Genomic DNA, 57,671 nt, shown 5'->3' with positions numbered 1-57,671 from the left:
TCTTCGCATTTACCCAGCACTTCCGAGTTGGTATAAGACGACACCCCAAACAATGTTCGGGCGTCGGGGAAAACAATTATTGCCTCCTTCATTCCCTTATTGTCAACCAGATCGTTTAACCAATCTTCCAATTCAACACCCGGGTAATCAACCGATACCTGCAGGTTGGCCACCTGTTTGAAAATTTCGAAAGGAACGGGTTCCATCATCATTTTTCCCCATGCGGGCATTCCATGCAAGGAGTAAATTACCGGAAACCGTTTGTCAGGATCAGCATAATAGCTCTTCGGCAGATACACATAAACCGGTCGGTCAGCCGGATCTCCCACAAGATTACCTTCGAGTGCTTTGCTGTGTATTGTAGTAGTAACAATTGTTCCGGATTGAACAACGACTGCCTTTTCCGGAACTAAAACATCTGTATCAGGTGTTTCAAAATCATCCTGGCAGGCAGGAAGAATAAAAAAACCCAGTAAGATCAGGATTAATAATTTAGTTTTCATTGTAGTACATTTTTTATGGATTAAACTCACCTGCAATGTACAGTACAATGTTTCAAGCAGCTTTCCGCTTTTTCCCAAATAGTTCCTGAATTTTCCCGGTGTTAATTGTAGCTTCTTTCGTTTTCGTGAAGTAGAAACTCGCGCGGACTTTCGCCAAACTCTTCTTTAAATACCTGGCTGAACGTACTTAAACTTTTCATTCCCACCTCGTAGCCAACTTCGGTAATATTCATCGATGAAGTACTTAAAAGCTGTTTTGCTTTTTGCATGCGCAACGACCGGATATAACGCGCCACCGACTGGTTGGTAAGTGCTTTAAATTTGCGGTACAGTTGCGATTTGCTCATGGCCATTTCTTCACAAAGTTCGGGCACATTAAAATACTCGTTGTTAAGATTTTCGCTGATAGCAGAATTTAGTTTCTTCATGAAACGATCCTCGCGTTGCATTATCGGATCGGTGCTGTAATCAAAATCGTTGCCTTTACTAAATCGCTGGTAGAGTTTTTTGCGCAATTCAAGCAGTTTTTGCAGACGCACCAGCAATTCCTGCTGATTAAATGGTTTTACCACGTATGCATCGGCACCTTGTTCCAGTCCTTCAATACGCGATGGAATATCGGCTTTTGCCGTTAGCAAAACAATGGGAATATGACTCGTTCGGAAATCCTCTTTTAGTTTTTTGCACAGTTCAAAACCATCCATTTCAGGCATCATAACGTCGCTGATGATAACATCAGGAATTTCATTTACTGCCTTTTCGAATCCTTCTTTTCCATCAGTTGCCAATTGTATTCTGAAATAATCGCTGTAACAAGCCTGCAGGTAAACCAATACATCGGGATTGTCTTCAACAATTAACAAACGGTCCTTCTCTGTAGTTAAATCAGTTGCCGAATAATTGTCTTCCAGGGATTTCTCTTGTGGTTCCGCAAACACCTGCTCGCGCTGCTGAAACTCTTTGGCATGGATAGCCCTTGTTACAGGCAGTTTTACCGTAAACACTGTTAGCTTGTTTGGGACAGAATTTACCTGAATAGTGCCGTTTAGCAAAGTCACCAGTTCGCGCGTGAGAGCCAAACCTATCCCGGCTCCACCAACCTTTCGCGTATTTTTATTGTCGGCTTGGAAAAAGCGGTCGAAGATTTTGTTCTGCTTTTCTGGCGGAATTCCAATGCCGGTGTCACTCACAATTACACTCAACATTTCATTTTCAACCAGCACGTGCATTTTTACCGATCCTCCTGCCGGCGTGAATTTTATAGCATTACTCAGCAAATTCGAAACAATAACCGTTGTTTTTTCCGGATCAAAATCAAGTACATACGATTCTTTATCTGCTTCAAATATCATTTTCAGATTTTTCTCCCCGGCGTAATATTCCTGCAACTGAAACACATACCGCAAAAACGGAACAATGTTGGCGTGTATCTTTTTCACCGACAGGTTGCCCGATTCCATTTTACTCAGTTCCAACAACTGATCGACCAATTGCAACAGGTTTTTGCCATTTTTAATTATCGTATCGGCCTTTGCCGAACAATTTTTTTCTTTTACCGAACGCAGTGAATCGGCCAGCCCCAAAATTACTGTTAACGGTGTACGAAATTCATGGGTAATGTTGGTGTATAAGCGGGTTTTTGCCTCGTTCATTTCCTTTTGTCGTTGAGCTTCGCGCTCTTCCATTTTTGCAAACAGGTTTACAGCGTACAGGCTAAAAAAGAAAATATACCCGGTGATAATGATCAGGCTAACAAAAAAGAAGAGCAGGTTTTGTTGCGGGTTAAGCCCCTGTTCTTTTGGGAAATAGGGATCCATTACAAACAAACTCAGCATGGCAACTACAAATACAATACTTACCGGCAAAATAAGCTTTGGTTTACGCAAAATTACCGAGCTGGTAACGGCCTGTATCGAAAGCAAAAACAGACCTCCGCACGTTAACAGTCCTCCCATGCGGGCGACATACACCGACGAAATCACAATCATCAGTATTTTAAACAGTTTGATTGCCACATCCATTTTGCGGGCGTAATAGAAAATGGTGGTCGACACACAAACAATTGGAATATACATCAGGCAGAACTCGAAGATTAGTCTGGCCGAAATAATCCGCGAAACAATCAGCATTATCGATAATCCGGTAATGGCAAAGATGCCTTGTACCATCATATATTTCTTCCCCAACTTATCCCAATCGCTCAACGTTTCATCTTCGGTTAAACGATGCAGGAAAAGCTCGAAACGCTCAGAAAGTTGATTTAACGGTAACATCGGTTTTGTTTTTAGTGCATTTGTAATCAGATGATTTACAGTGCCAATAACTACTCTTTTCCTTTATACCCCGTTTTTTTTAAAAGGTTGGATGCAGCATATTAAGCCGCTGTTACTCTGAAGCATAACAACAAGATGTACTACTTAAAAATTTAAAAGGTCTGCGCCGCTTAACGCTCCGTATTTCTGAGCTCTGCTTCTATCAATTCAATCAACGGAACCAGCCTGGTATTTACACGCTCCATTCGCCGGTTAAGCGAGTAGGCAAAAGTCAGTTCCTGGTTGGCTAAGCTCAAAAACTCATCCGACTTCATTTTTTGGAGCGCACGCTCGTAATCTTTCCGATCGGGTTGATATTGTTCCTGAGGATTGTATGGAATCATGGAATTCACAAAAGTGGCGTACTCGCTACGCAAGTTATCCATGTAGGTAATTGTTGTACTAATCGCTGTGTAATACTGGATGATCTGTAACTGCAAATCCTTGTTACTAATCAGCTTCAGGTTTCCGGTACTGATAATATCCTTGTAAGTACTCGACTCTTCAAAAACAGCTGCACGACTCAGTTTTCCACCTTTACCAATGGAGGAAAAGAAAGTTGCAGTGTCATCAATTTCAACGCCGTACTTCGCATACTTCCGGGCTAATTCCAATCCTTTTTCCTTTTCAGGATAATCTTTCGTCCAATATACATTTAGAAACACCGAGTCGCTTTGCATTTCTCCCAAAAAATGTTCGAGGTATTCCCGCTCCTTAAGTTGATCGATACGGTTCGAATTCCAATTGTTGATTTGCAGTGCGATTAAAATCCCGATTACTACCAGCAGGATTTCGCCCACTGCATAACGCATGTATTTTGCCACCCGGTTTTCGGCGGCCAGTTTGTAACGCATTTTTGAGAAGAAACGGAGCATGATTTATTTGTTTCGGTAATGTTCGAACCAACTTAAAATAGAAGCCACTTTATACGCCATTCCACTTGGTTTGCTGGTAATCCCGTGCGAGGCACCCGGAATGCGAACCATGGCCGTTTCCACTTCCTGTAGTTTCAGTGCCATGTAATACTGTTCCGATTCGGGCATTGGCGTACGGTGATCTTCTTCACCGGTGAGCACCATAGTTGGCGTTTTTACATTTCCCACCAGCGAGAGAGGTGAACGTCGGAAATATTCTTCCGGAATTACCCATGGTTTGTCGCCAAAAACATACTTGGTAGCCCAGATTGCCAGGTCGGCGTACAAGGCTTCGCTTGCCCAATTGATAACCGGTTTGGCCGAAACAGCTGCCTTAAAACGATCGGTTTTACCCACGATCCAGGCGGTTAGCACTCCGCCACCGCTACCTCCGGTTACAAACAAGTTATCCGTATCGATGTAACCACGGTCGATAACGGCATCAACGCCTGACATCAAATCGTCGTAATCGTTTCCCGGGTAATTGTGGTGAATGGCATTTCCAAAAGTTTCGCCATAACCGGTACTTCCGCGTGGATTGGAATAGAGCACCACATAACCGGCAGCTGCGAACAATTGTATTTCGGCTGTAAATGAACTACCGTACATCGTCCACGGCCCACCATGAATTTCGAGAATCAGCGGGTATTTTTTATTCGGATCAAAATCGGGTGGTGTAACAATCCAGCCTTGTATTTTTTGCCCATCGTACGACGATTCCCACCAGATCTCTTCTACATTACCCACTTCGCGGAAGGCAAAAAGGTCGTCATTCAGGTTGGTTAATTGTTGTGATTTCCCGTTGGCAAAAACACCCAAATCAGAAGGATGATCAACAGCGCCAATCGTATAGGCAAAACTTCCGTTGTTCGAAACACTAAAACCTCCGGCATTGTACGGACGCCCCAGCGAAAGTCCGCCAACGCCTTCAACCAGGGTTTCAACTTTTCCTGAAAGGTTTACAGAGGCAATCTTGTTATCGCCCTCATCGCCATACAAAAAGTACAATCCTTTGCTATCATTTTTCCAAATTACATTTTCTACATCGCGATCAAGATCAGCAGTCAATATTTTTGGATCCGAACCATCAGCGTTCGTTACATAAAGTGCTGCTACCTGGTAGCCCTGAAAACGGTCATCAAAACCAGTGTAGGCAATTTTTTTCCCATCGGGAGAAACAGCCGATAAATCATCGGGACCAAAGCGGGTGGTAAGAGCTGTAATTTCGCCACTTTCGAGACTAAGGCTGTACACTTCTGAATTATATGGAACCAGTTCATGGTCCTCGTGAAGATTGGCGGAAAAGTAAAGTTTTGTTCCATCGGCGGCCCAACTCGGAGAGCTATGATCGTGTGCGGAAGTCGTCCACTGGCGCGGGGTGCCTCCATCCATTCCAATGGTAAAGATCTGTCGATTACCGGGTTTCAGAAAACCGCGGCCATCAGCTTTGTAATACATTTCGTCGATATACACCGGAGGCTCGGCCCATTTTGCACCTTCGGGTTTAGCTGGAAGATCGAGCAGCGATTTCTTTTTTGATGGTACGAACATAGTAAAAGCCAGCTGACTATCGTCGGGTGACCACTGAAACTGCCCCGGCGTTTGGCTGGTGTTGGTAAGCGCCACCATCTGTCGCGAATCGAGGTACATCACATACAATTTCATTTTATTATCCTGCCGGTTCGAAAGGAAAGCAACTTTGGTGCCGTCGTGCGACCACTGCGGACTCACATCGTTTTGATTTCCCTGGGTTAACGGACGCGGATTACTACCGTCAGCATTTACGATCCACAGGTTATTGTATTTCCTGTCGGTCATAATGTCCATAAAAGCACGTTGGTAAATAATTTTACTACCGTCGGGCGAGATCTGTGCATCGGCAACCATTTCCATGTCGAAAATGTCGTTGATCTGTAGCGGAGTTTTTAAACTGTTTTGCGAGAACGCTGTAGAGCACACTGCCACAAAAAGCAAGGCGAAAACAAAAAATAATGTAGGTTTTTTCATGAGGTGATGTTTTATAAATTTTGTTTTGAAGAACTGTTCTTTTGTTGTTAAGTAAAGATCGATGGCGTGAATTGACTCTGATGATTCTTCAATTATCGCTTCTGCCCAGTTTGTTATCGGCAGCCAGTTTATAGCGCATTTTTGAGAAAAATAGGAGCATAAAATTTCCTTTATCTTTTCATCTGTTTCTTGATATATTTTTCCAGCGATTCTTTCACTTTTTCTGATTCGTTTATTATAAACTCAATACGATTCCGAGCATTTTTGTAGGTATTTGAGTACAACTTTATGCCATTAAGAAAGTCTTGATTATGAAAGGGATCTTTAATTTCTACCCTTCTAACAATGGATGCTTCTCCATTTGGCTTAACCTCAACACCGCTAATCCAGAATTTATCAAGAAGCTCTTTAGCTTTATTTGCCGGTTGCTTATATTCAAAATCAATCATAGAATTTATTCTCGGATACAGGAAATCATATAAGCGTGCCAGCTCCGCTCGAATCGCATCATCTGTTATCTTATCCAATCCCACAGATTTTAACGACTCGTAAGTTCCCGGATCATAACCAAATCTTATTCCCATGGAAAGATAGGGCAAGTATTTTTGAAGCGAATCCGCAGAACTCTCATTTTTACCCATTAAACGATAAAGGTTTGATACCCCAAATTCCATGGAATCGATACGACCTAATAACATGTAGTAAATCCCTAGATCGTTATCAAGCGATACCAATAAATCACTTATTATTTTATGTTCGTAGATATGAATTTTTCTCTGCTCGTTCCAGTTGTTAATCTGCAGTGCAATCACAATCCCAATTACAACCAGCAGAATTTCGCCAACGGCATAACGCATGTATTTTACTACACGGTTTTCGGTAGCCAATTTGTAGCGCATTTTTGAGAAGAATCGGAGCATGATCTTGAGTTAAGTTTCAACTAATAACTTTAACAACTGCTTAAATGTTCAGTAACAACCTAAATACCAGCGAATAAAAACAGCCAGACAAAGACTTCAAACCTGCAGGATTTATGTTACGTTTTAATCCTCCTGTTTATCAAGTAACAAAAATCCGTTTCTTACCGGATAATACACCTTCTCACAATCGTCTCCCACTTGAATATAGTCCTCGTCATCCATTGAGATTATTCTACGGAATCCAGGTTTTATCCTCGTTAAAAGATTCTCGTTGTTTTCTCTGTTAATTTTGTGTAAGACTACTTCTTTGGAAGATGGGTTATAAACAATAAATATATTCCTGAAACCAATAAAGTCCGGTTCAACCAGATTTGCTGAATCGCAATCGAAACGCTTAAACGGAACTAATCCCCTGCCAGTAAGAAAAGTGCCAAAGTCGGCGTTACTTTTGCCTTTGTGCTGCAGGTTCCACAGTAACACAAGCGATAAATTCCGGATGGTTGAAGCACCATAGAAATTTTCATTTAGCTGAAAATTTAAATAGTGAATGACCTTATTTCTGAAAATTTGATTGTTTTGTATGTAGTCCTCTCTTTTTGCATTTGCGATACTATCTGTATCATAAAACCACGGCAACTCATCCGAAAATTCTTTAAATCGTTGAAGACTCAGCTCAGTGGCTTTCGTTTCCCAGACCTGTCGTTGTACAATGTCCTCTTTTAGCATTTTAGCAAAAAAAAGAGCCGATTTATCATCAGGCAATAACCTTTTTTCAAGCGCAATAAAATCATTTAAGTTCTCTGTTTCCAGTTCTTGTACATAGGTGTCAAAAATTCCAAACTTACCATAGAAAGAACCAAAACCATACTTAAGGTCTCGAAGCGTTTTGTGCGTTTCAATTTCATTTAGCACATCGCTAAGTTCATAGCCCACATTCAATAAATAATTGGTTGAAAAAATATTGTTTTCCAACTCTTGTTCCAACGACTTCTTTGTTTCTTCAATATCGTTTTGAATTTTTCGCTGCTCATTCCAGTTATTCACCTGAAGCGCCATCAAAATCCCGATCATCACCAGCAGAATTTCGCCAATGGCATAGCGCATGTATCTGCCAAGTTTGTTTTCGGCGGCCAGTTTGTAGCGCATTTTTGAGAAGAAACGGAGCATAAATCAATTGTTTTTAGTTTCAGGAATTCCCAACTCAGCATTTATCAACCGTAGGCAATTTTCCATGTTATCCTTTGCTTCCTGAATTCGGTATCTTGCACCGCCTACATATGTTGCAGTCTGAATTAAAAGCGGTTCATATTCTGCTCTGAGCCAGAATTCTTCATATTTGCTGGTTTTGCGTATTTCGATGTTACTCCCCTCTTTAAGCGCTTTCGATATAAAAAGCATGTTAAAATATTCGCGCTGTTTGTCCCAGATTTTATTATTAATTGCCAATGCTGAAGTAGTCCATGGAAGCGAAAAATCATAAAGTTGTGCCAGTGAGTTGCGTATTGAATCATTCGAGATCTTATCCATTCCTGATGATTTTATGGCTTCGTAGGGACCTGAATTATAATAGAATAAATACCCTCTATCAAGGATATACATCTTACTGATCAAAGAATCGGGAACCGGTAAATTTTTCAGGTGTAGTTCAAGTAAGATCGTATTAAATGAATCGGTTTTTGCCAAACGCTCATTCACCAGGTAATTAAAAAAATCTAAATCGTGAACTAATGCATTTCTGCTTTCGGTCAGCATTTTTATTTCATAACGATGTGCTTTTTCCTTTTCGTTCCAGTTGTTAATCTGCAGTGCAATCACAATCCCTATTACCACCAGCAGAATTTCGCCCACAGCGTAGCGCATGTATTTTGCTACACGGTTTTCGGCAGCCAGTTTGTAGCGCATTTTTGAGAAGAATCGGATCATATTTAGTTTATCTGGAGTTGATAATTTCGGAATTAACAGGAGTTGCAGCTGTAATCGTTTGCAGAACCACGCAATACCTTTCAGTTAGTTTTAACAGCGTTTTTTGTTGTTCCTCATCGGCATCGCAATCCAGTTCGAACGATAAGCAGATATTTCGAAATCCCACCGGCACTTCTTTCGATACGGCCAGTGTTCCTTTAAAATCAAGGTCGCCTTCGGCTTTTACCGTTCCGTTTTTGAGTTCTATTCCTATTGCTGTAGCTACCGAACTGAGTGTAACTCCGGCACAGGAAACCAGGGCTTCCAGCAATAAATCGCCCGAACAAGCCAACGACCCGTCGCCGCCCGTAGCAGGATGAAGTCCGGCTTCCGAAATTGCCCTGCCCGTTTCCACTTTACACGAAATTCCTTCTCCAATTTTACCTTCCGCCTGAAGCGTAACAACTGCAGAATCAGGTTCGTTTCGGTATTTTTCTTTCAGGGGTGCCTGTATTGATCTTAGTTCTTCCGAATTCATAACTACCGAGTTGTTGGTTACTTTGATTGGAGAAAAATCTTATATGCAAGACAAATTAGTCTTAATAATAACCATCGGCAGGTTCTTTTGTTTAACCAACTGTATAAAAGGAAGTTTCACAAATAGCAGAGACACTAAAGACTTGTAAATCTTCAACAAGTGTTGCAGGTTAGCTTATATTTGGTGGTTGTTATTTCACCCGTACATATTTTTCCATTCGGTAGTTCTGTTTGTCGTAACTCCAGTCGACGTTTACCGGGTTAATCTGTATTAAGGTGTCACCTTTAAACTCAATGAGCAACCGTTCGTCAACTCCCATGTAATCCTTCGACACGTGAAAATCGATGTGTTCGGTATAATGATTGCCGTCGAGGGTGTACGTTCCGTTGCCATAATTCGGATTGGTTGTGCCGTCGGCGATAAACTCACCAACAAACAAAAAGTACTCTCCCGACCAGCTTTTGAGTTGCTCTCCATCGGCATTTCCGGGAACGGTCCACGCTACTTTCCCGTCAACTATACTTTTATATTCAACCATTTTCCAGGTTCCTTCGAGCTTGTTTACAGGAGCAGAACAAGAGAAAAGAAGGACGGTAACAAAAAGCAGAATGAGTTTTTTCATGATTTCTGATTTTTAGTGAATTGTTGGTTTTGCGTAAAAAAAGGTAATCAGCTGTTGTCATTCGGTTTTCCACAAATTACCGATCAACCGGAATGGGGTATACTTTTTTACAATCGTTTCATGCTTCGATTTTGTGGTAAAATACGGATGTGGAAAAATACAGTATGAGGAGTACGGGCACCGAGAACTGTTTTGTCACTAAAATCCGCCCCGGATAGTAGCCTTTTGCAAAACAGCAGGGGAGTGACTTAAATGTCGTTTTAGTACCTGCGTATTATGGTGGCAACATTTTCGTCCAATTTTTAACGGAACAAAAAGTTACGAAAAAACAGGAAGATACGCAAGAGCACTCCCGCTTTGCTGAACATTATTTTCCGAGAAATGAAGCTTAATCTGGCAAAGAATTTTTTTGATCAGAACAATATGCATTCGATTTCGTTTAAGTAAGTCCGGTGGTGCAAATAGCCACTGTTATTATAACTAAATTTATGCAAGCAGCTACAGCCGAACCTATATCGGTTTCCAATAACAATTCCACCCCATCCATCCCGTTTTCTCAATTTATAGAAAACCTGAAAGAAAAAATGAAACAGGTTTTTCACGTACGGGCAGACATCGATCAATTAAGTTTAAAACGCGGTCTTCCTCCGTTTGTAATGCGCGAAATTATGTCGGTCAACCCGCTGTCGGTGGGTATACCAACAAAATATGGCGGACGCGGTGGAGTGATGAAAGAAAACATTGGTTTGCTGGCTGCCGCATCGTACGAATCGCTGGCACTGTCGCTAACCTTTGGAATTAACTCGGCCTTGTTCCTGCAGCCTTTTGGCAAGTTCGGTCAGGAGGAAGTAAAGGCACCGGTCTTTAATCGTTTTTTAAACGACAAAGCCATGGGCGGATTGATGATTACCGAACCGGACTATGGCAGCGATGCGTTGAACATGCAAACCTCGTACACCGAGTCGGAATCAAAATTCCACATGAAAGGTAAAAAACACTGGGCGGGACTAACCGGCTGGGCCGATTTCTGGTTACTCTCGGCACGTCAAAAATCAAAATCGGATAAACTACAGCGCGACATCGATTTCTTTTTGTGCGATGTAACCGCTCCCGGACAAAATATTGTGGTAGAAGAGTTTTTCGAAAACCTTGGTTTGTACGCCATTCCGTACGGACGAAACCGTATTGATGTACAGCTGCCACAAACGCATAAACTGATACCCGAAACAACAGGTGTTAAAATGATGCTCGATTTGTTACACCGCAGCCGAATGCAGTTTCCGGGAATGGCAATGGGCTTTATTCAGCGCATGCTTGATGAAGCTTTAAATCACTGTAAAGAGCGATTGGTTGGTGGAAAAAGTCTCTTTAACTACGACCGTGTGCAGCATCGTTTATCGAAACTGCAGGCATCGTACACTATTTGTTCGGCCATGTGTGCCAACAGCAGCGAAAAAGCAGGTCTGGACGTCGACTTGTCGGGACAGGGAATGGAAGCCAACGCGGTAAAAAGTGTGATTACCGACCTGATGCAAGAAGCAGCACAATCAGTGGTGCAACTGGTGGGTGCAAAAGCGTATAAACTCAACCACATTGCCGGACGCGGGACTGCCGACAGTCGCCCGTTTCAGATTTTCGAAGGATCGAATGATATTCTTTATGCGCAAATTTCGGAAGGGCTGGTAAAAATGATGAAACGCGCCAAAGATCGTAACTTGTTTCAGTTTCTGAAAGGATATGACCTGACCGATAAAGCCGTGCATTTTGTAAAAAGCCAGGTCGATTTTAATCTCGATCTTCAGCTACCACAACGCAAGTTAGTTGAAATGGGTAAGATCATTGGCCGTGTAATTTCGCTGAACCACGTATTAGCCCTCTCGGAAAAAGGTTTTAACAAAGACCTGATTGATGGCAGCGTGGCCTTCCTGCAACAGGAAATTACCAAACTGATGTCGACCTTCAATTTTAAAAACGAAGAAAAAGTGGTTGACGGCTACGACGAAAACACCTCGTGGCTGAACTTTGTGGCGGGATAAAAAAGGTAATCTGCTGTTAACCATTTCGTACCTACGGCACTAGACATATTCCGCATCTACGATGCTACCGCTGTTTCGTCCCTCCGGGACTGCACCTCGTATGCGGGTGTTGGAGGCTTTTATCGTCCTTACGTCCCTTAGGGACTTTGATTAAAATATACATTGGAAACTTATACCTCTTAAAAGTCCCGTCGGGACGCTATATTGGTAGAGAAATAAGAATCGCATCCATGAAGTCCCGGAGGGACGAGATCTCGGTAGAAACAAATTTTATAGCCAAATAAAAGTGCAGTAGGTACGGAACAATTAACCGACATTTCGTAATTTTATAAACATCAAACACAAATGTTATGGCAAACACATACACCCAAATTCATGTTCAGGCCGTCTTTTCTGTTCAAAACCGATTATGCGCAATTCGCCCCGAATGGGAAAACGATTTGTACCGTTACATTACAGGAATTATCCAAAACAATGGACATAAATTGCTGGCGATAAACGGAATGCCAGATCACGTTCATATCCTGTTTGGCTTGGAGACCTAACCAGTCTCTTTCGTCGTTGATTCAGGATGTAAAAGCCAATTCATCCAAATGGATCAATCAGAACGATTTTATTTCGGGGAGATTCTCTTGGCAAGAGGGATTTGGTGCCTTTTCATATAGCAAATCACATATTAGCAGAATAGCAGATTATATTGAGAACCAGAAAGAGCATCATAAAAACAGATCGTTTACCGAAGAGTATATACAGTTTTTAGAGGATTTTGATGTTCCGTTTGATGAACGGTATATTTTTAAACCAGTATAACCTTGTTTTTGTGTCGTACCTACGGCACTACCGGGATTGCGCATCTACGATGCTACCGCTATTTCGTCCCGATGGGACTACACTTCTCCCATAGATGCCTGTTCTTTTACCCACCTTTCGTCCCTACAGGACTGTTAACTTTATCACAGAAATCCTACTACAATATCAAATTGTTAACTCAAAACAGTTTTTAAATTACATTTTGACATCATACAGAGAAATATAACGATTATTGTCAATTAATACAGAGATAATAATTTCGTTTTATCAATCAACTAATTAAATAAACATGTCAAAAGAAAGAGTATTTGAGTTTTTGGATAAAGGTGCTGATGACCGTCAGTTTCGTATCAAATACGACAACTGCTTCTCGATGGAAGAATTTTGTAAACTGGCCGCGGAAGACGGATTCGAGTTTTCTGTGGATGATTTAAAAGCTGCGTTACGCGAAAACGGCGACGATTTTGATTCCTACGGTAATCCTCCTAAAAAGGGTATTTGGGTGTAAGAATTGCTTTGGTCGCTTAACACGCTCGCAGTGACATGAAAATTTAAGCGGAAGGCAGCGGACAACAAGCAAAATACCTCACCACAATTCACCGCTGCCCGCTGTCTGATAGTACAAAATGCGAATGTCATTGTGATTCGTCGGCTGACGGAGAAGCAATCACATAACCAAAATCGAACTTCTACCAATGGCTGCCAGTGTCTTTGGATAGAAGAGCAAGCTTTTCGTAAACATTTCTACTTTTGCAGCCTTTATATAGGTTATGCGAATTTTTAAAAATTTAAACCCACAGGAAAAGCTCACTTTAAGGCTGCATCTTTTTTACTCCGGTATTGAAGGAATAGCTGCAGGTGCCTTACTGCTTACGGAGTTTATTTTTATTAAGTCACTAAAAGGCAGCAATGTACAGCTGGCCTTTTTGTTTCAGTTTAACATGGTGGTGTTTTTGTTTGCTATGGTGGCCAACGAAATTCTGCGTCGTTACACCAACCGTAAAATCCTGTTGCGCAGTATTGCCATCATTTCGAAATTGCCACTGGTAGGCCTGGCCTTTTTCCCCGATGTAAGTCACCAGAAAGGACTTCCACCCATTTATCACACCTTTTTCCTGGCCATATTTCTGTTGTATTTTATGTCGCGGATTGTAGCTATCCCCTCCGTAAATCAGTATTTAAAAGGGAATTACCGGCACGAGAATTTCGGGCGACTGTTTAGCTATTCCGTTACCTTACAAAAAGTAGCCATGCTGCTTTCTACTTTCGTTGCCGGACTATTGCTCGACTGGAATCCCAATTCCTATAAAGTATTTTACCCCATTGTTGGCATCCTGGCTATTGTCTCTATTTTCCAGCTCACTAAAATAAAGTTTGTTCAGAAAGAAGAGGTCATCGACACGCCCATGTGGAAATCGTTACACCAGTCGTTTATACGGATCTTTCAGATTCTGAAACACAACCGGGCATTCCGGCACCTTGAAATGGGTTTTATGTTGTACGGTTTTGCCTGGATGAGTACGCATGCTGTAATTACCATTTTTTACGAACGCGCCCTGCATTTAAACTATTCGAGCGTTGCCTTTTATAACAATGCTTACAACATTATTGCCATTGCCTTTTTGCCCTCTTTTGGTAAGATTATTGGCAAACGCGATCCCCGGCGTTTTGGTCTCATCACTTATGGATCGCTGGTGCTGTTTATCCTGTTTACCGCGCTAACCGAGTACTACAACGGATACACCGAAGTGTTTGGCATAAAAATATATTACATGCTGATGGTGGCCGTTTTCTTTAACGGATTGTTTATGGGAAGTATGCCTATTTTGTGGGGCATTGGCAGCAGTTATTTCTGTCAGCCCGACGAAGCTGCCGACTACCAGAGTGTTCACCTGTTTTTAACCGGACTGCGTGCTTTGCTGGCCCCGGTTATTGGTATAAAACTATACGAATGGGCCGGTTACAGCTATACCTACTCTACCGGTATTGTATTGCTGTTTTTCGCTATTATTCTGATGATCTGGTCGGAGAAGCGGGTGCCGAGATAGGAGAGATTGCTTCGTCGTTCCTCCTCGCAAAGACGTCCGGCTAAACGTTAAAATGCCGCGGACGATTGTTTTATTCATCTAATCATGATTCATTCCCGTCCGCGGCACTATATATTCTGTAATACTTGTCATTGCGAGCCTGATGAGTAAAACGAATCGGGAGACGCAATCTGTATACCCCTCGTTACAAACGAGGGGCAGAAGTGCAGAAGTAATTTTATCTATTAACGCCGTGCCCGTGGATCCGGCGCAATTTTAATCTCGTATTCCTTTGGAGGAACAGCATTCTTCAGGTTGGTGATAAAATAATCCCAGCGACGACGCATAATGTAGTAACTGTCGGCGCCGTAACCGTGACGGGCATTGGGCAGAATGATCATATCAAAATCCTTGTTGGCTTTTATCAGCTCATCCACCACCAGATAAGTATTGTACGGAGGTACATTATCATCCATTCCACCGTGAATGATCAGGAACTTGCCTTTTAGGTTTTTGGCATATACCTGGTTGGCCTGATCCTCGTAATTCGATACGCCGTTTTCGTCGAAGGTTTCCAGTCCGTTGTATCGTTCGCCCCAATCGTCCTCGTAATTGCGGTTATCGTGGTTACCCGATTCTGAAATTCCCACTTTAAAGAAATCAGGATATTTAAACATGGCAGAAGCTGTTGCAAAACCACCTCCTGAGTGTCCCCAGATACCAACTTTGTCGAGGTCAAGAAATCCATAGCGTTCTGACAACTGTTCCAAACCTGAGATCTGATCGGGAAGTGTGTTCTCGGCCATATTTCCGTATGATGCATCGTGGAATGATTTTGAGCGGTTTGGATTGCCACTTCCTTCCAGTAACACCACCACAAAACCTAACTCAGCAAGTGCCTGGTTATCTCTTCGTGATGCACTGAAACTCCACGATCCCACGCTTCCTCCCTGTGGTCCGGGATAAATGTATACGATAACAGGATATTTCTTTGTTTTATCCATGTTCGATGGCGTGAATAGCAAGCCATACAAATCCCATTTTTTGTTAGCCGATTTCACCGAAAATACTTCCGGTGCTTTCCATCCCGTTGCTTCCAAACGCGAAACATCGGTTTTTTCTAGCGTTGAGATCAGTTTTCCTTTAGCACTTCTTACTACGGTAACTCCCGGAACATCGGGTTGCGAATAAGTATCGGTAAAATATTTTCCATCGGGAGAAAAGCTTACCGAGTGGTCGCCTTCTTCAGGAGTCAGTAAAGTCAGGTTCTTGCCGCTGAAATCAACCCGGTAGAGGTAGCGAAAATATGGATTTACACCGGCTTCCTTTCCACCGGCAATAAAATAGATTTGCCGCTTTTCCTCATCATAACGAAGCACTTGACGTACCACAAAATCACCTGTTGTGATCGGATTTTTTAATTCGCCGCTGGTAGCATCGTAAAGGTAGAGGTGGCCCCAGTCGGTGCGTTCGGAATACCAGATAATCTCGTTGGTGGCAGAAAAATACCTCCAGTTTATGGTTCCTTGTCCCGATTCATATTGCGTGTCTACTATCTCATCAAAAATGTCCTGCACCTCTCCGGTTTCGCAATCAGCAATTCGCACATACTCCTCTTTATGGTCGCGTGATGTAGAGGCAAACACCAGCTTTTTACTGTCGTCGCTCCAGCTTACATCGTCGAAACCACCTTCGCACGAAATGTCGTCGCACTGCGAACCACGGCGTGCATCGCTTGCCATTTTCAGGCGTACCAGTCCGTCGTCTTTTGTGATATCGATAATCACCCGATAGATACGAATGATATCCTCATCGCCGGGAATCGGGTATTTCCATGCCGATAATTCGGGTGCGCCCACTTTTGTCTTCACCAGGTACATGTCGCTTACATGACGCTGATCCTGCTGAAATGTGGCTATTTTCTTCGAATCGGGTGACCAGCTGAGAATGGGACGCTCGCTCTTTTTCCATCCGGCATTATCGGTTGCATAACCAAAATTTTCCACCCCGTCGGTTGTGAGGGCTTTTTCCTCGCCTGTCTCCACTTCGCGAATCCACAGGTTCCAGTCGCGGATAAACGCCTTGTATTTTCCGTCGGGAGAAGTAACCTCTTTGCTGTAAAACCGCATTCTTCCTGACGGTGCATTTCCTTCCTCGCCAAGCAACTCTTTTCGCGAAGACGCAGTTTTCATTTCCTTACTTTCCGGATCGAAAAGCTTGTATTCCGCTTTGTCTTCCGACATACACGAGTACCATAAACGGCCATCGGGTAACCACTGCGGACGGATGTTATTATCTACAAAACGCGTAAGGTTTGTTCCCATCGTAGCAGCGGCACGATCGTAATCGGCGGCCGTATAAACTTCCTGGGCGGCCGACCAGCCAGACACAAACAGCAAGAGGGTAAGGATTGGAAAAATTCTTTTAATCATAAATTTTTAATTTTTAACGAGATACCCGGCATGATCAATAAGTCAGCAAAATCTATTTTTTGACCAACGGAAAATAGATCGCTCTGAGTTATTTCAAACAAATTGACCGGCCACCTTGCATTTTAATTACATATTGAAACCAAATCTATAATAAAAACAACATTTAGTAGCCTGTTGCGGGGAAAAAGCTTTGCGGATTTCTAAAATTAAAGGAAAAGGTGGACAAAAATCATATTGTTGAAGAGATTACTTCGGTCGCTCCACTCCCTCGTAATGACATAGCCTTTTAGATATAAACTGCCGCGGACGACTGACTTCTTCATCCCGGCATGATTCACTCCCGTCCGCGGCGGAATATATTTATAAGAGTTTGTCATTGCGATCCCGATGAGTAAAACAAATCGGGAGAAGCAATCTGTTACATCACCGAAAAGAAATTCGTGCCACAGAAGGAAAAGATTACTTCGGGAGCTCCACTCCCTCGTAATGACATAGCCTTTTAGATATAAACTGCCGCGGACGATATACTTACTCATACCGGCATGACTCACTCCCCGTCCGCGGCGGAATATATTTATAAGAGTTTGTCATTGCGATCCCGATGAGTAAGACGAATCGGGAGAAGCAATCTATCCTTCAGTTGAGGTTTTCAACAAAATAAACACTTCCTGATTCTTTATTATTTCGTGAACATTTTGTGATACTTAAGGTCGTTCTTTGCAGAAGAAATGATTAAAACAACAACCATGAAAAAGATGAAAACTTATGCAATTCTACTGTTTGCCCTTGGTTTGTTCACCATGGCATGCAACGACGACAATACCATGTCGGGAGATGTTTATACGAATGTAATGGCCAGCCAGGTAAAAACGGAGCTGGTCGACGACGTATCTCTTAGCCCTTACGAAGCCATATTCGATGTATCACCGGTGTACAGCGCAGGGCATTTGCCATTTGCTACCAACTCGAATGGTGTTGATGGTTTGGAAACAATGCTGGGCACACTGGATAAAACCAAAAGTTATTTAGTGTATTGCCACAGCGACGCTCCCTCCATTGCAGGTGCCGAACTGCTGATTGAAAACGGTTTTACAAAAGTGTATCGTTTGCAGGGCAATTACGCGGCATGGGACGCTATTTCGTTTGTGGATATTATGGCAAGCGAGGCAAAATCAAAAATCGATGCCGCTGGTTTTGAAGCCATTTTCGATGTGTCGCCACACTACGACGAACAGCATATTCCGGGGGCAACCAATGCCAACGCCGGTGCCGGAGGAACCGATTTAGCCACACTTATAGCCAGCATGGACAAAACAAAAACCTACCTCGTGTATTGTCATGCCGACGCACCTTCTATGGCCGGAGCACAACTGATGGAAGATGCCGGTTTTGAAAACGTATTCCGGCTGGAAGGTAATTTTGGTGCCTGGACCGATGCCGATTACGATGTGGAAACATCTGCTACCTATATGGACATAATGGCCAGCCAGGTGAAAATGGAGCTGGTCGACGACGTAGCTATTAGCCCTTACGAAGCCATATTCGATGTTTCGCCGGTGTACAGCGCTGGGCATTTGCCATTTGCCACCAACTCGAATGGTGTTGATGGTTTGGAAACAATGCTGGGCACACTGGATAAAACCAAAAGTTATTTAGTGTATTGCCACAGCGATGCTCCCTCCATTGCAGGTGCCGAATTGCTAATCGAAAACGGTTTTACAAAAGTATATCGTTTACAGGGCAATTACGCAGCATGGGACGATGTCTCGTTTGTGGATATTACAGCAAGCGAGGCAAAATCAAAAATTGATGCTGCTGATTTTGAGGCCATTTTCGATGTGTCGCCACACTACGACGAACAGCATATACCGGGAGCAACCAATGCCAACGCCGGTGCCGGAGGAACCGATCTAGCCACACTGATAGCGAGCATGGACAAAACAAAAACCTACCTGGTGTATTGCCATGCCGACGGCCCTTCTATGGCAGGAGCACAACTGATGGAAGATGCCGGGTTTAAAAACGTATTCCGACTGGAAGGCAATTTTGGCGCCTGGACAGACGCCGGTTATACAACCGAATAACTACAACATATTTTTTCGCCAGATCCCTCTGCCCTTCGTTTGTAGCGAGGGGGAGAGGGATTTTTATACATTAGACGCGAGGGATTCGCGCGGTAGCAGGACAGTTTTTCCGCAGTTGCGCGGAGATTAGACACCACCTCATCCGTCAGTCGACAGATACACCTCTCTCCTTATGGACTCACATCACCACCCCACCGCTGTGAACGCGGTACCCCCCTCCTGCCAGGAGGGGAAACTTCGTGCTACCAATTAACTACCATATTCCAATTTAACTACCGGCCCAGTTTCTCCTCCTTCTAGGAGGAGTCCCCGAGGAACGAGGGGGAGGTGGTGAAGCAACCTGACAGACCAGACCACGCGAAAGGATTCGCGCGGCAGCAGATAGCTCTGCCAACTTTAATTCCCTACATTTGAACCATCAACAGCGCAATATCAGCTATGGAAGAAGAGAAAAAACAACCGGCGGAAACAGAAAATATACCTGAAAAGAAAACGGACGGCGACTGGATTGACCGGGCAGAAGCCAAAATTGACGAAGCTGCCGAAAAGATCCACCAGAGTGAAACCTACCGCAAGGCCGACGAAAAACTGGAAGACGTCACCAAAAAGCTGTTTCGGAAGGCAGGGCGTTTGTGGGGGAAGTTAAAATAACTGTATGACCCTCCTCCCCCTCGTTTGCAACGAGGGGTAGAGAAAGCACCACCCCGTCAGCGAATTCATGTCTTCTATTCCATGGCTAACGTTTTATCGCTGCCACCCCTCCTTGGAGGAGGGGAAACGTTCGTGCTGTTGCTTGATTACTAATTCTAAAAATGAATTGGAATATTATCATTTCTCCTCCTTCGAGGAGGAGTGGGCTTTTGCGACGCAGGAGTAAAAGGTCGAGGTGGTGATCATTTTATAATACTTTCACCTACCACCCCATCCGTCAATCGACGGATACCTCCCCTCCTCCAAGGAGGGGAAACGTTCGTGGAACTGATTAAATTCTTTATTTCAAAACTTAAATTGGAATACATCATTTCTCCACCTAACCCCTCGTTGCAAACGAGGGGCTGGGAAGTAAGGCCGGGGCTGTATGTTCTACGTAAAGACAGCCCCGGCCTTTATTTCTACTGAATCCCTCGAGGTAGGTGTCCGGCCTATATTATTTGCCTTATTAATGCAAAGTAAGTATTAATCTACTGCTTCTTTCATGTGTAGCTCCATACCTAATTGCTGCATCATACCCAGCTCATCAAACAGCTCGTTTTCTTCAACAATCTTATGGTGCTCCAGTCGGCAAACCGTATAAGCCTGCATTTTAACTTCTTTTCCGGTCGCCGGAATTCCATCCAGATCGCCGGTGTGCACACAGGTAAATAAAACACGGGTAAAAATCTTATCATCACTAACAAGTGTATCCAGAATTTCCACATGCGACTGCCCAAAAGCCGCGGCATACATCTTATACAGATTTTTATACTCCTCAATACCGGTACAGGTCATAGTTGGTGAGCTATACACAACATTGGGTGAAAGACAGTCATCAAGCACGGCGATATTACGCTTGTTCCACAATTCATCATACACGTGCTCAATAAACTTTTTGTTTCTACGCTCTTGTTCTTGTAAATGTTTAAATTTTGCAGCTTCTAACATGGCAATATAATTTTTGGTTACGCGGGATTATACGTCTTCTTTAGCTAAAAGTTGTTGTGGGAAAAGAGATAAAAAAACTGAAGATTGCTTCTCCGTCAGCTGACAGAAGGTGAAGCAATTTGTAATTTAACCACCCCACCGCTGTAAACGCGGTTCCCCCCTCCTGGCAGGAGGGGAAACGTTCATGCTGTTGGCTTGATTACTAATTCTAAAAATGAATTGGAATACAATCATTTCTCCTCCTTCGAGGAGGAGTGGGCTTTTGCGACGCAGGAGTAAAAGGTCGAGGTGGTGTAATTAACCAGACCACCCCGTCAGCGAATGCATTTCTATTACTTCATCCTAAATATTACATCGCTGACACCCCTCCTGAACCCCCTTTGTCAGCCATCGCCAATGCCCTACCCTGACATTTCCCCCAAGTGGGGGAAACAAAGCGGAATATCTGATTTTATGGAGGGGAAACTTCGTGCTATATCAACCATTCCCTACTCAACCACTGGCTCCATTTCTCCTCCTGGGCAGGAGGAGTACTCCCGATTTCATCGGGAGGGAGGTGGTGGCGTCCTGCTACATAACATATTGATAACCAAATGTATTTTCCATAATTTTATAAGCGTTAAACCACAAACGGTTAATCCAGAACCCTCTGAATCTACCGTATTTTTTTTAACACCGATCTGCTCACATGCTACTGAGGTAGCATGTACTCGCCTACTTAAACCCTTGGCGTGCATACAAAAAAGGCCACCTGCGCCGGCAAGCAAACAGGTGACCCTGAATTAATAACCATTCCATAATTATTAAATCACTCAAATATGTCAAATTTAACTGAGAGTAAGAAACGCGATTTTGTTTCGCAGTTAATCGTGATCCTGCAACAGAATTCAAGCCTTCTTACCGACAAGGGTTTCGACCCTACCGCAAAGATCACACAGTTACAAACTGAATTGGCAACTGCCGACGATGCCGAAGGCAAACAGATTGAAGCGGCGGCTGCAGCCAAAGATGCTACTAAACTGGCCAACGACACCCTCGATGTTGCGTACACCGATGGTTCGGCTACAGTTGATCTGATAACGGGTTTACTGGGTAAAAAAGATAACCTGGTACTGGAGATCAAAAAACTCCGTAATACCGGACATTCTTCTAAAAAAACTCCGGTAACGGAATAACTACCGACGTGATAAAACCGGAGGAGCTTGCCGGCTCCGGTTTTTCATTTTATGCTGGTTCCGATTTGCAATCGGGACCTTTTTTATACAAAACTTCTCTTCTCCCGAATTGAAGACAGATTTCCGACTTACAAAATCACTTAAAATTTATTTCTGAACTCCGGTAATCATGCTTTTACCCTTGGTAATAAGGCCGCTCCCCTTGGGTATCATAGTTATTACCTAAGGTATTACGCCTATCCCATAGGGAATACCTATTATCCTTTAGGTAATTATCGTTCTACCCAAGGTAATAATGGTTTTACCCTCGAGGATCATAGATATTACCTAAGGTATTGCTCCTATCCTTTAGAGGATATCTATGATCCTTTAGGTAATTGTCCTTCTACCCTTGGGTAAAAGGCCTGTACCCAAAATGTGAAAATCGCTGAAAGGCTTGTGGAGAAAGGGATTTTGGAGAATTATATTAAATCTTTTAAAGTTTCTGCTTTACGAAGTTTGGATAGAGAACCATAACGAATTACTGGATTCCCATGAGAAAATTTCACCTCATTTTTAAGATATCGTTTTTGGGAAAGCTTTAACACATAGTACAAATCCAATGATTCTTTTCTTGGGATATACTCTCCAAACTCGATGAATTTGCGTGGGACTATAGATATTTCATCAACCTCAAAGTAAGATGAAACATTATGAATGTAAGGAGCAAAATATTTTATTTTATTCAATCTATCCAGATTTGCCGATCCTACGGGCATGTGATAAATAGCTGTGTTCTCTTTTACGAACATATCTTTTTGTTTCTCACTTGCCGTAAATCCAACTAATACTGTTCCATCCGGCTCTTCGTATCTTAATCCTTTCTGAGGTATGGTTTCACCAAGAATATTAGCAGAGTCGGCATTTAATATTGACTTCAAATGCTCTTTCAATAAATCCTTATTATCGTAATCTTTACTTGAAGGCAGCAATGGAAATGCTCCAATATTTACTTCATTTATCGATTTAACAAAATACTCACTTTCAAAATCCTCTTTTTTCCCTCTTCCCGGAAACAGAACATACCCACCAATTACTTCCTTCGATTTTACCGACTTCTTTAAATCGCGATAATAAATTGCATCGCGATAGCGATGCATTTGATTGATACTATCATCCGTTGGAAAGTCCACCTTATTTTCTTCTATATCGTTCACCCTGTACTTTGCATCATATAAATAAGTACACTCAAAAGCATCCTGAATATCATCTTTTCGCACTTTTAATACAATATCTGGCTGTTGAGGGATGGTATAAGATCCTGCCTGCTTAGTCGAACTAGAATAGCTTACTTCATGAAATAACTCGATTTCCTCGTTTGTGTGGGTATTTATAAAAGTTATTCTCGATTTTTTCCCTTCTCTTAATTGAAAAACGAAATTTTGAAAATGGACTTCTGACAGTTCAGCAGTTAATAATTCAACTCCTTCAATGGAACTAATAAGCTTTTTCATTTGAAGGAAACACCAAATTTCATATAACTCCGAGATATCCTTTAAACCAATCTTATTAACTCCTTCAAGAATATCTATGCCTTTTTTGAAAAGAATCCAGCTTTTATACACCTGTGCGTAACCAGTGCGTTTTTGAAGAACATGAGACTCCTGCTTCATTCCTTCAAACTTTCCTATATTTCTAAAAAAAGAGTTGTGTTTTAGTTTTTTTAATTCTGATTCATAGGTTTCAAGATTTTTTAAATATTCTTTATCCATCTGTTTTTCGAATTGGTCCTGAATCTTTGTCAAAATGCTTCTGTATGTCCGGTAAATTTGAGTTATGGTGTATTTTACAAAACGGTTTTCAAGTGTATCAAGAGTTAGCTTTTGCTCGTTGTAGCCAAAATATTTTCTTTGATTTTGACGGTTTTCGGCCACTTCCTCTTCAAGTTGTGGCGACCATCTTTTTATTTTTTCCGCTTTTGTAAACCTTGTTTCGGTAACTAAATTATTATGCGGCTTGTTTAATACATATTTTAAAGCTTTAAGATATTCCTTAATTATTCGCTCAAAAATTGATATCCAAATGAGCTGATTATTAACATGCCCCTGCTGCTGAAATGTGGAGTATGTTTTCTTTAAAAAGTCGAATACAAGATTGTTGTATTCATTGTTTATATCGCGTAAAAGAATATTGTAATCACTTTTGAAGTCGAGTTTTCGTGAAACAACATCAAACGTAAAGGTGTCTTTAAAAAGTTTGCCTTTATGTTTGAATGATATTACAAAGTCAAAAGTTCCGGGATTATTTCCGAACTGAATAGTTCCTGATAAAAGTTTTACTTTATCGCGATAGTGAAAAGCCTGAGTAATTTCTTTTCTTTTATGAAGAATTGTTGGTTTTGATTCTGGTTCTTCCTTAAAATAAACATCAAACAAATAATTAGCATTTTCGAAGAATACAGGAGATGTTTCTTCTTCCAATGCTTGCCCAACCATTGCTTCGTTTGCCAAATTTAATATCCGCAACTCGTTGTTGGCTGAATCTGAATCTAGGCTATAGCGTGTATACTCAAAAGCATTTTCGCTACAGCGACTATAAAACATTTCCCAAGACTTTTTTAGATTCCCTGAGAAAACTGTCAGTTCATAAAACTCAGTATGTAATGCAAGTACCTGCATTATGGCCAGTACGATGTATATTGATATTTCTCCAATCGAACTTTCATCTCATGAAGCTTTTTCGAAGAATTCTCAAAATTCTTGTCTTGAAGAAGCAATTCGAGTTTCTCAATCGGTTCTTGGGTTTTTTCTTCATCACCTTCTATTCTTGGAAGAATTTTCATGTTAAACAGGGTATCTAAAGCCGAATCTTTCCATTCTGCCGAATCTTCTTTCGAAATCATTCTATTATTTGCAAAATAAATCAAGAATTCATCTCGAACCCGGTAGGCAATTTGAAATGGGCTACCACTTAAGGCGTCGTTCACTCTTTTCAGAAAATCAATAACATCATCAACAAGCTGTTCTTCCCCCTTATCTTTTAAATATAAAGCAGCCTGTGAACCTGAAGTATATTTCCCCAGTACAAGATCTGGAGAAATTGCTTCCGAAGGATAAGACAACTCTGAATCGTTATATAGGTTTCCCTCCAGATTTATATCATTCATCTCAATGGTCATGGCGCGGTCCAGTACTTTTCGACTAAACGAATGTGTAGTCTCATCCATATTAACCGTACCGACAACAATCAAATTTGGCGGTAGCGCCAATCCATGTTCAAAGAAACGTTCTTTTAGGGCTCCATCCGTAATTTCAAGATCATCCCATATTCCCTCTTCATCGTAGTCTTTAAAAATTTTAGCATCTACCAATGCATCAGTAACAATCTCTCCATCTTTCACGCTTCTGGTTTCAACCACACTCAAGTATTCCGCAAAGTATTGTTCAACTGGTGCCAGATTCATTTCATCAAGACAAACAAAAAACGGAACATCTTTATATTTCCATGCCTTTGCCAAAAACTTTACAAATGGAGTTGAAATGTACTTTTTACTTAACTGCGACACATAACCCAAAAGTTCAGTACTATCGTGCCAATTAGGTTTTACTTTTATTAATTCGTAATTGCCGGGTTTATTTTCTAGATTTTGAAGATCATCTTTTTCGGGGCAAAACTGATAAGCCAATTGTCGAACCAATCTCGTCTTTCCAGTACCCGAAAGCCCCGCAAGAATTAAGAATGGTTTAGTTTTAATCGGTAGAATATAATTTAAATCCATTTGATTTGGGTTTTGGATTGGATACGATTTGATAATTTTGACTGTCTCAATAATTTTATCCACTTCCGGGATATTGAAAGTCCCACCATAAATATCCTGAATTAATTTTGCTGCCTCAATAGTAAATTCGAATAAGTATCCTTGATTTACTCCTCCATTTCTATTAAAAGGCTTTTTCTCAATGCTGGAAAGAGCATTGTCAAAAGCATTTTTTCTTATCGCGAGTTCACTAATGTCAATCACACGCTCTAATTCGTATAGAGCAATATCAATTCTATATCCTTCCCTTCCCCATTGTGATTGTTCGTATATGTTTTCGGATTCATAACTATCATTTTTTGCGATCGAAATCCCTTTAATTCCTTTAGAATAGTTAAAAATTATATCCCCTTTCTTTACATACTTCATATTCTCCCAATGGAACCTTCGCTTTCCATCTTTATCCAATTTAGGTGCCCATAAGAACTTTTTACCTTGGTCTTTGGTGAAAGTACTACCTTGACAGACAAACCATAAGCTCGGTAGTCCAATTTTCTTAGGTTTTATTTCAAATCCATTTTCCTCTAATAGTTTAAAACATTCAGTTCCTTCCCCTCCCTTAAAGCTTTTACGGTCTAATTCTACTCCATTAGCAAATATGTTTGCATAAGAAACAACTAATTTGGGAGGTAATAATTCTCCATTAAACAGAACATCATATGTACTCGAATGAGCATTGTTTGGAATTCCTTCTTTAAGAATTTTTTCAGCCGCATCTGTTAAATGCTGTTTTGTAATGTTTACTGGAATTGTCATTTCTTTAGATTTATTAGTCAATGTTTGATTTTATATTTTCAACCACCAGAGCACAATCTTTTCGGATTTCCTGTCCAGTATAACGCAAAACGATAAATCCTAGCTTTTGAAGTTCCCTATCAATGTTTCTATCTCGCAACGCTTGTCGTTCTGTTCTTTCATGATATGTGTGTCCATCAGCATAAATGCATAGTTTAGATTTTCCCGAATGCACATAAAAATCTGGAATTGTTAAAATAGTATCGAAATCTATCTCTTTTGGGAACTCATAAAAACTGCCATCTTTATTGATTCTCCTTTGCATTACCATTTCGATATTCTGCTTCCGAAGTTCTAATAATAAAGATCTTTCCAATGGACTTTCGGATTTAACAACACAATTATGACACTCCTTCCATTTAAATTGACATTCATTGCACAAATTCCAATTAGATCTTTGGTCCCAAAATTTTTTAATTTTTTGTGCATCTTCTCCCGAACATTCAAAACTTTCAGTGATTCTAGTTAAACCCGTTGCTGAGTTTATTTGGTCAACTAGTTCATTAAGGGCATTTTCATTAACTAATTTTGAAATTTCCCAGTTATCTAGTTTTAATGAAATTTTATATTCTCCTTTTTTTACATGTTCTACATGAATTGGGGTTCTATTAATAATCATAGTTTAGAAATTGAATGTAAGTTGATTTTTTTTTAAATGTATTAAGGATATTGTTTAATAGCAAAGATATATTTCAAAAAATGTATTACCCCTAAAACCTTCCACCCCAGCTTCCTTAGCTACGAAATTGTCACCGGCTTGAAATACACCCCATCACCAACCTACTCCACACCAGCCAGCGAGCGTGGAATGGTCAGCAGTTCGGTTTGGCGTCCATCGATATAACGTACGGTATCGCCATCGAAAAAGGCATCTTCTTCGAGCATAATGCGTATCTCCTTGTTCCACTCGCTGATGTTTACCGCAGCGTTTAGCTCAATGGCATAGGCGGTATTGGCATAAAGCGGGTAGTCGCCGGCCCCGGGAACGCCGTCCTGCTGGTCCCACAACCCAATGGTTGGCCCGGCAGCATGCCCGTGAAAGCCGAGAGGATGGGTATAAATACTTGCTTTTAAACCCTCGGCCTTACATTGTGCGAGCGCGGCTTTTAGTATGTCGTTACCCGATAAACCGGCTTTAAAGCTGGAGGTAAAAATATCCTGCACGCGGTTGGCGGTTTTAAAGGCGGCCTTCAGATAAGGGGGTGCCGTAGTTTCGCCCGGCTGAAGCACATAGGCATGTTGCTGCGTGTCGGTATTCAGGCGCAGGTAGGTAATGCCAAAATCGACATGTAAGAGGTCGCCCGGCTGAATGACCTGCTCGTCGGGATTTTCGGAGAAGGCCTGCAAATGATCGAACTTTTTGGTGTCGGCACGTTGAATTTCCACCGAGGGATGAAACCAGGTGGTAAACCCCAGTTCGCGAATGCGATTGCGGTACCACCACACCACATCGTTGGTAGTGGTTACGCCCGGCTGAATTACTTTTTCGGAAAATCCTTCGGCAATGATCTGGTGCGCCATACGTACAATATTCGCATAAACGATCATTTCGGAGGGGGTGCGGGTTTCGAGCCATCCAATGGCCACGTTTTCGGCACTTACCACCCGCGAGCGGTAGTTGTCGGGCAGCACCTCCATAAGCTTGTCGTACAGTGTGGATGACAGTCCGTCGGCCAGCGCAAAAGTCTCCGATTTGTTGATACCTATTTTCGCAGGATCTTTGGCGGCTATGATCTCCGCCAGTGCTTTCCACTGATCGGGCTGCTCCTCTTTGTTCCATATGGTTTTAAAAGTATTTCCGGTGTCGTAGCGAGACACACCAAAGGTTTCCAGTGGCTTTCCGTCGCCCGGATCGTAAGCGATTAACATGGTGGTTCGTCGGGCCGATTGCCAGGTGGCGGGCAACAGTGTTTTTATCACCGGATCTTCGTTGTATTCGCGGGCCATCACCAGCCACATATCCACACCGGCCCGGCGCATTACTTCGGGCAATACCGTTTCTACCCGCTCTTCGAGCCAAACATCTACCACTTCGGCACGTTGTTGCATGTCGAGCGTTTTTGGGAAATACGGATTTTGTGCCAATGCCGGAAAACAAAAAAGAATAAACAATACTAGCGTAAGAGTGGATTTTTGGTTTGTCATACGAACGGATTTATAAATATTATGATTAAACAGCGCTTAAATGTAGTAATTTTTAGGTTAGACCACGCGAAAGGATTCGCGCGGTAGCGGAGAAGGAGAAGTTGCCTTCACCACCCCATCCGTCAGCTGACGGACACCTCCCCTGCTGAGAGGAGGGGAAATTTTCGTGCTAGTGGCTTATTTGGCATCCAGAAATTGAATTGGAATGCAATCATTTCTCCTCCTTCGAGGAGGAGTGGGCTTTTGCGACGAAGGAGTAAAAGGTCGAGGTGGTGATTAGCAGACTGGTATATTAACCACCCCTCCGCTGTAAACGCGGTTCCCCCCTCCTGAACCCCCTTTGTCGGCCAACGCGCGAACCTTACCCTGACATTTCCCCCAAATGGGGGAAACAAAGCGGAATATCTGATTTTATGGAGGGGAAACATTCGTGCTATTGGCTTTGTTTTATACTCAAGTCATGCATTGAAAAAAGAATATTTCTCCTCCTTCGAGGAGGAGTGGGCTTTTGCGACGAAGGAGTAAAAGGTCGAGGTGGTGATGAATAGGCTGTGGTGTTTTCACCACCCCGTCAGCGAATTCGTTTCCGGTATTCCATAATAAATATTGTATCGCTGCCACCCCTCCTGAGAGGAGGGGAAATTTTTGTGCTAGTGGCTTATTTGGTATTCCAGAAACTGAATTGAAACAGGATTAGTTTCTCCTCCTGCTAGGAGGAGTACTCCCGATGGAATGCAATGGAATTGGGAGGGAGGTGGTGATTTCATTACACGTTCCTTCTTTTCTCCCCAAATTCAATAATATCCTGCATAATAACCTCTGGATACTCATACACCCATCGATTTTCATAACGTAGTACCGTTATTCCCAATTTATTTAACTCCTCATCGCGTTCAGTATCCCGGGCAATACTATTTAAATCTGCGTGGACCTCTCCGTCTAATTCAATGGCCAACATCAACTCAAAGCAGAAGAAGTCGACAATATATTTTTCTATGGAGTGTTGCCGTCTGAATTTATAACCACCAACCTGACTTTTCTGAAGTATTTTCCACAAAGTGGCTTCGGCAGCTGTACCGTGATTGCGCAAATGTTTTCGGATCGGTTTGAAGAACCTGCGATTGTGGAGTTTCATTTTTTGTTTAAAGTTAGTGAATTGAGGTAATAATATTACCACCCCACCGCTGTTAACGCGGTACCCCCCTCCTGATAGGAGGGGAAATTTTCGTGCTCCTTAGCCGTTCATATCTTTAAGGTTTACGGGCTTCGATAGCTGCCGAAACAATATAATCGTGAATGGTTGTGCCCGGTGCCCATTCGCGGATGAACTCGCGGCTTTCGTCTTTTGGGCTGATCTTTATCTCGGTAAATCCGGCCCGGGTAAGCATTGCCTCCAGTTCGTCGGTGGTAGAGGCTCCCGAGATACAACTCGAATACAGGGCCATATCTTCCAGCACCTTTTCGGGTAAAACGGTGGTGGCAATAACATCGGAAACGGCAATTCGCCCACCCGGTTTTAACACGCGGAACACCTCATCAAAAACCTTTTGTTTTTCGGGCGAGAGGTTGATCACACAATTTGAGATGGCCACATCCACACTGCTGTCGGCCACCGGAAGGTATTCGATCTCACCCAGACGGAACTCCACATTGGTATACCCGCCTTTCCGGGCATTTTCGCGAGCGGTGGAAATCATTTTTGGTGTCATGTCTACACCAATGGCCAGGCCGGTATTTCCCAGCTGGTTGGCTGCCAAAAATACATCAAAGCCGGCACCGCTTCCCAGGTCTAACACCGTTTCGCCCTTTTTTATGGCAGCAATGGCCTGTGGATTTCCGCAACCCAGCCCCAGGTTGGCACCTTCGGGAATAGCTTGTAACTCGTTTTCGGAATACCCCAATTGTGCCGATATGTGATAAAACGAACCGGTCGCTGCGTGGGCACAACAGCTGTTACCGTCGTCGGTGGCACATCCGCAATTGTTGTCATTATTTTCGACTACCCGGCTGTAATTTTCGCGTACAGCCTCTCTGATCTCATCGTGATTCTTTTTCATTCGTTTATAATTGTTTATTTTCTTGGTAACTCATGGAACTCGCATAATCATCATCCTGTGTATTAAAATGACATTTTATTATGCTCGTTTCATCTGTATAAATTTTAATTTCTACCTTGTAGACGGAGAAAGAAAAAAAGGTTGCAAACTAAAGGTCTGATAGGAATGGTTTTTACGTCATCCTGAACTTGATTCAGGATCTTTGAGTTATCCCTAAAGATTAACAGATTTATTGAGCTTTTAGAAAAATCAATCCGTTTTACCCTTAACCCTAAAGGGAACCAGATTGATTTTTTTAGGATTTCACCCTTTAGGGATGGGGTAAAAATCCTAAAAACGTATTGAAAAGAAATTCTGTTAAAACAGCACTAATTATTGCACGACTTGCAATAGTTCGGATTTGATTCGTAATTCATGATATTGCCATATTTATCGGTGTAAAAAATACAGCATTCGGTGAGTTTTTGTTTGAGCAGTAGACGGCCCCTGTGCACCCTGGTTTTTGCCGCCGAATACGAAATTCCCAGGTAAAGGGCCATTTCTTTTTGCGACATTCCCTTTATCTCGGATAAGATGAGTGCCTCGCGGTATTTTTCGGGAAGCCGGTTGATAAAAGGCGCTACCCAGCTTTCTACTTCTTCCATCACGTCGTCGCTCATTTCGTCTTTTTCTTCGGGCAGCGACTCCGCTATGTTTCCCGGTCTTTGTGCTTTCCGGTAATAATCGACAATGGCATTCCGGGTGATCTGAAATAACCAGCTTTTTATTTTGGTACTGTCTTTTAACGACTCGATGTTGGTGAGCATTTTAAGAAAAACATTCTGTAGCAGGTCTTCTGCCGTTGCCTTGTCCGGCACTCGTTTGCTGATAAACCGCAGTAGCTGATCGTAGTATTCATTCCAGACAGCTTCGATGTGGATGTAATCTTTATTTTCCATTGTAGTTCATTCTATACTAAGTAGACGATCTTTTTGAAAAAGGTTGCAAAACCCCGTTTTGTTCATCAGGCAACAGCGAATGTTTGGGCTAATTTACGGTTTTTGGGGGTGGGATGGGGTATGTTCAATTGTTAATTGACAAGGTTTCATTTCTCCTCCTTTTAGGAGGATTGGGCTTTTGCGACGCAGGAGCAAAAGGTCGAGGTGGTGATTATTTATAATATTTTCTCCTACCACCCCATCCGTCAGTCGACGGATACCCCCCTCCTGGGAGCCTGCCTGCCGGTAGGCAGGGAGGGGAAATTTCATGCTACAAGTTTCAAAGCCTCTGACTAAACCGATACCGAAACGACAACTGTACTTTGGTGGCTGAGGTGGTCCAGCTGTCGCTGTGGTTTTCGCAGTTGATCCATTGGAGTTCTATTCCGGCCATTATATTGGTAAGCGGTGTGTAGAGGAGATTGGCACTGGCGTAACGCCCGTTTCGAAAGGCTTCGGGTTGCTGTCCGTCGGAGTTTTGGGTGTGTATGGCTGAGTAGCCCGCAGCCGTGGTCCACTTGTCGTTCCAGCGGTGGTTGAGGTAGCACGAATAACTATAAAGCGGTAAAGCCACACCTTTTATGGGGCGCAGTGTGTTGCTAAAATCGTTTTTTATGCCGATGTCGGTGGGAGCGTCGTTCATCAGGTTTTGTATACCTTTTCCGGCTACGGATTGCAGCAACAGCACATTGTTTTCGTTCAGGTTCAGGTTTGAGCTTAGATTAAATCCCCAGCCCCACACTTTACCGCTGAGGTCGTAGGGTTCGTTGCCCTGATACACCCACTCGATCTTTCGCAACACGGCAGCAATTTCCGCATAGCCCCAGTGTCGGGTCATCCGGAAATTGGCAGCAAAATCGGGGATGTTTAATTTTGGTTTTACATCCGTTAGTTCAATACGGTCGACATATACACCTTCGTCGGCACTGGCACCCGGCTGTTCAAGTGCAAAAGCTAGGTAGTTCTTGCACCGTAAAGGCATAAACCGCAGCTGCACATTCTTGCACAGCGACAGTCCCACCGGCCCCCAGTATTCCAACATTTTCGGAAAACCGTCGACATCGCTAAAAAGACTCCAGTTACGACCTGCCCCAAACATCCCCAGTTCGGCCCAGGCATAAAGCAGGTGGAAATTGGTTTCGCCGGCATTTACGCCCGAGCCAAAAAGATCGAAAGCAAAATGGATCATCAGCTCGCCATATTTGGTGGACGTAAAACTCTGCACCCGAAAAAACGATTGCCGCACGCCAAAAAACATAGTACCATCGGTGCCGTACTCGTTTTTGTAGGCAGGTAGCTGCGTAGGACGCATTACATCGAAATAATCGGGATTGACCTGGTTGAAGTTGTAACCGGCATCGGTCATCACCTGCCCCGATATCAGCAAATGACTTTTATTTTCATCCTGCGCAGTGAGCTGTGCTGTTGAGAGCAGCAACAGGCTACCCAAACAAAGTGTGAGAAAAATAGAGGCACTGTTTTTCATAAGTAAATGTTCAACAATTGCTTCATTAAATTTACGAAGAGCTTAGGGAAAAACAAGGGGATGATGTAGTTTGAAGGGAGTTGGGGATTGGGGATTGCTTATAACAAAAAAAAGAGACATACAATGTACGTCTCTTCTTAATGCATTTGTTGTAAAGAATGCTATGCATCGAAATTAATGTTTCTTTTTATGGTGTGAAAAATCACAATACGAATGGTGTCTTTTACCCAGGTTCTTCCGGATAACGTAATAGATATAGCGATTGCTTTCGCGAGATATTACGATTACACCGTTGGTTAGTGTGGCGTTATCCAGATCATTCGGGTCGATATCCTCCATCAGATCACTAAGGCTAAGCTGGATATAACTGGTAAGATCAACTCCCTCTTCTCCAACAACAACACTGTCTTGTTCAGTTTTAAACACCACTTCTTCGTCAATCATAACTTCAACAGGCAAAGTGGCAGTGCTTCCGTGGAACATCCCCGCCATATAAAAAACAGGAATGCTGTCAGCGTAACCTCTTCCTCCTTTTACCTCTATTTCAATTTCGTCGTAATAACCGGGTTGTAACAGGAAGTTACCAAAAGTAATGTCTGGATTTAATAAATCGGCAAACTGTGGGCCACTCCATTTGTATGAAACTTCAATCGAGTCGCGCATGGTTACCTGGCTTTTTAATTCGGCTTCAAACTTGATCGAAGAAATAACCAAATGAACAGAATCCCATTCCATATAAACAGAGTCGGCAGCAGCAGATTTTAATCCTGAACCGTCGACAGGCAGTGCATAACTTTTATTTAAAGCTTCAATTTGAACATCGAGTGTTGTATCCCCCGGATTATCCAGATTGTTGTCGTTACATGCCCAAAAACCGATCGTAAAGAAGGCCATGACAATAAGAGCAGAGATTTGTTTTTTCATGTTTTCCATTTTAAATTGATTATGTGTTACGACCTATACACAAGCACGGTGCCATTTTTACAATCAATTATAAATCGCAACATGTCAACCACTTAAGAGGTGGTCAGATTTCTACCGATTTATCAATTCGATAATTGATTATCATTTTGATAGTTGAAAGAGGGAAATGAGACCGAGATTACTTCGGTCTCCGTTAGCTGACTGAGAAGGCGAAGCAATCCAAAACTCTACACTGACTATAAGATGAAAGAAAGATTGCTTCAGTCGTTTCACTCCTTCGCAATGACAAAACTTGGATACAAAGAAGGCAGCGGACAATGAACTAATTCATCCCGGCAGGATTGTCTAATGTCCGCGGCCCGCTCATCTCTCAGTACAAGTCTTTGCGATCCCGATGAACAAAACGAATCGGGAGAAGCATTCTGAGGCTTAATTTACTTTTCTTTCAGCTGCACACACACCAGTTTTTCGTTGTCGCGGGCCAGCAATTTTCCATTGGCATAGGCCATTGGCGACCAGGCTTGTGAACCGTTCATCGTAAAGAATGAAGCTTTGCCTACTTCGTTGTATCCTTCAGGTGTTGGATCGATGAGGTGTAGGTCGCCGTTTTTACCGTTTTGATTGATGATCATTCCGTCGATCATTATAATGGCTCCCAGGTCGAAACCCGGTGCCGATTTTTCGGGCCAGCAGCGTTCGCCCTGCCAGTTTAGGCAAGACATTTCAGTCGCACGGCGGTCGTTGTTATTGATATAAATATGCTGGTTTAATACAACCGGAGGATGCATTTTACAACCCACTTCTTCGTTTCGGAAAAGTTCGTTAAAGCTGAATGTTTCGCCATCGATATTTACTTCCAGAAGAATCGTCACCGGATCGTAATTGTCTTTGTAGGCACACGAGGTGAGCAGCAAGTGTGTATCGTCGACCGCTACCGGAGGCGCAATACAAGCAAAAGAATCGAAACCTTTGTAGCTCCAAAGTTCTTTACCGGTTTTTACTTCGAAAGCCACTACCTCATCGGTAGTAAACCCGTCGCCTTTAACACACGAGCTGGTCATGATCACCTGCTCAATTCCGCCATAGTTACCCAAAATCGGCGACACGTGAAAACGATAGCCTGTTAAACGGCGGCTTTCCCAAACCACTTCGCCACTGAGTTTGTTGTAGGCCACAATCCCGGCTTTTTCGCCCTGCGGAGCTACGATTACCAAATCGCCGGTAACGATTGGCGATGCCGAAAATCCCCAGTTGTCGAGTTCGCCACCATAATCGGCCAGCAGGTTATGCGACCAAACGGGTTGCTGCGTTTTTTTATCGATACAATGAAAGTGCCCATGCGGACCAACACTCCACACATAGTTATCGTCGACTACAGGCACTGCCCGCGACCCCGGGTAAGGTAATTCGCCTTCAGCTTTGTAAGAATAGCTCCATTTTTCGGTTCCCGTTTCCAGGTCGATACAACGTAAGACATCACTCTCTCCCTGAATACGATCGAGAACAAACACCTCGTTGTTATAAACTGCAGCTCCACCAAAACCACGTCCAAGTGGGAATTCCCAGGCTTTATCGGGGCCGGTTTCGGGCCACTGACGAAGGATTGTTACAGCGGAGATTGAGGCATTTCTATCGGGGCCAAGGTATTGTGGCCAGTTGTTTCCTTTTTGCTGCGTACAGCTCACTAAAATAAATGTAAATACGGCTAGAAAAAGTCGATTTTGCATGATTAGATTATAAAATGGTTTTTTTCAAAAATAGCAAAAAAGAAGTTGAGGAAATTGGATTGTGAGGTTAATGGGGTGTTAAGGAGTTCTTTTGCCCGGCTATCTATTTTTAAATATAGAAATCCGGTACGGATTCGATTTTAATAGAACAAATTATGCATTGGAACATTAAACCCAGTATGGGTTTGATTCATCAATCCAACCCCAACGGGGTTGAGAAAACCATTTGCACATATCTGCTATTAAAAACCAACCCGTACCGGGTTTTATACAATGAATTTAGAGCCCTAAACCACCCGCTTAACACCAGGCACCATCCGAATCAGCCAGGCCAGCGTAAAACAAGCTAACAAAGCAACCGGCGCCAGTACAATAAATTTTAGCAGCTGGTTAATGTCCTGCCAACCAAGAAAAATGGCACTTAAACCAACAATTACAGGTGGATGAATAATGTAAACGCCATATGCGCTGCCGGATAATTGTTGGGCTAAAATGCCTTGTCGGTTAAAATATCGTTTTGCCAAACCAAACAGGCCGACGATCATTGCCACACAAACCAGCTGTTCCCAAATGGCCCAGACAAAACTTTGCCAGGATCCACCACCCACAAAAGCCTCAATGCCTTTTTCTTCTCCACCAAAATATAGCACTACTGGTAACGCTATCCAGATCATCAGCTGTGCAAAAATAAACCAACGCTTTGCACTTTTAAAGGTAATGGCTTCGAGCCAGTTATTGTTGTAGGCAATAACTCCAAATACAAGCATTACAATGTACTGCACAAAAAACGGAAACTGTAATCCCGTATGCGGCAGGCTCCATCCCACCGGAAGCCATATTCGGATAACATACTGGCTTAATCCAACAAGGATAGCTCCCAGTACCAGCTTTACGGTTCCGGGATAGCTCATCTTGATCGTTTTATCGCGCTTAAATAGCATTAGATAAATTGCAGTAAAGATCAACAGTGTTTCTACAAACCACATGGGGCCAAAACCCCGGGCTCGCTGATTGGTAAGGAAGCCTGCAAAAGTTACAGCTTCGTGTTTGATAAAATAGTAGTGGATGAAATTGGTAAGTGGATTCAGGAAGAAATAGAAAACAAGCAAAGGAATTCCCAAACGAACCAGGCGGTCTTTAATAAACTTACCCGTTGTTTTTCGCTTTAATGAAGCGGCCGTAAAATAGGCCGAGATAAAAAAGAACATTCCCATAAAAAAGGCCTGGTTGGTAATGTTAAACATGGCCTGAAGAATGATCTCCGGAAATCCGGCTTCCGACTCGTTATAATACCAGTCGCCCGGTCCTCCATAAGTGATATTGAAGTGTAATAATATTACCAGACTGATAAGAAAAATTCGCAGGTTGTCGATGTAATACAATCGTGATGGTGATGACATGGCAGTAGTTGTTTGTTTAATTTATTTTTGGCTTCAACGGGACTGTTTAATTACAAGTTTCCCGTAATTCTTTGCAAAAATTATAAGTATCATCCGTTTTACGAAAAGATTTCGATAACAACGGGTATTCAAACGGTAAACAACTCAGAATGAACGGTTACAGGAACGACTTATCGCTTTCATAACCAATTTCATCTGTTTTCGTAAAGACAAGAGTAAAACTAAAAAAATTAACCAGATGAAAACAACAGGACTTATTGTTTGCATGTTCCTAGTTATGGGAATTTTTTCACTCCGGGCACAGGAAACACCAGCGATGCCCGAGAACTTTATTGTATTTGAAGAGTTTGTACAACCTGCCAATGCTCCTGCATTTACCAAAGTGCAGCAAGAAGCGATTGATCTATGGAAAGAACTTGAATTCGACTTGACGTTTTTCACCTACTCAACCGATGTTAGTTCGTATTACTGGGTAATACCCATCCAAAATTTTGCGGCCATCGACGAGCTCTATGCAAAAGTTGGCGAGTTAACTACAAAAATGAAAGATAGCGGATTCGACGCCGTCAAAAAATTCCGTGATCTTTCTACTACACGCGAAACAGTTATCCACTGGGATAAAGATCTTTCGTATCATCCAAATGGTTATGTTGGACAAACCAACGAGAACAGGTATTGCGAGTGGACTTTTTTCTATTTAAAAGCAGGTCATGAAAAAGAGATGGCAGACGCTATTAAACAATACATCGACTTTTTCGATAGCATTGACGAGAACTGGGAATGGGACGTTTATACAGTTTCCATGGGCTACGATTCACCATGCTGGATTTTAATGGACCGGTCGGAAAATTCGCTGTCACTGCGAAAATTAGAAGCATCACTTCAGGAAAAATATGGAGAGACATTTGGCAAATTATGGAAAGACATGCAACCACATCTGAGAAAAATGGATGTAGTTACGGGTTGGTTCCTTCCTGACTGGTCGATGAATTATGAACGCTAGAAAGACTACTTAATTGAACAAGAAACCGGGATTGTGTGCTTGCATCTGGTCCCGGTTTTTTTTGATGTTCTGATTTATATTAGCGGAAAGATCTCCTCAAAAGCCTTTGTTCGGTAATCGAATATCTCCTCCAGCTTTTTGCGAATAAGCAGTGTATTGGCCAGCTGCCCAAGAACACCCAGCGGCGGACTGTAGCTAACAATGTCTTTCATTAACACGCCGCCATCTACCGCCTCAATGTGGTGCTCGTGATGCCAGAGTTTATAAGGGCCAACGCGTTGCTCGTCAACAAAATATTTTTGAGGCACCACATGCGTAATTTCGGTTACCCAGGTTGTAGGAATTCCCAACAGTGGTCGCACCGTATAGGCGATAATCATTCCTTCGTAAGCCGCTTTGGGCAAATCGGGTGTGCGGATATCAAAACCCATATAATCAGGAGTAATACGCTTGAGATTTTGTGGTGTTGAAATAAAATCCCACACCTCGCCGATGGTGCTATTTATAAATTGTTCGCGTCTGAATTGATAGAATGCCATGACTAATTATTTTCCTTTTGTTTCACTTTAATCAGAGCAGAAGTATCATAACCGCGGTCTGCAATTCGTTTAAGCAAATCGTTGTAAATTGCTGGTTCCATTTGTGTAGAGCGACTTAATATCCATAAGTATTTATCTGAACTGCTGCCAATCACTGCCCACTGGTAATCTTCGTCCAGTTCAAGCACATAATAATCGCCATAGAATATCCAGAAAAAAGAGACCTTTAGTTTGGCCGGTTCATTTTCCGGATCGGGAATTTTTGCTTTCCCGATCGCTTCGGAATATTCCCCATCAAGCGTATTCTGGTAACCGCTGTTTACAACTTTTATTTTACCGTCGGGACGTATGGAATAGTTGGCGGTAACACCTACCAGTCCCTGCTCAAAGCGATGATCGTATCGGGCAATTTCGTACCAGGTACCCAGGTATTTTTCGAGGTCCAGTTCCTTGACTACACTTTTATCGATCAAGGATTGTTGCCCTGAGCAGCCGGTTAACAAGCCGTTTATTAGAAAACCTAATAGAAGTAGTGAAACCAACCAACTTGATTGGGATATTCTAGTTTTACTTATCTTGATTTGTTTAATCATATAAGTAAAACACTGAACAAAGTGTTTGGTTCGATTGAAAGATTCAGATTGAAAAAGTACAGGAAAACGGCTTACAAATATTCGGGCTAACCAAAATAAATTAGAAAGAAAAAAGTTTATATTTGTGTACAGGCTAACAATTAATCCAAAGCTGTAAAGATGCTGATAGCGAGGTCAAAAAAAAGCATCAAATCAGTAATATTTCGAATATAGGAACACGCTCAAAAAAACAATTTTTAATAACGAAGTAGTTGATAAACGCAGTCGGGAGACTACTGCTTTTTGTGTGTAATTGCCTGAAGAAATAAAACAAATAACCAATAAACCAATGCAACTAAAACTTTCGATCGTAATCGTTGTTCTTGCCCTTCTTTCAGGATGCACGTACAGCCCCGGGGGAGAACATTTTGTTGAATTAAATCAGACAGGTACTCCTCCCGCTGTTGAGGTTGAGCTGAATTTCGATACCGATACTCTTTACATTCATAATAATGAATGGATTATATTCAGCTATAAAACAAACGGCGATAAAGTTAACTGGGCACGGTTTATTATCGACGGTCTGGAAACCAGTCCCAACGATGAGCAACACGGTGGTTTGGAGCTTTTCTACTATTTTCCGGGATTTGAGCCGGGAATACACTCATTAAGTTTTCAGGTTTACACGCAATCGGGCACCGGTAGTATTGCCGATAAAGTCGGAGCGGAAGGATTCCTGTTACAAAAAGACTGGGTTCTTATTATTGTCGACGACTGGGAAATGGGCTCAGCAATTGTTGACACTTCGTTTTCAGAAGGATTCCTTAACCTGAATTGGGAAGAATACAAAGGCCTGAACTTTGAGCATTACAAATTATATAAATACACGCATACTGCCTTACCTGACCAGTTGGTGGCCACAATAACCGATCAACACGTAACAACTGCCAGAGATATAAATTACCATGGTGAAAATTCGTCGTATTACGTACTTACAAACGACCGTTTTCGGAAAGGTTATTTTGATATAGAAGGACCACTGCCACAAATAAGTGCTACTAACAATACAGATGGAGATATTGTTTTAAGTTGGGAAATTCCTCCTTTTTGGGCGGCACTAAAAGGCTACCGGATAATGGACGATGACATTTCGTGGACAGACCAGGGATTTGTTCCACTTATTGAAATTAATGACCCTCTAACGGATTCCTGTATTATTCCTGATCCCTATTTTGCCCACAATTATGACATCTGGTTTCAGCTCGATCCAAAAGGAATAGCTTATCTGGATAATTGGATACGTCCGGTTCAACTGGCAACGCGTACACCGGATAAAGTAAGTTATGGTTTTGAATCACCCAAATCAGGTGGTGCTTCAACCGGGATAGGAAACGTCGTGTACTTTTCGAACCAGAATGGTCTCAACTTTTTCAACACACAAACACTCGAAAACATCGTTAAAAATCCTCCTTCACCGCTGACTCGAATACATGCGTCTTCCGGAAACAAGTATTTAATTGGTTTTGATAGCGCAACACGTAAACTGTTTCTATACGATTTGGAGCATCCAGAGAAAAACAAAACGCTCGACTTTTCCGAATCATTAAACTACATAAGTCACATCGCTTCCGTGTCTGATCGGGGAACAGGAATAATCATTTCTGATATCAAAGCCATTTTAGTAGATTTCATTTCAGAAAAAATAATTACGGAAAAAGAACTCCCAAATGACGGACTCTACAGAAACTTTATGTCGGGCGACGGGAACTATTTTACACTTGATACCTGGGGAGGATACAGCTGGTATACCTGTGAAAACAATGTCATTGAAGAACTGACTTTGATAAGGGCAAACGAAGAAGGAACATTATTCTCTGATTTTTTACCCGGCGATGCAACAAAGGTCGTTACTGCAGCTTACGATCATGTTAGCGTTTACGACTGTAAAACACAGCAATTACTGAAACGCTGGGAATTTACTCCGGGCCTTGAAACCACCGTATATCATGTGGTAAAAGGTAGTGGTCAATTATTTTTTAGCGAAGGAGAAAATTTGCTGTTGCTTAATCTGACTACAGGCGATCGTACTTTATTGGGCAAATCAACCAATAATAATAAATGGGACCTGATTTATAACAACGGGCAAATACTTTGGAGTGAAGGAAAAAGACTGGACGTAAGCGATAAAATTTAAGAAAATGAAGAACCTGCTAAAAATAAGCCTCTTCGTGTGTTTTGTATTATTTGTAAACATATCCTCGGCTCAAAAACTGATGTTGGGGCTGGGAGGAGGATATGCAACTTTTGACATGAGCGACACAAGGGCATACAACGAATGGGTGCAAAACAACCTGCCTTTTAGTCCTGCACTTACCGACGATTTTCCGGGTTGGTACTATTTTTCCGGAGAAGCACTTTATACCCTGCCCAAAACCGTGGCAGTTGGCTTAAAAATGTCGACCACATCAACCGGTTCGCGTCTTCATCTGTCCGATTATTCCGGCGAATATACCTTCGACAATAAACAGAATGCCTGGTTTGTCGGTGTAAAAACCTTGCTGGGGAAAGCTCCGGGACAAAAAAGCGGTCCCTGTTTTTCGATGGAAGCCGGTGCTTCTTTTAGCTCCATGAGTTTTGAGGAAGAAATAGTTGTTTACGAAGAACGGGAATCAGATAACGAAGACTTTAGTGCAATAGGTTTTTATGTTGAACCGGGCTTAACTTACCTCCAAAATATTGGTAAAAACCTGATCGTTTCAGGCAACGTTTCCTATCATATGGATTTTGGAAAAGGCTATCACATAAATGGTGAATCCGACATGGAAATTATTCACCCTGAGACAAATGAAAAAATTAAACCTCAATGGAATGGTTTACGCGCCGGAATAATTATTTACTGGAGTTTGTAGTTATTTTCTGATTCTGAAAATTTTATATCTTCGCGGCGTATTAACCACGTGTTCTTGATAACCACGTAAAAAACAAGAAAAATGAAAAACAAAGTATCCGTTTTGTTTATGCTTGCAGGTATTCTTTTCGCCACCTGCTTATTGATTTCCAACATTCTTGCTTCAAAAATTATGATGATCGGTCCGTGGTCGGCACCGGCCGGAGTATTGATCTTTCCGCTGGCATACATCATCAACGATGTGCTGGTTGAAGTATGGGGTTACCAAAAAACCCGCCTTATCATCTGGGCAGGATTTGGAGTAAATGTACTTGCCGTAGTGTTCTTTACTTTGGCAATTACCGTAAATGCCGCACCTTTCTGGGAAAACCAGGATGCCTTTGCAACCGTACTTGGTAGCACTCCGCGAATTGTAGCCGCAAGTATGCTGGCCTACCTCATGGGTTCGTTCCTGAATGCTTATGTAATGAGCAAGTTTAAAGTACTTACCAAAGGGAAAGGTTTTTCGCTGCGTGCCGTTGTTTCAACACTTGTTGGTGAAGGTGCCGATTCAGCTATTTTTATCACCATTGCATTTGCCGGATTGTTCCCTGTAAACGCTTTATTAACGATGATCCTTACTCAGGCGATCATCAAAACCGTGTACGAAATTGCCGTGCTACCACTAACAATTTGGGTGGTTGGAAAAGTTAAAAAACTGGAAGGTATCGATACGTACGACTACCAGATCTCTTACAACCCGTTTAAGTTGAATATTGAAGGACTGAAGGACTGATTTATGAATGCAGAAATGCTTTAATAAACTTTAGGCAAAATGACTTTTACAGAAAATAAAAAAGCGCTGGTGGTTTTTTCGGGAGGACAGGATTCAACCACCTGTTTGTTTTGGGCAAAACGTGAATTCGACGAGGTTTATGCTATTGCGTTTAACTACGGTCAGCGCCATGCCATTGAACTGGAATCGGCAAAAACAATCGCCGAAAAGGCCGGTGTTCCTTTGCAGGTATTTCCGATGGATCTGATTTCGCAACTCAGCCAGAATTCGTTAACGCACCACAGCATGCAGGTTGACCGCCATAAACCTGAAGACACACCGCCCAATACGCTGGTGGAAGGCCGGAACATGCTGTTTTTAACTTATGCCGCCATATTTGCGAAAGTTCATAACATACGCCATCTGGTGACGGGTGTGGGTCAGGCCGATTTTAGCGGCTACCCTGATTGCCGGAATGATTTTATTGTGTCGCTGAATGAAACGCTGAACCTGTCGATGGATTATCCGTATCAAATCCATACACCGCTGATGTGGAAGAATAAAAGCGAAATTTGGCAATTGGCCGATGAACTTGGCGTTATTGAGCTGGTACAAAACGAAACAGTGACCTGCTACAATGGCATTAAAGGGAAAGGATGCGGAGAATGTCCGGCTTGTGAGCTGCGGAACAAAGGATTGGAAAAGTACCTGAAGGAGAGAGGAACTGAAAAACTTAGGAATTGAAGGATTGATTAATAATACCTGTAACACTGAGCGGAATCGAAGAATGAAACACTTCGACTACGCTCAGTGAGACACCAAAAAGAGAAAACAATGAGCGAATTAAAGCACCTGGGAAACGAAACGAATTACGATTTTGACTATCGCCCTGACGTATTGGAATCGTTTGAGAACAAACACCCTGAAAACGACTACTGGGTAAAATTCAACTGCCCTGAGTTTACCAGTTTGTGTCCCATTACCGGGCAGCCGGATTTTGCTACTATCTACCTCAGTTATATCCCAGATGAAAAGCTGGTGGAAAGCAAAAGCCTGAAACTGTATTTGTTCAGTTTCCGCAACCACGGTGCATTTCACGAAGATTGTATCAACATCATGATGAAAGATCTGATTGCACTGATGAATCCAAAATACATTGAAGTGTGGGGAAAATTTCTACCACGTGGAGGCCTAAGCATCGATCCGTTTTCAAACTATGGAAAACCAGGAACCAAATACGAAGAAATGGCATGGTATCGCATGCAAAATCATGATCTGAATCCGGAGAAAGTGGATAACCGGTAAATCCTTCCGGCTATTCAGTCATCGAAGTTTTTAGTTTGATATCCTTCTCCATAAAATCGAATACCAGGTTTGAAAGTGCATTCACACCGGTAACAAAAGCGCTCTCGTCGATATAAAAATCAGGCGTATGATGTCCTGGAGCGGTAGCTTTATCCTGGCCAGCCGGCATGCCTCCCAGGAAGAAGAAAAATCCGGGAATTTCCTTTGCATACATCGAAAAATCTTCTGCTCCGGTCGTTGGGACAACTTCAATTAAATTGTCTTTGCCTACCAGAGTTTCAAGGGTTGGCAACATACTTTTTGTTAATTCAACGTTATTAAAAGTCACCGGCAAATGAGAGCTATACGGCACCGTCACAATAGCCTTTCCCCCGGAAGCAGAAGCGATATTTTCGCTAATAGACTTCAATCTGCTGTAAATAAGCTGTTCGTCTTCGTCACTGAAAACACGAATAGTACCCAGCATTTCCACCTTTTCAGGAATAATGTTGGAACGGTTTCCACCACTAATAGCACCCACCGTTACAACCGCAGGATTGCGGGTAATATCAATATTACGGCTTACAATAGTCTGTAGATCGTTGATAATTTGGGCAGAAATAGCAATGGGATCGATTGATCCCCAGGGGCGCGAACCATGAGCTCCTTTTCCCAGCACCTCAATCTTAAAGTCGCTCACACCGGCCATTAAAGGCCCCGGACGGTAGGCAATTTTACCAACTTCCAGGCCGGATTGTATGTGTAAACCAAAAATGGCATCCACAGTTGGATTTTCAAGCACACCCTCCTTAATCATTAATGCTGCACCACCTTCCTCTCCTGCCGGTGCGCCTTCTTCAGCCGGTTGGAAGATAAAAACTATCGTGCCTTGCAAATCATCTTTCATTTCGGTCAGAAGCTCTGCAACCCCCATCAACATTGCCGTATGTGTATCGTGACCGCAGGCATGCATTACTCCAGTCTCTGCACCATTATAAGTTGTTGTAACCGTTGAAGCAAAAGGCACATCGGTACGTTCAACAATAGGCAGCGCGTCCATATCGGCTCTCAACGCTATAACCGGACCGGGGTGTCCGCCCTTTAATACGCCTTTTACGCCGGTATGTCCAATGCCCGTAGTCACTTCAATCCCCAACGCTTCGAGGTGTTTGGCTACCAACTCAGCCGTTCTGTACTCGCGATTACTCAACTCCGGATGTTCATGGATATCACGACGCCATTCTATTACCTTCGCTTCTAACTCTTTTGATTTTTTTGAAATCTCATCTTTGTATTTTGTGTTTTGTGCCCCGGCTATGGCCGTAAACATTAACAACATCAGTACGCCTGCGCCTGCACGCTTCAAAAAGGAATTATTTGTGTATAACATAACAGTTTTATTAATTGACCTTTGATAAACGGGCTTTCATCTTCATTTAAGCCCAATATGATTTTATTAGCCAACGCAGCTAATTGCTGCCAATTTGTTAATTTTATCAACGCCAAACAAACATTTAGTAATTTTTATTACAATTTATGAGATTATGAAATACTGAATCCGGACTATAATCCGACTCTGAAGAAATGGGGATATCAAACTAGTGAATACTTACACTTAACAAAAAGAATCAATCAGGAAATGAGCGAACCAATTTCTCCGATCCACTTTTGTTTTTCCTCATCCGGAAGAAAACTCGCTTTAAATGAATTGGCTGCCAGTGTTACGATGTCCTTGTCCGAAAGTTCAAGCGCCTCGTTAACGGCATGAAAATTGGCGTTCATATAACCACCAAAATACGCAGGATCGTCGGAATTAACAGTAGCTACAATGTTATGATCCAGTAGTTTTTTCAGGGGATGATCGACCATATCATTTACCACTTTTAACTTCAGGTTCGACAGCGGGCATACCGTTAAAGGCATTTCAATACGCGCCAGTTCTTCCAGCAAAACGACATCATCGATCGAACGTACACCGTGATCGATTCGAGCTACTTTTAGCAGATCAATGGCATCCCACACGTTTTGAGCAGGCCCTTCCTCACCGGCATGTGCCACCGATAAAAATCCTTCGGCACGCACCATTTCAAACACCCGTTTAAACTTGGCAGGCGGATGACCCTTCTCGCTGGAATCGAGACCAAAAGCGGTAAATAAATCGCCAAAAGCCAACAGTTCTTTAAACGTTTTAATGGCATCTTCCTCACTCAGGTGACGCAGAAAATTTGGGATAAGCCGGTAAGTTATTCCCCATTCGTTCCGCGCATCGATACAGGCTTGTACTATACCATTAATGACATTTTCAAGCGGAACTTCGCGGTGTGTATGCGTTTGCGGATCGAAAAAGATCTCGGTGTGTACCACCTTTTCTTCGTAGCATTTTTTCAGGTAGGCCTTTGTAAGGTCGTAGAAATCCTGCTCGTAAAGTAAGACGTATGCTCCGGCATAATAAATATCAAGAAATTCCTGTAGATTATTGAATTGATAAGCGGCACGCAAATCGTCAACCGATTTATATTTTAATCGTATATCATTCCTTTCGGCTATCGCAAACATTAGTTCCGGCTCAAAAGTGCCTTCAATGTGTACATGTAATTCGGTTTTGGGAATCGTATTTATCAACTCAGTCTGTTTTCTCGATGTCATTCTGTTCTTCTTTATTTCAAATATACGGATAGAACAAGCTAATTTACAAATGAAGATCTGTTATTCCACAAAGCTCCTCAAAGAAGACACAGAGAACCTCAAAGATGAGATAATTACTCTGTGAAACTTTGTGAATTCTTCGTGTAACTTTGTGTAATAGTTTAGGATGAACAGAGAGACTTTTTAAAACAAAAAAGCAGACCCGAAATGAGTCTGCTTCCTTAAATATCTGGTATTTGTCTTTTTAAACTTTCGGCAATTCCCACGGTGCACGGTAAGTTGGCACCAACAGTTCGTTAGCTGAATCATTACCGATAAACTTGCTGTTGTCTGCATCCCAGTACAAACGCTGACCTGTTTTTAAGGCCAGATTACCCAGGTGAGCCACACGAGCAGTATTGGCAGCAATTCCAACGTTACAGTTTGTATTTTGATCATTATCCTTAATACAATCAATAAAATTAGCCATGTGGTTATTCAATCCCTGTCCGTCGCCTTTTTTAAGTTCAACACGTTCCATTCTAGGATTTCTGCCACCTTCAGGAATAACTTCCCAACCGTTACGGTCAACCACTAAGGTTCCGTTTTCTCCAACGTAACCTACGCCGTGGCTACGGCCATAGTATCCACCGTCGATTCCCAGACCATGATCCCACAACAAGGTATAATCGTCGAATTCGTACAGCGCCTGCATACTATCAGGAGTTTCGCAAGCATCATCAGGATAACCAAATTTGCCACCCATTGCCATAATCGATTTTGGCGCTTTGGCTTTCATTCCGTATAAACCGTAATCGATGATGTGTACACCCCAGTCGGTCATTAAACCACCGGCATAATCCCAGAACCAGCGGAAATTAAAGTGAAAACGGTTCGGGTTAAATGGACGCGCTTTTGCAGGTCCTAACCACATATCGTAATCAACTCCTTCCGGAACAGGTCCGTCGGCCATTACCGGAATCGATTTCATCCACCCCTGGTACGACCAGCAACGTACGGTACGAATTTTACCCAGCGCACCGGTGTAAACAAAATCAACAGCATCTTTCCAGTGCTTGTCGCTACGCTGCCACTGCCCTACCTGAGCAATTGTACCGTAACGTTTCCAGGCACGCTCGATAATGTTGATCTCCTCGATGTAGTTTGCCAGCGGTTTTTCACAAAAAATGTGTTTTCCTTCCTGCGCTGCATAAACAAAAGGTATACAGTGCCAGTGGTCGGGTGTACCGATGATGATCACATCGATACCGGGTTCTTCCAGCAATTTTCTGAAATCTTTAAAGCCCTTTGGTTTTGTTCCCTGAATTTTCTCAACGTCGGCAATACGTTGATTCAAAATCTTGTCATCCACATCGCAAATGGCCGCGCACTCCGTATTTTTTTGTTTCAAAAAAGCCTGAAGATCAGTAAAGCCCTGACCTTTTGCTCCTATTAAACCACAAACTAATTTATCGTTTGCACCCGAGCACGATTCCATCGCTAGAGGCATACTTGACGCAATCCCTACGCCAGCTGTTGCCATTGCCGATGTTTTAATAAAATCTCTCCTGTTAGTCATTTTTATTTAGTTGGTATTAGAAAATAAATCTTAGTTCATTTGTATTCAGCTCAGGAAGATCTTCCCTCGCGTAACCGACCTCAAATTTGTAGAATAATTTTAAGTTATCCATTTTTAATGGCGACTTTTTGCCTTGCTGCTCCCACTAATTAACGTATTCTACAACATAATATGTAAAGCAGAACTCTTATTCGAACTCTATTTTGTCCTTTTTCCGGTACACCGTTCCTTTAAAATGGGCAATGTGTTCGTCTGCTTCATTAGTAATTTCAACCAGGTAAGTACCCAGTTTTCCGTTTAGCGAAATCTCTTTTGCCACCGCGGTTAAAGTACCACTCGAGGTAGCTTTAAAAAACGAAATCTCAGCATCGATAGCCAGCGCCACCCTGCCATGCGAATTAGATGCTACGGCAAAAGTAAAATCTGCCAGTGTGAACAAAGCTCCGCCATGCACAATTCCGACTGAATTATAATGATCGGATTTAATCTCCATAACCGATTTTGCATAGCCGGGTTTCGCTTCCACCAACTTTATCCCGTTGCCGGTGGCGAACACATCTTTCTCAAATGTTTTGTGGTATTTCGAATCGGTCATCGTTTCTTTCTGAATTTAGTTTTCGTGAAAGTACAAAAAAAGAAAGCCGGAAACATTGTTGCTCCCGGCCTGAAAAGTCATCTTATCGTTCTTTTAATCTTTTTGCATTGCGTCGTCAAACGCAATATTCGACGGTGCAAAATCAATCTTTTTAACAAATTCGCAGGATTCCGATGCGCCGGCTTCGCGGTCCATGCCGCTGTCTTCCCATTCTACTGAAAGCGGTCCGTTGTAACCAATATCGTTCAGTGCCCGAATGATGTTCTCGAACTGAATCTTTCCGCGTCCCATACTGCGGAAATTCCAGTAACGGCGGTTGTCACCAAACTCCATGTGTCCGCCAAAAACACCCACTCCTGTTGGCACATCGCTCCAATACACATCTTTCATATGAACATGAAAAATACGCTCCGCAAATTCGTAGATAAAACGTACATAATCCACATGCTGATACCCCAAATGGCTGGGATCGTAGTTGTAACCAAAAGCAGGATGATAATCCAGTGCTTTTAGCGCCAAATGTGCCGTATGAATATCAAAAGCTATTTCGGTTGGATGCACTTCCAAAGCATATTTTATACCCAGACTTTGGTACTCATCCAAAATCGGTTTCCAGCGTCGTGCAAATTCGGCATATCCTTCTTCTATCATTTCGGCCGATACCGGTGGAAACGAGTACAACATGTGCCAAATCGGGCTTCCGGTAAATCCAACCACGGTATCAACACCCAAGCGTTTTGCAACTTCGGCTGTTTTTACCATTTCTTCGGCGGCTCGCTGACGTACGCCCTCAGGATCGCCATCGCCCCAGACATGCGCACTCGCAATGTTTTTATGCCTCAAATCGATAGGATCGCAAACACACTGACTGTCCAAATGAGTTGAAATCGTATACAGTTTCAGATTGTATTTATCAAGTAATTCTCTTCTGCCATCACAGTATGCCTGATCGGCTATGGGCACATTTATGTGATCGCCCCAGGTGCAGAGTTCCAAACCATCGTAGCCAAATTGTTTTGCTTTCTGACACATGGTTTCTAATGGAAGATCGGCCCATTGTGCGGTATAAAGTGTTACTGGTCTTGCCATTTTATTTTGTATTTTGATTGAGCAGGTGACTTGATGTCACCTGCTCAATGGTTTCAATTTAATCAATTGTTTCGCCAAATTTTACCCATTTCACTTCATCGTTGTACCCGGCACTCACTACCGTGTCGATGAACTGCATTCCGCGAATACCGTCCTCCACGCCTGGGAAATCGAGCATTTCAGGTGTTGGTTCCTCGCCGTTGGCTTTGGCACGAACAGTAAGTGAAAAATTGCGGTAGATGTTCGCAAACGCTTCCAGGTAACCTTCAGGATGTCCGCCCGGAGTTCGTGTATTGTGCAAAGCTGCGGGAGCATCAAGACTGGTGCCGGTTCGTAGGATCTGCACCGGCTGATCGGTCCATTTTAAGATCAAGGTATTCGGTTCGTGCTGGTGCCATTCCAGACCTCCTTTTTCGCCATAAACCCGAAGCTTAATTGCATTTTCTTCGCCGGCTGCCACCTGACTGGCCATTAACACGCCTTTTGCTCCATTATCGAAACGTAACAAGGCAGCGCCGTCGTCATCCAACAATCGATTAGGAACAAAGACGTTAAGTTCGGCACAAAGTTCGGTAACTTTTAATCCTGTTACATATTCAGCCAACTGATGTGCATGAGTTCCGATATCGCCCATACAACCGGCTTTCCCCGATCGTTTTGGATCGGTACGCCAACTGGCCTGCGCATTTCCTGCATCTTCCACTTTTGATGAAAGCCAGCCCTGCGGATATTCTACGTATACTTTTCTGATTTTTCCAAATCGTCCGTCAGCCACCATTTGTTTTGCCTGTTTAACAGCCGGGTAGCCCGAATAAGTATGTGTTAACGCAAAAGTTAAACCTGTTTTATCGATTTGTTCTTTTAGCTGAAATGCTTCATCCAAAGTAAAAGTTATCGGTTTATCGAGCACCACGTTAAAACCATGTTCAAGCGCCATCATTGCAGGTGCAAAATGCACAAAATTGGGAGTTACGATCGAAACAAAATCCATGCGCTCACCTTCCGGGAGTTTGGCTTCTTTTTCAAACATTTCCTGATAGGTTTCATAAACTCTGTCAGCAGGTAAAAAATAGGACTTCCCCGATTGTTTTGAAATTTCAGGATTTACACTAAAACAGCCACAAACAAGTTCTATTTGGTTATCCATAAAAGCGGCCAACCGGTGTATTGCCCCAATAAACGCGTCGGTTCCACCACCAACCATTCCCATACGAAGTTTTCGATTCATCATGATCTATTAGTTTTTGTTGATTCAGTATCAAGTTTATAAATGTAAGAACTCTTTTTTTAGGAAGCAACTGATTTAAATGCACTTATCATCCCGTTTTTTAGGATCCTGCCTAAAATAAAAACAGCAACTTTTGTATGCTATTAACTTCCTCCTATTAGGATTCACAAAACACCTATTTATACCTATTAACTGGTGATTTATTTTACAATAAACCACCGGTGTTCTGATTTAAAACGCAATAATAATTCCGATGGTTGGTAAAACGGTTCCCGATTTGCTTTCAATTTCATTCAGCACATAACGTGTTCCGTTGTCGGTTGTGAGAAAATTCCCGTTGGCATCTTCGGCGCGAACAACAATATCATTTTCCTGTGCCTGAAAATTGTAGAGATTTTGAATATCGATGTAAAATTTAGCGGTTAGTTTATTGAAATAATACGATTTGTCGATACGAATATCAAGTTGATGAAAAGGATCAAAGCGTTTGGCATTTAACTGATTGTAATCGGAATACGGTCCGCCTTGTAAATCCCAGGCTTCAACCAGCGACGATTTTTCGATATCCCACGGTGTGTATGGCAGACCATCCACAAAACGCCAACGTGCACCTACACGCCAATTGCGTTTCAGGTCTTTTGTAGTTGTAAGCGTAATCAGGTGTTTCGCATCCCAGCTTGACGGAATATACGAACCTTCTCCGTCTTTAAATTCGCTGTGCACCAAGGTGTACGACAGGTTAAAATTTAATCCATTGGTTGAATTAATACGCGCCTGAAACTCGGCACCGTAAGCTCTTCCCTCCGAGGTTGAGGTTACCTCTTCGTCGCCAACAACGCCATAATCGGCTCCCAAATTAGCCAGACTTACCTGTTCGTTCACCGAAAACGGATACTGGGAATAACCTTTCCAGAATGCCTCGGCAGATAGCTGCACAGTTGATTTGGGGCGATACTCCAATCCACCGATAAGATGATCAACTGCAACGTATTTCAGGTTGTTGGTTTTATTCACAAAGACATCATTCTCTTTGTAACCCAGCGTTGTATAAGCCGGCAACTGGTAATAACGTCCGGTGTTAAAATTCAGGCTCCACTGATCGGTTAACATGTACGAAGCCGAAAAACGTGGCGAGAACTGATCCAGCAAATTCTTCATGCTCGACGAGTAATTATTTGCATCGGCGCGCACGCCCAGCGACAATGCTAAACGTTCGTTAAAAACCGACTTGCTGAGCTGTGCAAACAGTCCGTATTTAACCAGGTTAAGATCGGTGTTGTAACTAATATCAACCGGCTGATCATTGTAAAAACGGCGGAATTGTGAGCTGTTTTTGTAGCTAACAAAATCGAGGTTAGCACCAAAATTCAACTTAAAACCGTCCATGCGCGAAGTATTCTCAAACCGGAACTTGTTTTCAGCCTCCTGCGAATCGTAATCCAGAATTTTATTCTCCTCTGAACTATCGTCGTTATCGAGATATTTGTACGCATTATTATCTAAATGACTGCGACTCAACACAAATGTCTGGTAGCTGTTGTCGCGGTAATGTTTGTAAACCGCACCCACTGTGTACGACCATTGTTTGTTCACCGGAATTTCGCTGAGGATGTACTTCTGCTCGTCATCAGGATCTTCAATGTCTTCATTCAATTTAAACAAATCATTCGCCCCCAAACCAATCAAAGTCAACTCATTTTTTTTATCGAAACGGGTGCGCACTTTAAACTGCATATCAGTAAAATTGGGTAAAAAAGGAAGTTCAAGGACGCTAAATAAAAACTGCAGATACGATTGCCTGACGGAAAAAACGAAGGTTGTCTTATCTCCGATCGGACCATCTAATGTTGCAGCAATTTCGGATGCACCAAGCGTTCCGTGAAAGTTCAATTTCTCCTCGCTTCCATCGATCTGATTAAACTCCATCACTCCACTTAGAGCATTGCCACGATTGGCAGGAAAAGCGCCCGAGTAATAATTTACCTCGCGAATAAAATCGGCGTTTAAAATGCCAATGGCGCCTCCGGAAGCTCCCTGAGTAGCAAAGTGGTTGATAAAGGGCACTTCAACTCCATCAAGGTAAAAACGACTTTCCGATGGACCTCCACCACGAATAATAATATCGTTGCGGAATGCCGGCGATGATTGCACCCCCGGAAACGACTGAATAACTTTTGAAATATCGCGGTTGGCACCGGGGCTTTTTTCAATTTCGCCAATGCCAATACTTCGCAAGGAAACCGGGCTTTCAACGGTTTTTCGAAATGGTGAAGCCGTAACTGTAACCTCATCCAGTTTCGATACGGTCTTTTCGAGCAAAATTTCTACAAAATGAGTACTTGAGTTTGTTACCTCTACTTCGACTGAAATGGCCTTTTTATAACCTACAAAACTTGCTTCAATACGAGTAAAACCGGGAGTAAGATTCCGAAACTCAAAATGACCGGTTTCATCTGTTACCGTTCCGTTTGAAGTTCCCGAAACCAGTACATTTACAAAAGGTAATGGCTCGTTACTAACCGCATCCACAACTTTTCCGCTTACTGCAGCGTTTTGTGCAAGCATCCAAAATGGCAATCCAAATAAAAGCAAAAGTAATCCGACTTTCCTCATTCGTTTTGTTTAAATATTCTGTCAAATTCTCAAACAAAACTAAATAATAAAAGTTGAGAAAGGATTATTGTTTTTATAAATTAGCCATCGAAAAATTGAAAAGCAAATGCGTGTTGTCATTCAAAAAGTAAAAGAGGCCTCGGTTACGGTTGAAGGCGAAAAGATATCGGCTATAAAAAATGGCTTGTTAATTCTTGTGGGAATTGAAAACGAGGATACACAGGAGGACATTGATTACCTGGTTAAAAAGTCAACTCAGTTACGGATTTTCGACGATGAGAATGGCGTGATGAACCGCTCGGTAATTGATGTTGACGCGGATATTATTGTGGTGAGCCAGTTTACACTGCAAGCCAACACTAAAAAAGGCAACCGACCATCGTACATCCGGGCTGCCAAACCTGATATTTCCATTCCGTTGTACGAAAAATTTGCTGCCGCTATGGAAACTGCTCTCAGTAAAAAAGTGGGAACGGGAAAATTTGGTGCAATGATGGATGTTGCGCTAATAAACGACGGTCCGGTAACCATTATCATCGACTCGAAACAAAAGGAATTCTAGGCTGTTTCACCTGTTAAACATTTGAAAATGAAAAACGAATTGACAATATCCGAAGCCCAAAAGCAGGTTGACGAATGGATAAAAACCATTGGCGTACGCTACTTCAGCGAGTTGACGAACATGGCAATTCTTACCGAAGAAGTGGGTGAACTGGCACGAATAATGGCCCGGAAATATGGCGATCAGTCGTTTAAAAAGTCGGATGAAGAATACAACCTTGCCGATGAAATGGCCGACGTTCTTTGGGTGTTGATTTGTTTGGCCAATCAAACCGGTGTTGATCTGAACGAGGCATTTCTGAAAAACATGGAGAAAAAAACCAAACGCGATAGCGACCGGCATAAAAACAATGAGAAGTTGAAATAAGCCGTTTTCCTCAAAAACTGCACTTTTGTTATTTTGAAATATTATTCCTGCCTTTCGAATAAAATTTACAGAAAAAACATCAAAATCTTATTCAATTAAAAATATCAGAAATTACCTGTACGTTATAAAACATTTACTACAAACGGGTTTCATGATTAATTTCCTGCTTTCATTAAAGAAAAATCGCTTACTTTGCTTGTGCAACAAAAGTTGCAAATAGAATACAAACAAGCAGACTTAAAACGTAAACAATGGAAAATCTCGATTGGAAAAATATTGGGTTTGGATACCGCGATACCGACTATAATATTCGTTGTTATTACCGTAACGGCAAATGGGGAGAGTTGGAGATCAGTTCATCGAACAGCATCAATATTCATATGTCGGCAACGGCATTGCATTATGGGCAGGAAGCTTTTGAAGGTTTGAAAGCCTTTAAAGGAAAAGATGGTAAGGTCAGGGTCTTCCGCATGGACGAAAACGCCAAACGTATGCAAAATTCTGCTGATGGTATTCTGATGCAGAAACTTCCGGTTGAGAAATTTGAAGAAGCTGTTCGTATGGCTGTAAAAATGAATGAACGTTTCGTTCCGCCTTACGAATCGGGTGCAGCATTGTACATTCGCCCGCTGTTAATTGGTACCGGACCGCAAATTGGTGTTGCTCCGGCCGAAGAGTACCTGTTTATGGTATTTGTAATGCCTGTTGGTCCTTATTTCCCTGAAGGATTTAAACCTACCAACCTGGTTATTTACCGCGAATTCGACCGTGCTGCTCCGCAAGGAACTGGAAAATATAAAGTTGGCGGAAACTACGCAGCCAGCATGTACGAAGGCAAAAAAGCCAAACAAAACGGGTTTTCTGCAGTACTTTATCTCGACAGTAAAGAGAAAAAATACATCGACGAATGTGGCCCTGCCAACTTTTTTGGTATAAAAAACAAAACCTACGTAACGCCGGAATCGGATTCTATCCTTCCATCGATCACCAACAAGAGTTTGATCGTTTTGGCCGAAGAAATGGGATTGAATGTTGAGCGTCGCAAAGTTGCGTACGAAGAACTGGCCGAGTTTGATGAAGTAGGAGCTTGCGGAACTGCAGCCGTAATTTCGCCAATTAAAGGCATTTACGATAACGACAACGACAAGTGGTTTAAATACGGCAACCAGGAAGAAGCCGGCGAATGGTCGACAAAATTGTACAATAAACTTCGCGCTATTCAATATGGCGACGAGCCTGACACACACGGTTGGGTGGAGATAATTGAGTAAAACAAAAACTACTATAAATGAAAAGCTTCGAAAAAATTCGAAGCTTTTTTTATTTCTACTGTAACTATCCCGTAACTTGTCCGTCGTATCATACGAACGAGGTTCAGAAACAAATGACAATTACCGAATATAACCTAGCAGTTGACACTTACTCAGATCGTCTGTACCGCTTTGTACTAAAAAGTATAAAAGATGTGCATATGGCTGAAGATATTGTGCAGGATAGTTTCGAGAAATTGTGGAAGAACCACGATAATGTGGATGGCGCGAAAGTAAAATCGTACCTTTTTACCACTGCCTACCACACGATGATCGACCGCATTCGAAAGGAAAAACGTTCGGCGTTTACTGAAGATTTAAGCTTGCCGGAAGAAGGACGTGAAAGCAATTATTCCGACTTAAGTGAGATTCTGACTGAGGCCGTTAACAAACTTCCGGAAATACAACGAATGGTAGTATTGTTGCGCGATTACGAGGGATACAACTACCAGGAAATTGGCGAGCTGACGAATTTAAGCGAGTCGCAGGTGAAGGTGTATATTTATCGTGCAAGGTTGTTTTTGAAGAAGTATATTGGCAGCATCGAGGCTGTAGCGTAGAAAGAGGGGCGGAAAATGAAGGAGATTAACAGAACAAATTACGAAGCTTATTTTATCGATTACCTCGAGGGCAACCTCGATGAAGGGATGATCGATAGCTTTATTGCGTTTCTTAAAGCGAACCCCGATCTGAAACAAGAACTGGAGCTTTACGAGCCGATTTCTCTTGAGCCCGAAAAGGTAGCATTCAGCAACAAAACAGAGCTTTACAAAAGTAATTTCGATAAGGAAGAAGCTTTTGACAATGCTGCGGTTGCATTGCTCGAAGGCGATTTAAGCGCGGAAGAAAAACAAGATTTTGAAACTTACCTGGCCAATCATCCGGAACAAGAAAAACAAGCAGCTGCTTTCCAAAAAACTGTATTAACTGCTGACGAAAGCATCGTTTTTGCGCATAAGAAAAAGCTGCACAAAAAAGCTCCGGGAAAAACTATTCTGTTCTGGACAAGCCGTGTAGCAGCTGTTTTGATTCTTGGCCTTATAGTTTTTAACCTGGTAAATAGCAACAATACTGTTGAAGAAAAAACTTCACAGCAAATTGCCGAGGTGGAAAAAGCACCACAACAAACGATTGAAGAAACACCGGTTATAATCCCTGATAACGATATAACAACCGAAGTTGCTGAAAATATACCAACTGAAGCTCCGGCTCCTGTTAAACAAATCAGTCCGAAAAAGCCGGTAATTGAAGATATTGTCGAGGAAAATACTGCCACAGATGCTCCTGAAGAATTACTGGCCATGCGCGAGACGATTATTGTTCCGGAGAAACTGAATTCCATCAGCGCTTCTATCGCTATCGAACAGCCGGTTGCAACGCTGGCAACAATGTACATTACCTACCCTGCCGAAAC

The 57,671-nt window shown here is 42.4% G+C and carries 50 protein-coding genes (2 of these 50 only partly in view); 19 read left to right on the top strand and 31 right to left on the bottom strand.

Going from position 1 to position 57,671, the window contains the following annotated elements; all coding sequences use genetic code 11:
• The 9 genes from SLH46_RS01760 to SLH46_RS01720 form a co-directional block, all read right to left on the bottom strand.
• Positions 1-503: the start of an alpha/beta hydrolase gene (locus SLH46_RS01760; protein WP_320279420.1), read on the bottom strand. The gene continues 676 nt to the left of window position 1, outside the view; the window shows 503 of its 1,179 coding nt (coding positions 1-503); its start codon is at positions 501-503; its stop codon lies off the left edge, out of view.
• 101 nt (positions 504-604) lie between these two features.
• Positions 605-2,776, bottom strand: a complete 2,172-nt coding sequence (locus tag SLH46_RS01755) for a hybrid sensor histidine kinase/response regulator transcription factor (protein WP_320279419.1) — start codon at positions 2,774-2,776, stop codon at positions 605-607.
• Between the two features lie 170 nt (positions 2,777-2,946).
• Positions 2,947-3,690 carry a hypothetical protein gene (locus SLH46_RS01750; RefSeq protein ID WP_320279418.1) on the bottom strand — a complete coding sequence of 248 codons (744 nt, stop codon included), beginning with the start codon at positions 3,688-3,690 and terminating at the stop codon, positions 2,947-2,949.
• 3 nt (positions 3,691-3,693) lie between these two features.
• Positions 3,694-5,736 (bottom strand): S9 family peptidase, encoded by a 2,043-nt coding sequence (locus tag SLH46_RS01745; RefSeq protein WP_320279417.1) that lies wholly within the window; start codon positions 5,734-5,736, stop codon positions 3,694-3,696.
• A gap of 170 nt (positions 5,737-5,906) precedes the next feature.
• Positions 5,907-6,656, bottom strand: a complete 750-nt coding sequence (locus SLH46_RS01740; RefSeq protein WP_320279416.1) for a DUF6090 family protein — start codon at positions 6,654-6,656, stop codon at positions 5,907-5,909.
• A 123-nt stretch (positions 6,657-6,779) separates the two neighbouring features.
• Positions 6,780-7,823 carry a DUF6090 family protein gene (locus SLH46_RS01735; protein ID WP_320279415.1) on the bottom strand — a complete coding sequence of 348 codons (1,044 nt, stop codon included), beginning with the start codon at positions 7,821-7,823 and terminating at the stop codon, positions 6,780-6,782.
• 3 nt (positions 7,824-7,826) lie between these two features.
• The gene (locus tag SLH46_RS01730) at positions 7,827-8,579 is read right to left on the bottom strand and encodes a DUF6090 family protein (protein ID WP_320279414.1); all 753 of its coding nucleotides are present in this window, start codon (positions 8,577-8,579) and stop codon (positions 7,827-7,829) included.
• A gap of 7 nt (positions 8,580-8,586) precedes the next feature.
• Positions 8,587-9,096 (bottom strand): OsmC family protein, encoded by a 510-nt coding sequence (locus tag SLH46_RS01725; RefSeq protein WP_320279413.1) that lies wholly within the window; start codon positions 9,094-9,096, stop codon positions 8,587-8,589.
• A 190-nt stretch (positions 9,097-9,286) separates the two neighbouring features.
• Positions 9,287-9,718, bottom strand: a complete 432-nt coding sequence (locus SLH46_RS01720) for a hypothetical protein (protein ID WP_320279412.1) — start codon at positions 9,716-9,718, stop codon at positions 9,287-9,289.
• A 488-nt stretch (positions 9,719-10,206) separates the two neighbouring features.
• On the opposite strand from SLH46_RS01720, the gene SLH46_RS01715 reads away from it, so the two are divergent.
• The 5 genes from SLH46_RS01715 (at position 10,207) to SLH46_RS01695 (ending at position 14,612) form a co-directional block, all read left to right on the top strand.
• Positions 10,207-11,754 (top strand): acyl-CoA dehydrogenase family protein, encoded by a 1,548-nt coding sequence (locus SLH46_RS01715; protein WP_320279411.1) that lies wholly within the window; start codon positions 10,207-10,209, stop codon positions 11,752-11,754.
• Positions 11,755-12,104: 350 nt separating this feature from the next.
• A complete protein-coding gene (locus tag SLH46_RS01710) occupies positions 12,105-12,299 on the top strand; it encodes a transposase (RefSeq protein WP_320279410.1) in 195 nt (64 codons plus the stop codon).
• On the top strand, positions 12,283-12,564 hold the full coding sequence (locus SLH46_RS01705; protein ID WP_320279409.1) for a transposase: 282 nt from the start codon (positions 12,283-12,285) through the stop codon (positions 12,562-12,564). The genes SLH46_RS01710 and SLH46_RS01705 overlap by 17 nt, the downstream gene beginning before the upstream one ends.
• A gap of 289 nt (positions 12,565-12,853) precedes the next feature.
• Positions 12,854-13,072, top strand: a complete 219-nt coding sequence (locus tag SLH46_RS01700) for a Nif11-like leader peptide family natural product precursor (protein WP_320279408.1) — start codon at positions 12,854-12,856, stop codon at positions 13,070-13,072.
• A gap of 262 nt (positions 13,073-13,334) precedes the next feature.
• Entirely contained in the window at positions 13,335-14,612 is a 1,278-nt protein-coding gene (locus tag SLH46_RS01695) for an MFS transporter (RefSeq protein WP_320279407.1), read from the top strand.
• A 224-nt stretch (positions 14,613-14,836) separates the two neighbouring features.
• Here the strand turns inward: SLH46_RS01695 and SLH46_RS01690 are convergent, their stop codons facing one another.
• The gene (locus tag SLH46_RS01690; protein WP_320279406.1) at positions 14,837-17,023 is read right to left on the bottom strand and encodes a DPP IV N-terminal domain-containing protein; all 2,187 of its coding nucleotides are present in this window, start codon (positions 17,021-17,023) and stop codon (positions 14,837-14,839) included.
• A gap of 746 nt (positions 17,024-17,769) precedes the next feature.
• Here SLH46_RS01690 and SLH46_RS01685 point away from each other — a divergent pair.
• On the top strand, positions 17,770-19,107 hold the full coding sequence (locus SLH46_RS01685; protein WP_320279405.1) for a rhodanese-like domain-containing protein: 1,338 nt from the start codon (positions 17,770-17,772) through the stop codon (positions 19,105-19,107).
• Positions 19,108-19,545: 438 nt separating this feature from the next.
• The gene (locus SLH46_RS01680; protein WP_320279404.1) at positions 19,546-19,758 is read left to right on the top strand and encodes a hypothetical protein; all 213 of its coding nucleotides are present in this window, start codon (positions 19,546-19,548) and stop codon (positions 19,756-19,758) included.
• A 525-nt stretch (positions 19,759-20,283) separates the two neighbouring features.
• Here SLH46_RS01680 and SLH46_RS01675 read toward each other — a convergent pair.
• Positions 20,284-20,748, bottom strand: coding sequence for an ester cyclase (locus SLH46_RS01675; RefSeq protein ID WP_320279403.1), 465 nt, complete (start codon positions 20,746-20,748; stop codon positions 20,284-20,286).
• 818 nt (positions 20,749-21,566) lie between these two features.
• Between SLH46_RS01675 and SLH46_RS01670 the strand changes: the two genes are divergently transcribed.
• The gene (locus SLH46_RS01670; RefSeq protein WP_320279402.1) at positions 21,567-21,923 is read left to right on the top strand and encodes a hypothetical protein; all 357 of its coding nucleotides are present in this window, start codon (positions 21,567-21,569) and stop codon (positions 21,921-21,923) included.
• Positions 21,924-22,384: 461 nt separating this feature from the next.
• Here SLH46_RS01670 and SLH46_RS01665 read toward each other — a convergent pair whose 3' ends face one another.
• The 11 genes from SLH46_RS01665 to SLH46_RS01615 form a co-directional block, all read right to left on the bottom strand.
• Positions 22,385-24,580 (bottom strand): DUF2357 domain-containing protein, encoded by a 2,196-nt coding sequence (locus SLH46_RS01665; protein ID WP_320279401.1) that lies wholly within the window; start codon positions 24,578-24,580, stop codon positions 22,385-22,387.
• Positions 24,580-26,475, bottom strand: a complete 1,896-nt coding sequence (locus tag SLH46_RS01660; protein WP_320279400.1) for an McrB family protein — start codon at positions 26,473-26,475, stop codon at positions 24,580-24,582. The genes SLH46_RS01665 and SLH46_RS01660 overlap by 1 nt, the downstream gene beginning before the upstream one ends.
• Positions 26,476-26,488: 13 nt before the next feature.
• On the bottom strand, positions 26,489-27,133 hold the full coding sequence (locus tag SLH46_RS01655) for a DUF559 domain-containing protein (protein WP_320279399.1): 645 nt from the start codon (positions 27,131-27,133) through the stop codon (positions 26,489-26,491).
• Positions 27,134-27,294: 161 nt separating this feature from the next.
• Positions 27,295-28,659, bottom strand: a complete 1,365-nt coding sequence (locus SLH46_RS01650; RefSeq protein ID WP_320279398.1) for a M24 family metallopeptidase — start codon at positions 28,657-28,659, stop codon at positions 27,295-27,297.
• A gap of 766 nt (positions 28,660-29,425) precedes the next feature.
• Positions 29,426-29,794 carry an endonuclease domain-containing protein gene (locus tag SLH46_RS01645; RefSeq protein ID WP_320279397.1) on the bottom strand — a complete coding sequence of 123 codons (369 nt, stop codon included), beginning with the start codon at positions 29,792-29,794 and terminating at the stop codon, positions 29,426-29,428.
• Between the two features lie 115 nt (positions 29,795-29,909).
• Complete coding sequence (locus SLH46_RS01640) at positions 29,910-30,716, bottom strand: arsenite methyltransferase (RefSeq protein ID WP_320279396.1); 807 nt, start codon at positions 30,714-30,716, stop codon at positions 29,910-29,912.
• Positions 30,717-31,084: 368 nt separating this feature from the next.
• The gene (gene sigZ / locus SLH46_RS01635) at positions 31,085-31,654 is read right to left on the bottom strand and encodes an RNA polymerase sigma factor SigZ (protein ID WP_320279395.1); all 570 of its coding nucleotides are present in this window, start codon (positions 31,652-31,654) and stop codon (positions 31,085-31,087) included.
• A 319-nt stretch (positions 31,655-31,973) separates the two neighbouring features.
• Positions 31,974-33,179 (bottom strand): DcaP family trimeric outer membrane transporter, encoded by a 1,206-nt coding sequence (locus SLH46_RS01630; RefSeq protein ID WP_320279394.1) that lies wholly within the window; start codon positions 33,177-33,179, stop codon positions 31,974-31,976.
• Between the two features lie 174 nt (positions 33,180-33,353).
• Entirely contained in the window at positions 33,354-34,103 is a 750-nt protein-coding gene (locus SLH46_RS01625; RefSeq protein ID WP_320279393.1) for a hypothetical protein, read from the bottom strand.
• Positions 34,104-34,537: 434 nt separating this feature from the next.
• Positions 34,538-35,830, bottom strand: coding sequence for a PQQ-binding-like beta-propeller repeat protein (locus SLH46_RS01620; protein ID WP_320279392.1), 1,293 nt, complete (start codon positions 35,828-35,830; stop codon positions 34,538-34,540).
• 287 nt (positions 35,831-36,117) lie between these two features.
• Complete coding sequence (locus SLH46_RS01615) at positions 36,118-37,230, bottom strand: acyltransferase family protein (protein ID WP_320279391.1); 1,113 nt, start codon at positions 37,228-37,230, stop codon at positions 36,118-36,120.
• Between the two features lie 238 nt (positions 37,231-37,468).
• On the opposite strand from SLH46_RS01615, the gene SLH46_RS01610 reads away from it, so the two are divergent.
• Positions 37,469-38,233 (top strand): hypothetical protein, encoded by a 765-nt coding sequence (locus SLH46_RS01610; RefSeq protein WP_320279390.1) that lies wholly within the window; start codon positions 37,469-37,471, stop codon positions 38,231-38,233.
• A 74-nt stretch (positions 38,234-38,307) separates the two neighbouring features.
• On the opposite strand, the gene SLH46_RS01605 is transcribed toward SLH46_RS01610, so the two are convergent.
• Complete coding sequence (locus tag SLH46_RS01605; RefSeq protein WP_320279389.1) at positions 38,308-38,772, bottom strand: SRPBCC family protein; 465 nt, start codon at positions 38,770-38,772, stop codon at positions 38,308-38,310.
• 2 nt (positions 38,773-38,774) lie between these two features.
• On the bottom strand, positions 38,775-39,314 hold the full coding sequence (locus tag SLH46_RS01600; protein WP_320279388.1) for a lipocalin family protein: 540 nt from the start codon (positions 39,312-39,314) through the stop codon (positions 38,775-38,777).
• A 379-nt stretch (positions 39,315-39,693) separates the two neighbouring features.
• On the opposite strand from SLH46_RS01600, the gene SLH46_RS01595 reads away from it, so the two are divergent.
• The 5 genes from SLH46_RS01595 (at position 39,694) to queF (ending at position 44,311) form a co-directional block, all read left to right on the top strand.
• Complete coding sequence (locus tag SLH46_RS01595; protein ID WP_320279387.1) at positions 39,694-41,538, top strand: hypothetical protein; 1,845 nt, start codon at positions 39,694-39,696, stop codon at positions 41,536-41,538.
• 4 nt (positions 41,539-41,542) lie between these two features.
• Positions 41,543-42,253, top strand: coding sequence for a hypothetical protein (locus SLH46_RS01590; protein ID WP_320279386.1), 711 nt, complete (start codon positions 41,543-41,545; stop codon positions 42,251-42,253).
• 81 nt (positions 42,254-42,334) lie between these two features.
• Entirely contained in the window at positions 42,335-43,027 is a 693-nt protein-coding gene (locus SLH46_RS01585) for a queuosine precursor transporter (protein ID WP_320279385.1), read from the top strand.
• Positions 43,028-43,066: 39 nt separating this feature from the next.
• Positions 43,067-43,750 (top strand): 7-cyano-7-deazaguanine synthase QueC, encoded by a 684-nt coding sequence (gene queC, locus SLH46_RS01580; RefSeq protein ID WP_320279384.1) that lies wholly within the window; start codon positions 43,067-43,069, stop codon positions 43,748-43,750.
• Between the two features lie 90 nt (positions 43,751-43,840).
• The gene (queF, locus tag SLH46_RS01575; protein WP_320279383.1) at positions 43,841-44,311 is read left to right on the top strand and encodes a preQ(1) synthase; all 471 of its coding nucleotides are present in this window, start codon (positions 43,841-43,843) and stop codon (positions 44,309-44,311) included.
• A 10-nt stretch (positions 44,312-44,321) separates the two neighbouring features.
• Here the strand turns inward: queF and SLH46_RS01570 are convergent, their stop codons facing one another.
• The 7 genes from SLH46_RS01570 to SLH46_RS01540 form a co-directional block, all read right to left on the bottom strand.
• Positions 44,322-45,680, bottom strand: a complete 1,359-nt coding sequence (locus SLH46_RS01570; protein WP_320279382.1) for an amidohydrolase — start codon at positions 45,678-45,680, stop codon at positions 44,322-44,324.
• 242 nt (positions 45,681-45,922) lie between these two features.
• Positions 45,923-46,936: an adenosine deaminase gene (locus tag SLH46_RS01565; protein WP_320279381.1), complete on the bottom strand. Its 1,014-nt coding sequence runs from the start codon at positions 46,934-46,936 to the stop codon at positions 45,923-45,925.
• A 244-nt stretch (positions 46,937-47,180) separates the two neighbouring features.
• Positions 47,181-48,494 (bottom strand): Gfo/Idh/MocA family oxidoreductase, encoded by a 1,314-nt coding sequence (locus tag SLH46_RS01560; RefSeq protein WP_320279380.1) that lies wholly within the window; start codon positions 48,492-48,494, stop codon positions 47,181-47,183.
• Between the two features lie 187 nt (positions 48,495-48,681).
• The gene (locus tag SLH46_RS01555; protein WP_320279379.1) at positions 48,682-49,089 is read right to left on the bottom strand and encodes a PaaI family thioesterase; all 408 of its coding nucleotides are present in this window, start codon (positions 49,087-49,089) and stop codon (positions 48,682-48,684) included.
• 93 nt (positions 49,090-49,182) lie between these two features.
• On the bottom strand, positions 49,183-50,178 hold the full coding sequence (locus SLH46_RS01550) for a sugar phosphate isomerase/epimerase family protein (protein WP_320279378.1): 996 nt from the start codon (positions 50,176-50,178) through the stop codon (positions 49,183-49,185).
• 58 nt (positions 50,179-50,236) lie between these two features.
• Positions 50,237-51,409: a Gfo/Idh/MocA family protein gene (locus SLH46_RS01545; protein WP_320279377.1), complete on the bottom strand. Its 1,173-nt coding sequence runs from the start codon at positions 51,407-51,409 to the stop codon at positions 50,237-50,239.
• A 228-nt stretch (positions 51,410-51,637) separates the two neighbouring features.
• On the bottom strand, positions 51,638-54,019 hold the full coding sequence (locus tag SLH46_RS01540; protein ID WP_320279376.1) for a TonB-dependent receptor: 2,382 nt from the start codon (positions 54,017-54,019) through the stop codon (positions 51,638-51,640).
• Positions 54,020-54,125: 106 nt separating this feature from the next.
• On the opposite strand from SLH46_RS01540, the gene dtd reads away from it, so the two are divergent.
• The 5 genes from dtd to SLH46_RS01515 form a co-directional block, all read left to right on the top strand.
• Positions 54,126-54,581 (top strand): D-aminoacyl-tRNA deacylase, encoded by a 456-nt coding sequence (gene dtd, locus SLH46_RS01535; protein WP_320279375.1) that lies wholly within the window; start codon positions 54,126-54,128, stop codon positions 54,579-54,581.
• Positions 54,582-54,608: 27 nt separating this feature from the next.
• Positions 54,609-54,947 (top strand): nucleotide pyrophosphohydrolase, encoded by a 339-nt coding sequence (locus SLH46_RS01530; protein WP_320279374.1) that lies wholly within the window; start codon positions 54,609-54,611, stop codon positions 54,945-54,947.
• A gap of 251 nt (positions 54,948-55,198) precedes the next feature.
• A complete protein-coding gene (locus SLH46_RS01525) occupies positions 55,199-56,218 on the top strand; it encodes a branched-chain amino acid aminotransferase (RefSeq protein WP_320279373.1) in 1,020 nt (339 codons plus the stop codon).
• Between the two features lie 17 nt (positions 56,219-56,235).
• Entirely contained in the window at positions 56,236-56,817 is a 582-nt protein-coding gene (locus SLH46_RS01520) for an RNA polymerase sigma factor (protein WP_320279372.1), read from the top strand.
• A gap of 15 nt (positions 56,818-56,832) precedes the next feature.
• Positions 56,833-57,671, top strand: partial view of a hypothetical protein gene (locus SLH46_RS01515; RefSeq protein WP_320279371.1) — the 5' portion only. Its footprint extends 208 nt past the window's final position; 839 of the gene's 1,047 nt are visible here — the first part of the coding sequence; it begins with the start codon at positions 56,833-56,835; its stop codon lies off the right edge, out of view.

Origin of the sequence: Draconibacterium sp. IB214405 (genome assembly GCF_033963885.1) — a bacterium.
Lineage (GTDB): Bacteria > Bacteroidota > Bacteroidia > Bacteroidales > Prolixibacteraceae > Draconibacterium.
This window is presented reverse-complemented; position numbering and strand designations above follow the sequence as displayed.

Excerpts from the sequence above, each read along its gene's own strand:
- SLH46_RS01625 (WP_320279393.1), bottom strand. The coding sequence starts at position 34,103 with ATGAAAAAACAAATCTCTGCTCTTATTGTCATGGCCTTCTTTACGATC.
- SLH46_RS01755 (WP_320279419.1), bottom strand. The coding sequence starts at position 2,776 with ATGTTACCGTTAAATCAACTTTCTGAGCGTTTCGAGCTTTTCCTGCAT.
- SLH46_RS01565 (WP_320279381.1), bottom strand. The coding sequence starts at position 46,936 with ATGACATCGAGAAAACAGACTGAGTTGATAAATACGATTCCCAAAACC.
- SLH46_RS01595 (WP_320279387.1), top strand. The coding sequence starts at position 39,694 with ATGCAACTAAAACTTTCGATCGTAATCGTTGTTCTTGCCCTTCTTTCA.
- SLH46_RS01615 (WP_320279391.1), bottom strand. The coding sequence starts at position 37,230 with ATGTCATCACCATCACGATTGTATTACATCGACAACCTGCGAATTTTT.
- dtd (WP_320279375.1), top strand. The coding sequence starts at position 54,126 with ATGCGTGTTGTCATTCAAAAAGTAAAAGAGGCCTCGGTTACGGTTGAA.
- SLH46_RS01695 (WP_320279407.1), top strand. The coding sequence starts at position 13,335 with ATGCGAATTTTTAAAAATTTAAACCCACAGGAAAAGCTCACTTTAAGG.
- SLH46_RS01525 (WP_320279373.1), top strand. The coding sequence starts at position 55,199 with ATGGAAAATCTCGATTGGAAAAATATTGGGTTTGGATACCGCGATACC.
- SLH46_RS01745 (WP_320279417.1), bottom strand. The coding sequence starts at position 5,736 with ATGAAAAAACCTACATTATTTTTTGTTTTCGCCTTGCTTTTTGTGGCA.
- SLH46_RS01725 (WP_320279413.1), bottom strand. The coding sequence starts at position 9,096 with ATGAATTCGGAAGAACTAAGATCAATACAGGCACCCCTGAAAGAAAAA.
- SLH46_RS01545 (WP_320279377.1), bottom strand. The coding sequence starts at position 51,409 with ATGATGAATCGAAAACTTCGTATGGGAATGGTTGGTGGTGGAACCGAC.
- queC (WP_320279384.1), top strand. The coding sequence starts at position 43,067 with ATGACTTTTACAGAAAATAAAAAAGCGCTGGTGGTTTTTTCGGGAGGA.
- SLH46_RS01720 (WP_320279412.1), bottom strand. The coding sequence starts at position 9,718 with ATGAAAAAACTCATTCTGCTTTTTGTTACCGTCCTTCTTTTCTCTTGT.
- SLH46_RS01620 (WP_320279392.1), bottom strand. The coding sequence starts at position 35,830 with ATGCAAAATCGACTTTTTCTAGCCGTATTTACATTTATTTTAGTGAGC.
- SLH46_RS01590 (WP_320279386.1), top strand. The coding sequence starts at position 41,543 with ATGAAGAACCTGCTAAAAATAAGCCTCTTCGTGTGTTTTGTATTATTT.
- queF (WP_320279383.1), top strand. The coding sequence starts at position 43,841 with ATGAGCGAATTAAAGCACCTGGGAAACGAAACGAATTACGATTTTGAC.
- SLH46_RS01715 (WP_320279411.1), top strand. The coding sequence starts at position 10,207 with ATGCAAGCAGCTACAGCCGAACCTATATCGGTTTCCAATAACAATTCC.
- SLH46_RS01520 (WP_320279372.1), top strand. The coding sequence starts at position 56,236 with ATGAAAAGCTTCGAAAAAATTCGAAGCTTTTTTTATTTCTACTGTAAC.
- SLH46_RS01645 (WP_320279397.1), bottom strand. The coding sequence starts at position 29,794 with ATGAAACTCCACAATCGCAGGTTCTTCAAACCGATCCGAAAACATTTG.
- SLH46_RS01740 (WP_320279416.1), bottom strand. The coding sequence starts at position 6,656 with ATGCTCCGATTCTTCTCAAAAATGCGCTACAAATTGGCTACCGAAAAC.
- SLH46_RS01640 (WP_320279396.1), bottom strand. The coding sequence starts at position 30,716 with ATGAAAAAGAATCACGATGAGATCAGAGAGGCTGTACGCGAAAATTAC.
- SLH46_RS01540 (WP_320279376.1), bottom strand. The coding sequence starts at position 54,019 with ATGAGGAAAGTCGGATTACTTTTGCTTTTATTTGGATTGCCATTTTGG.
- SLH46_RS01735 (WP_320279415.1), bottom strand. The coding sequence starts at position 7,823 with ATGCTCCGTTTCTTCTCAAAAATGCGCTACAAACTGGCCGCCGAAAAC.
- SLH46_RS01560 (WP_320279380.1), bottom strand. The coding sequence starts at position 48,494 with ATGACTAACAGGAGAGATTTTATTAAAACATCGGCAATGGCAACAGCT.
- SLH46_RS01750 (WP_320279418.1), bottom strand. The coding sequence starts at position 3,690 with ATGCTCCGTTTCTTCTCAAAAATGCGTTACAAACTGGCCGCCGAAAAC.
- SLH46_RS01650 (WP_320279398.1), bottom strand. The coding sequence starts at position 28,659 with ATGACAAACCAAAAATCCACTCTTACGCTAGTATTGTTTATTCTTTTT.
- SLH46_RS01630 (WP_320279394.1), bottom strand. The coding sequence starts at position 33,179 with ATGAAAAACAGTGCCTCTATTTTTCTCACACTTTGTTTGGGTAGCCTG.
- SLH46_RS01710 (WP_320279410.1), top strand. The coding sequence starts at position 12,105 with ATGGCAAACACATACACCCAAATTCATGTTCAGGCCGTCTTTTCTGTT.
- SLH46_RS01660 (WP_320279400.1), bottom strand. The coding sequence starts at position 26,475 with ATGACAATTCCAGTAAACATTACAAAACAGCATTTAACAGATGCGGCT.
- SLH46_RS01665 (WP_320279401.1), bottom strand. The coding sequence starts at position 24,580 with ATGCAGGTACTTGCATTACATACTGAGTTTTATGAACTGACAGTTTTC.
- SLH46_RS01655 (WP_320279399.1), bottom strand. The coding sequence starts at position 27,133 with ATGATTATTAATAGAACCCCAATTCATGTAGAACATGTAAAAAAAGGA.
- SLH46_RS01585 (WP_320279385.1), top strand. The coding sequence starts at position 42,335 with ATGAAAAACAAAGTATCCGTTTTGTTTATGCTTGCAGGTATTCTTTTC.
- SLH46_RS01690 (WP_320279406.1), bottom strand. The coding sequence starts at position 17,023 with ATGATTAAAAGAATTTTTCCAATCCTTACCCTCTTGCTGTTTGTGTCT.
- SLH46_RS01550 (WP_320279378.1), bottom strand. The coding sequence starts at position 50,178 with ATGGCAAGACCAGTAACACTTTATACCGCACAATGGGCCGATCTTCCA.
- SLH46_RS01530 (WP_320279374.1), top strand. The coding sequence starts at position 54,609 with ATGAAAAACGAATTGACAATATCCGAAGCCCAAAAGCAGGTTGACGAA.
- SLH46_RS01605 (WP_320279389.1), bottom strand. The coding sequence starts at position 38,772 with ATGGCATTCTATCAATTCAGACGCGAACAATTTATAAATAGCACCATC.
- SLH46_RS01670 (WP_320279402.1), top strand. The coding sequence starts at position 21,567 with ATGTCAAATTTAACTGAGAGTAAGAAACGCGATTTTGTTTCGCAGTTA.
- SLH46_RS01675 (WP_320279403.1), bottom strand. The coding sequence starts at position 20,748 with ATGTTAGAAGCTGCAAAATTTAAACATTTACAAGAACAAGAGCGTAGA.
- SLH46_RS01730 (WP_320279414.1), bottom strand. The coding sequence starts at position 8,579 with ATGATCCGATTCTTCTCAAAAATGCGCTACAAACTGGCTGCCGAAAAC.
- SLH46_RS01555 (WP_320279379.1), bottom strand. The coding sequence starts at position 49,089 with ATGACCGATTCGAAATACCACAAAACATTTGAGAAAGATGTGTTCGCC.
- SLH46_RS01570 (WP_320279382.1), bottom strand. The coding sequence starts at position 45,680 with ATGTTATACACAAATAATTCCTTTTTGAAGCGTGCAGGCGCAGGCGTA.
- SLH46_RS01680 (WP_320279404.1), top strand. The coding sequence starts at position 19,546 with ATGGAAGAAGAGAAAAAACAACCGGCGGAAACAGAAAATATACCTGAA.
- SLH46_RS01685 (WP_320279405.1), top strand. The coding sequence starts at position 17,770 with ATGAAAAAGATGAAAACTTATGCAATTCTACTGTTTGCCCTTGGTTTG.
- SLH46_RS01610 (WP_320279390.1), top strand. The coding sequence starts at position 37,469 with ATGAAAACAACAGGACTTATTGTTTGCATGTTCCTAGTTATGGGAATT.
- SLH46_RS01700 (WP_320279408.1), top strand. The coding sequence starts at position 12,854 with ATGTCAAAAGAAAGAGTATTTGAGTTTTTGGATAAAGGTGCTGATGAC.
- sigZ (WP_320279395.1), bottom strand. The coding sequence starts at position 31,654 with ATGGAAAATAAAGATTACATCCACATCGAAGCTGTCTGGAATGAATAC.